The following is a 56,724-nucleotide window of genomic DNA, read 5'->3' on the forward strand; positions in this document are numbered from 1 at the left end:
TTTCTTCTCCCCGCGAACCGCAGGCAGCGGGAAAGGGCCCCCGGCTTCCTTCCTTTGCTTTCCTTGCTCATTGAATACCTCTTCTCTCATGTTGCTTTGAAAAAGGGCGCTAGGCGATTCCCGCGCGCTCGAGGTGCTTCTTGAACACCGCCCGTCCGACCAGCGAGCCGATGATGCCGCCCGCGAAGGTCACGACCGCGATGATCGCGAACGTCTCGGGAGTCACCGTGGACAGAAGGGCTTCCATGTAGGCCGGGTCGATGCTGTTGGACCCCATCAGCTCGCGGTAGTAGTCCTGGGAGGCGAACATGGGAACGAAAAGGCCCGCCGCCCAGCAGGTCTCGAAAAGCGCGTACCCCACGGCGACGCCTGCGAACCTCCCGTACCCGAGCGCTTTCCGCGCCAGCTCGGAGACGGCGCCGCCGACGGCGAGGCCGAGCGCCACGGGCCATCCCGACCCGATGACGAAGATGACCACGGCGAAGACGAGGGCCATGATCAGCGAGGTTCCTGCGCGCGGCACGCGCGCATGCATGTAGACCCAGACGATCCCGGCGGGTATCGCCGCGATGGCGCAGCAGCCGCAGTACGCCACGACGCTCATGGAGGTGATTCCCACGACGAGCATGCTCACCACCATGAACAGCAGAGAGAAGACGCCGAGGGCTATGAGGTCCCTGGAGCTGAGGCTGCCGCTTTCCTTCTGTTTTGCTTTTGCTGTCATTTCCAAATCCTTTCTTTCATAGGAATCCTTCTCAGTCTTTGCAGGCCGGCTCACTCGATGAGCACGATCTGGTCGCAGGCCTTAGACAGGAACTCCGTGTCGTGGCTGACGACCGCCACCGTCTTCCCGCGAGACGCCTCTTCGCGCAAGATGAGCGCGAGGCGCTCCATGTTCCGGAAGTCCAGGCCGCTCGTGGGCTCGTCGAGGAGAAGCGCCTGCGCTCCCGATTCCGACGCGATGGCGCAGACGCACCGCTGCTTCTGCCCTCCCGAGAGCGATGCGGGATGGCGGTCGGCGACATCTCCCAGGCCGAACTCCTCCAGGACCGCTTCGAGACGAAGTTCGTCGACGTCGGAAGGAGACGGGGCCGCGGATGCCAACTCGTCGCGCACGCTCGGGCGAAAGAGCTGGTAGTCGGGGTCTTGCATGACCAGAAACGCATGATTGGGTCTTCTCTTGGGAGGGACTACCGAGCCTTGGAACCGGACATGCCCGAGCTCTTCTTTCTTGATCCCCGCCAGGCACTTGAGCAGGGTTGACTTGCCTGCCCCGTTTCGCCCGACCACGCCGACGACCCTCCCGGGGTCGAACGAGACGGTAATCCCCTCGAGGACCGGCACACCCCTCTCGTACCCCGCATAGATTCCCCTCGCCTCGACGGCGGGAAAGGCGGAGGCGGGACGGGAAAGGCGCTGCATCAGGTCGGCGAGCTTCGGCGGCTCGGAGGATCTGAGCCCGCAGGACTCTCGCTCCGCGTCGGACAGCCCCAGGAATCGCTGCGCGTCCCATTCGGCGGCGACGGAACCGCCTTCGAAGAGCAAGTACCGGTCGGCGACGCTCGCGAGGTAGGAGAGCCTGTGCTCGGCGATGATCACGGCAGACCCGCTCGACTTGGCTTTCGAGATGAAGGAGGCGAGCTTCTCCATGGAGGGAGGGTCCAGATTGCTCGAAGGCTCGTCGAGGACGTAGACGCTCGGCTTGCAGGCCCATGCGCTCGCGAAGGCCACCGATTGCATCTGGCCCCCGGAGAGCTCGAAGATGCCTCTGCCCATCAGGCACTCTATGCCGAGCTCGCGCACGACGTCGCGCACGCGCCTGTGCATCTCCTTCCTGGGAACGCCGAGGTTCTCCATGCCAAACGCAATCTCGCCGGTCGTGTCGAGGTTGAAGAACTGGGTGCGGGGATTCTGGAAAACGCTGCCCGTCAAAGACGAGAGCTCCCAATCCTCCAGGTCGTCGATGTCCCTGCTTGCTACAAGGATCTCCCCCGTCCGGCTGCCCTCGTAGAACCCTCCCGCCAGCCCGTTGACGATCCGGGTCGCGGTGGTCTTTCCGCAGCCAGACTCCCCGCAAAGAACGATGCATTCGCCCGGTGCGACGGCAAGGCTCACGTCGTCGACCGCCGGGGCATCGAACCCCGCATAGGTGAAGGAGACGCTTCTGAGCTCGACGGCGTTTTTCGTCACAGCAGGCCTCCGATCCCCTGATTGACCTTCACGGCTACGAGAAGCGAGCAGCAGATAACGAGGAACGCGAGCGACAGGAAATCGACCCGTCCGAACCGGGGCGCGTTGTAGGAGGTCTTCCTCCCGGGCCGGTCGATGCCGCGCGCAACCGCCGCAGCAGCGAGCTCGTCTGCGATCTTGGCGCAGCGCAGCATCACGGGCACGACCGCGGATTCGAACATCAGCGCCGGCTTCGAAACGAGATTCTTAAGCGAAAGGGCGAGCCCCCTCACCCTCATCGCGTCCGCTACGGCAGAAGACTCCTCCTTGAGCGTCGGAAAGAACCGCACCGCTATCACCAGCGGAACGACAACCGTCTTCGGCAGCCTCATCCCGTAGAGGGCGGCCGTGAGGTCGCCGATCTTGGTGGTAGTCGCGAAGACCGCCGCGAACAGGCAGATGGGCATGCAGGTGCGGCAGGCCAGGGCGAACGAGCCGAGGGCTCCGGCGGCGTTCGGCGGAAGCATCGTCGTGACCCAGAAGATGCCCATGAGAAAGAGATAGGCGAAAGAGAAAGAAGCCGCCATCCTTCCGCGCCCGATTGCGAAGGAGAGGAGGACGACGACGGCAAAGAGGACCGAGCCCAGAACGTAATCCTTCACGATAGCCCCGGTCGCTATGAGCACGACGAGCATGGCCACCTTCGTTCTGACATCGATGTCCTCCGCGAGTGTTTTCCGTGTTCTTCTTCGCAAAACCAGAGAGCCTTTCTTTTATCGCTATAATTGACAAAGAAATGTTAGCCTTGGTTAATATGAATCAGGTTGCACCTGGAGGGAAAAGTCCGAGCGCGCAAGAATTGCGTCCGAACGCGAATAAAAGGATCGGAAGATGTACGACAGGGAAACGATGTTCTCCCACGCCGCCCAAGCCGCGGCGGAGACCTTTGCGGCCTCGCTTGAGCCAATCGGCCTCGTCTTGGCGGACGGTTGGAACGGCGAGGGAGCCCTCTTCGAAGGCGACGGATGCCGATGCGAGGGGTGGTACTGGGCGTGGGAGGCGCGGCGGTTCTTCTCCGTCGTCTGCTGCGATTTCACTTTGAAAGAACCCCTGCCCTTCTGTTTCGATTCTGGCGGTTATTTCGCCGTCCGCCGCGAAAGACATGGCCTCATGCCGCAATCAAGCGTTTCCGCCTTTCTGGAAGCAAAGCCCAAGACAAGCTCGATCCTGCTTCCAAAAGAAGCGAGATTCTCTTACACGGAGATCGAGTACTACGACGAATACTGTCAAAGCGTCTTCGGGGAAAGAATCGACAAGGCGCTAAAACCGCTAGCGACCAGCCTGAAGGGTCTTAGGAACCAGGCTTCCTGGGATCCGGAAATAGCGGAGATGCTCGGCGAGATAACTCCAAGGGAGATCCCGGGGCCGGAAGCGAGCCTCCTGTATTCCGGAATCGCGAACTTGGTGATGGCAAGGCTGCTCAGGATGGGAGAGAGCCTGTGCGAGGGAGTGGCCGAGCAGGACCGCCTTTCGATCGCGAGAGCCGTATCGTACATCGAGAACAACCTAGGCGGTGCGATCAGGCAGAAGGATCTGCTCGAGGCCGCGAACATGGGGTCAACCAAATTCAAGAAGACATTCAAGCAGGTGACGGGATTGACAGTGACCGAGTTCGTCTCCTCGGAAAGAATCGAGCTGGCGAAAAGACTGCTCACCGACCATGATATGAGCATAGACGAGGTAGCGCATCGTTGCGGGTATGCACGAGCAACAAGCTTTTCCGCCCTCTTCGCGAAATCGGTCGGCATGCCCCCACGCAAGTGGAGATCGATCGCGAAGGTCGCTTTCGATGACGACCCGGAATCGAAATTACTGGGTGTTCTCGCAAGCGGGCGCTCCTGCGTCAGCGAGGCGGAATCTCATTCTTAGCTATCTTCGGAGACGTCGTGAGTTTGCCCTGAAATGACAGCGAAATCCTTCTGAAGAGCGAACTTGCCCCCTTTGAGTTTCGATCAGAATGATGCTTGGCAAGCCGACTCGAAATGAAGGGCATCAAGAACCCTTATCGTAGTCGCGTTCTCGATGGGTGTTTCATTCGAAAGAAAAGGATTCAATCGAACGGGGATAGCGGGTTTTCGCAGGCCGCGCACCAAATCCATCCTTCGTCGAAACTCAGGCGTAAAACTCACGAAATGGCAAAATGAAAAGAGCTGAGTTTGGGATGAGTTTTCTCTGAGAGAGGCTAACCGAATACAGCTGACAACGAGAAAAAACCACGGATAAAACGAGGACAAAATCGTAAAAATGAAACACTATTGTTTTATCGAGTGGGAGTAGGCTGACAGGGTTCTGACCTGCACTTTTGAGTGCCGCACTGTGCTCCTGAGTTTCGTTTCGTACGAGAGTTACGGCAAAGCCACCAGCGACATTGGTGAGTAAACTCGATTATCGAGCCTCCGTTCCCATGTTGGAACGGAGGCTTTTTCTTTGTCGTTTTACTCCCCTTCACCTGCGATTTCGCTATTTACTCCCCGTATTTCAAGATGGAAGCGTTTGATTGCGAGCCACGCCGGTGTGCGGGGCCTGAGTCGTCAGGCCCCGCACAGGGGGACAGCGATGGTGGCCACCGCGCCGCCCGAGGGGCTGTTGGCGAGCGAGACGGAGCCCCCGTGGGCGCTCGCGGCCTCGGAGACGGCGTGGAGGCCGAGCCCGTAGTGGCGGCCTCCGTCGCGCGAGGAGCGGGAGGAGTCGTCTGTGAAGAGGCGCTCGCAGCCGCGTTCGAGGGCGGCGGGAGAGAAGCCCGGTCCGTCGTCGGACACCTCGATGACGAGGTGGCCGCCCTCGACGTCGCAGGAGACCGCCACGCGCGAGCGCGCGTGCTCGGCGGCGTTGGCCACGAGGTTCGCGGCGGCTCGCGCCAGGGCGGTTCGGTCGAGCGGGGCCTCGGGCGCGCCCGCGACAGCAGGGCCCGTGGCCGCGTCGAGCGTCACGCCTCGCGCCCGGGCGATCTGGGCGGCCTCGGCGAGGACCTGCTCGCAGAGCTCGGCCGGCCGCATGGGGGCCCTCTCCGCCCCGCCGGACCCGCGCGAGGCCTCGATGAGCAGGCGCACGTAGCCGTCGAGCCTTTCGACACTGCCGGCTATGTCGCGCGCGGCGGCCGCGAGGTCGGCGTCTTTCTCGTCTTCCAGCTCCTCCGCCACGAAGTCGGCGTTGGCGCGCAGCACGGTGAGCGGCGTCTTGAGGTCGTGGGCGAGCGACGCCACCTGCTCGCGCTGCCCCCGCTCCGCGGCCCAGCGGGCCTCGAGCGACTCGGCGAGGGAGGTCCGCATGGCGTCCATCGCGGCGAGGACGTCGTTCACCTCGCGCACGTTAGTGCTGCCGACCGCGAAGTCGAGATCCCCCGCGCCGACGCGCCCCGCTGCCTCCGCGAGCGGCGCCATCTTGCGCGAGATCACGCGGCTCGCACGGCGCGCCACGAGCGCGAGCGCGAGCGCGCTTCCCGCAGCGGCGCCGACGAGCATGAGGTTCTGCGGGTTGGGAAGCAGGCCGGCGAGGTCGCGCGAGACCCACTGCGGCAGGTACTCGCTGACGAGTGCGCAGGCCCCGCCGCCCTTGAGCGGGAACGCGGCGTAGGTGAGGCCCGAGCCTCCGCCCTCGATCTCCACTGTGCCCGGATCCGCGGCGAGTGCCGCACGGGCCATTTCCGTCGCGTCCTCGAGCCGCGTGCCCTCGAGGTCTGTCATCAGCACGTATCCGTCCTTATTCAGGATGAGGTAGCGGTACGCCGTCGGCACGTCCTGCTGCCCGCAGACGCCGTCGCGTGCCAGGCCCTCCGCGACCTCGCGCGCATTGGCCGGCCCCCAGCTTGCCTCGTAGACGAAGCCCGCGTTGATCGCCGCGGAGAGCGCCATGAACGCGGCGAGCCACGCCGTGGCGACCGCCGCGAACGCGTAGGCGAAGTAGCGCGCGATGACGAAGGAGAGCGGCATGCCCCCGCGACCTCGCGCCCCGGTCCTCAGAGCTGCCACTTGTACCCCATCCCCCAGACGGTCGCGATCGGATCGGCGCCGGCCTCGGAGAGTTTCCTCCGGGCGCGGCTGACCTGCATGGATATGGCTGCGTCGTCGGCGTCGCTCTCCCAGCCGAGCACCGCCTCGCGTATCTGTGCGCGGCTCATGACCTGCCCGGGGTGGCGGGCGAGGTACTCGCAGATGGCGTACTCGGTGGGCGTGAGCGGCACGGCCTCGTCGCCCACGGCGAGGCCGCGCGCCCCGAGGTCGATCCGCACCTCCCCGAAGGAGAGGGCGTGCGAGCGCGGCCGGCGCTCACGGCGTAGATGGGCCGCGACCTTGGCGCGCAGCTCCGCGGCCCCGAAGGGCTTGCGGACGTAGTCGTCGGCGCCCAGGCCGTAGCCGGCCACGGCGTCCTCCTCGGCCACGCGCGCGGTCAGGAAGATGATGGGCCCGTCGAAGTCCGGGCGGATCTGCCGCACGAGCTCGAAGCCGTCGAGCCCCGGCATCATGACGTCGCAGAGCACGAGGTCGAAGCGCGAGAGGTCCATCTCCAGGACCGCCGTCGGGTCCGCTGCCTTGACGACCTCATGGCCGTCGCGGCCGAGGACGCGCGCGAGCGCGTCGAGGATCGCCCGTTCATCATCCACTGCCAGTATCCTCGCCATGTTCGACCTCCTGAAACTCCCGTCGGCATTGTACTTGCGCCGCGCTCAGCGGTCCAGAGCCCCGCGCGCAGCCGCGGGCGCGGGCGCCCACATGGCGATCTCAGGGTTGGGCAGCACGCGGTCGGCGATCGAGCGCAGCGCCGACCCCCAGCCGGCGACGAGCAGGGCATTCCCGCCCAGGACGAGCGCTGCGGAGAGGAGGGCGAACACGGCGGCGAGCGGCTTCCTACGCATCTGCCCTCCCGTCCTCGAAGCGGCAGAACCAGGCGATAAGGACGGCGGCGGTTGCCAGGGTGAGCACGAGGCCAGCGAGCGCAGTCGTGAGGAGAGGGCCCGCCGCGCGTGCGGCGTCGATGAAGGCCTCTACCCCGAGCGATCCCAGGCGCGCGGGCCAGGCGAGCGGCACCCAGCTCAGGGGCGTCGCCAGGGCACCGGTGAGCTCGCCGGTCATGAGGCCGTGCGCAAGTCCGCCCACTGAGAAGAACGCGAGGAGCATCCCCGCCGCGCCGGCGCCGATGACGGCGTTGCGGCCGAGGCGCAGGGCCACGCCGAGCTCCAGCGCGTAGAGGGGCAGGCTGCCCAGCACGATGCCCGCCCAGGCGGCCGCAAGCGGAGCGGGCCCGAGCGGCAGGCGCCCGGCGACGGCGAGCACGGCTCCGAACACGCCGAGCGCCACGGCCAGCGCGCCCGCGCCGAGCGCTGCAAGGGCGAGCAGCTTCGCCGCGACGGCGCGCCCGCGCGAGGGGACCGCCGTGAGGTTGGCGAGGCGTCCGGCAGCGCGCTCCTCGTCCACGGCGAGCCCGCAGACGATGGCGGACATGAGCGGCATGAGGGCGCCGAGGAACTGGGCGTAGGCGTCCGCGCCCAGCGCCGGGTCCCATCGGGTTACGGAGAAGTACTCGCCGCAGGCAAGACCGGCTGCCAGGCCGCAGACGAGGTGCACCGCCGTGAGCGGGGAGCGCGCCAGGCGCAGGGCCTCGGAGAGCAGGGCCCGCGGGAGAGTCATGCGCGGCGTCGGGTCGGAGAGTCGTGTCATGGCCATCACCTCTCCTCGGAGTGCGCGAACCAGGCCGCGCCCGCCGCCGTGAGCGCGGCGAACGCGAGCGCGCAGACCGCAAGGCCCGCCAGTGTGAGCATGCCGTCCGCCGTAAGCGCCCCGCCGAGCGCCATGTCCGCCGCGAGTGGCTCGCCGCTCGGCAGCACGGGGATGAAGCTCGTGGGGATGACCATGCTCGCCGACGGCGGAAAGAGCTGCGGCAGCGGCACCAGCGACCAGGCGAACCCGCCCACGAGCTGCGCGGCGAGCGGGCAGAAGATGCCCGCGAGCATGCCGAGTCGCGCCGTGAGGAAGAGCCCTGCGGGGATCATCCACGCCGCGGTCACCGTGTTGGCGAGCGCGCAGAGGAACATCGTGAGCGTGCCCGCGGCCGTGAGGCCCTGCGAGGAGAACGCCGAGCCCGCGAGGTAGATGCCGAAGACTACGAGGTTCGAGAGCGTGCAGAGCGCGAGGCACCAGAGCGCCTTGGCCCACCAGGCGCGCCCGAGCGGGAAGCCCAAGCCTAGAAGCCCCCGCATCCGCGTGCGCGCGTCCGCCCGCGCGACGCAAGCCACCACGAGCGAGAGAGCCACGGGCAGGAAGAGCGCGTACCAGTAGTTCCACGCGCTGAAGATCTGCACGCCCCGGTAGGGCATCGCGCCGAGCAGCGGCATCGGCAGCGCCATGAGCACGGCCAGGCGAACCGGTGCCGCGTGGCGCGACTTCAGGGCCTCAGCACGCAGGCCCGCGAGCAGGCCGCCTTTCTCGCCCGTCATGCCGCCACCTCCCCGCGCGCTCGTCGCCCCTCCCGGCAGACGCTCATGAAGAGTTCCTCGAGGTCCTGCCCGGGCCGAAGCGCATCCTCGTAGGCGAGGCGCCCCCCGTAGATGATGCCGATGGTGTCCGCCATCTGCTGCACCTCGGAGAGGATGTGGCTCGAGACGATCACCGTCGTGCCCGCCGCCGCGAAGCCGCGGATCTGGTCGCGCAGCTCCTCGATGCCGATGGGGTCGAGTCCGTTGGTGGGCTCGTCGAGCACGAGCAGGCGTGGCCGGGCAATCAGCGCCAGCGCGAGCCCCAGGCGCTGCCGCATGCCCATCGAGAAGCGCCCGGCGCGCTTCTTCCCGGTGTCCGCGAGGTCCACGGCGGCGAGCACCTCGTCTATGCGGCTCTCGGGAAGGCCCAGCAGCGTGGTGCGCACGCGCAGGTTCTCGCGCGCGGTGAGGTTGGGGTAGAGCGGCGCCTCCTCGATGAGGCTGCCGATTGCGTAGAGGTCCTCGCGGCGCCAGGCGTGCCCGGCAAAGAGGATCTCCCCGGCCGTCGGCCGCAGCATCCCGCAGATCATCTTGAGCGTTGTCGACTTGCCGGCGCCGTTGGGGCCGAGCAGCCCGTACACCTCGCCCTCGCGGATATGAAGGCTCACGTCGGCCACGGCGTCCTGCGCCTGGTCGCCGCGGCCGAAGCGCTTGGTGAGCCCGCGCGTCTCGAGCATGTAACCCATGGGCTTATCCTTTCTCTTCCGGGCGCGCGGGCCGAGTCGCCGTGCCCGCGCGCCTTACCTTTCGGGTTCAACATCCATGGTGGGGCGCGTTTCTAACGAAGCTGTAACGGCCGTTGGGCTCTTTTGGCGCCAGCCCTTCTCGACTCGTACGCCACTCATGGTATGTTTATCGCGATAACAAGGACGGAGGTGCTCGTGGCACGCAATAAGTACCCGGAGGAGACGGTCGAGAAGATTCTCGACGTTGCCGAGCGGCTCCTCGTGGAGCGCGGCTACGAGCACACCACGATGATCTGAAGAGCAATACGCTAAATCGAAAAAGGCAAACCCTGGAGACGTGATTTTCGCCATAACGAGCAAGAATATCGAAGATGTCTGCACACCATTGGCGTAGGAAGGGGAACAGCCAGTTGCAATCAGCGGACACTCTTGCGCGTATGCGACCGAAAGCATTATCCCGAGATACCTAGCATATTTAATCAGGGCTGCCAGTGGCAGCTTGAGGGTAATCTAAGGGTGGCGGTTCTGCCGCTGCCGTCCCGTGCTGATTCTGGCTTGCGAGGTGATTCTGCTATCCTGCGAGTTGAAAAAGGTTCCGTCCCGGCGACAAGAGCTCCCCTGCTCATCCGCGAACAGCGGATAGCCGAGGTGGTCGTTTGTTAGTAGTACTTTTTGAACGATAAAGTTACCGTGATAATCAAGCGGCTGACTGCCGTTGCCTAAGCAGTCTTGTCACATCGTTGCCGCAGTCCCCGGCGCAGTGCGCAGCTCCTGCCGAATCTTCCGAAAGCGTTCCGGGACTTCGGCAAGCTCCATCTTCTGCGGGGCATCGACCGTACCCGCTTCCTTCGCCGTTTCGTAATACCAGCACTTGTAATCCACCATCTCCATGGTGTGCTGCAATTCCGCCATCTGCTGTTTCAGAACTTCTTGTTGGCGTCGGAACATGGCAAGGCGCAAATCGATGGTGTCGTCTCCTTGCAGCGCCATCTCGATGTACTGCCGGATGTCCTTGATGGACATCCCGGCTTTCTTCATGCAGCCGATCACCTGCAGCCATTCGATATCCGATTCCCGGAACATGCGAATGCCACCGGAGGAGCGCTCCACGAAGGGCAGCAGCCCCTCCTTGTCGTAGTAGCGCAAGGTGGACGCCGCAACTCCCAGCAGCTTCGCCATCTCTCCCACCGTATAGACCATCTGAAAATCCCTCCGAATTATTCCAGAACTCCTTGACTTAAAGTTAACTTCAAGTTCTAGGATGCACATGAAGTTCAAAGGAAGCATGCTTCCAAACAGAATGTTTGTCAATCATAAGGAGGGGAATCGAACGTGAACAGGCCGTATGTTTTCTGCCACATGATGTGCGCTTTGGACGGAAAGATCATGGGCGGTTACATGGGAACGCCGCAGGGCAGAGCGGCGGGCGATACGTTCTACGACATCGCCTTCGGGAAAGAGCCCTTTTACCATCACCAGGGCTGGCTGTCCGGCAGGGTGACGACGGACGACAACTTCACCTTCTACAGGAAGCCGGACCTGGACGAAGATGCGCCGGCCGTTCCGGCAGGTGATTTCATCGCGCAGCCGGACTTCGGAATGTTCTATGTCTCCGTGGACCCCCACGGCAAACTGGGGTGGAAAAGCAGCACCCTGCGCTATGTGGACACCACCGCCCATGTCGTCGAGGTGCTGACAGAGCAGGTCGGCAACGCCTACAGGGCATTTTTGAGAAAGCTGGGAATCTCGTACATCATCGCGGGAGAAACGGAGCTGGATCACGGCCTGGCCCTTTCCAAGCTGAAAGAAAAAATCAGCATCGAGACCCTGATGCTGGGCGGTGGCGGCGTGCTGAACTGGTCGTTCCTGCAAGCGGGGATGTGCGATGAGATCAGCATCGTGTTGGCGGCGGCGGCAGACGGGAGCCCGGATACGCCGCCGGTTTTCCGAGCCGCAGAAGGCATTTCGGAGAGCAAGGCCCTTGGCTTCACGCTGAAAGAGGCGAAGGCCATGGACGGCGGGGCGGTCTGGCTGCGCTATGGCGTGAATCGATAATCCTAAGCAGGAGGTTTCAATTATGAGGTATGAACGAAAAGAGCAGTTCGAGAAGGTCAACGCATTCGGCACGGGAACGGCGAACACCGCCTATGCTCAGTACTTCACCGGCGATTCGTTCCTGAATCCGCTGACCGATCCGGAAGGCGGCCTGTTCGCCGCCAACGTGACCTTCGAGCCGGGATGCCGCAACAACTGGCATATCCACCATGCGGATAAAGGAGGCGGTCAGCTCCTGCTCTGCACGGCTGGCGAGGGCTGGTACCAGGAGGAAGGCAAGGCCGCCGTCAGCCTGCACGAGGGCAGCGTTGTGATGATCCCTGCCAACGTCAAGCACTGGCACGGAGCGAAGAAGGACAGCTGGTTCAGCCATATCGCCGTGGAGGTTCCCGGCGAGAATTGCGAGAACGAGTGGTGCGAGCCGGTATCCCATGAAGAGTACGCAAGGCTGTAGGGAGGAACGAAACATGGCAGTCAAGCAGACGGCAGGCAGAGATGCCCTGGGCGAATTCGCCCCGAAATTCGCGGAACTGAACGATGACGTGCTCTTCGGAGAGGTCTGGAGCCGAGAGGAGCAGCTCAGCCTCCGCGACCGCTCCCTCGTGACCGTCGTCGCGCTGATGGCTCAGGGGCTTACCGATGAGAGCTTCCGCTATCACCTGGCGGCGGCAAAGAAGAACGGTATTACAAAAGAAGAAATCGCGGAGGTCGTGACCCATGCAGCCTTCTACTGCGGCTGGCCCAAGGCGTGGGCGGTTTTCCGCATGGCAAAGGATATCTGGGGCGAGGAGTAGAACGATGATCTTGAATGAAACCTACCCGTTGGCAAACGGAGTTCAGGTTCCCAAGCTGGGACTGGGCACCTGGTTCATCGACGATGCCAAGGCGGCGGAAGCCGTTCGTGAGGCGGTAAAGCGGGGCTATCGCCTGATCGACACCGCACAGGCCTACGGAAACGAACGCGGCGTCGGCGAGGGTGTGCGCACCTGCGGCGTTCGCCGGGAAGAGCTTTTCGTCGCCAGCAAGATCGCAGCAGAGATGAAAACCTACGAGGATGCGGCGAAGTCCATCGATGAGACGCTAGAGAGGATGGGGCTCGACTACCTCGACCAGATGATCATCCACTCTCCCCAGCCGTGGAGCGAGTTCCGTGTGGAGAAGCGCTATTTCGAGGAGAACAAAGAGGTCTGGCGTGCGTTGGAGGATGCGCGGGCGGCGGGCAAGGTCAAGGTAATCGGCGTGTCCAACTTCCTGCAAGATGACCTTGAGAACCTCCTGAGCTCTTGCCGCGTGATGCCCATGGTCAATCAGATCCTCCTGCACATCACCAACACCGATTCGGCATTGGTGGACTTCTGCAAGGCGCAGGGCATTCAGGTGGAGGCATACTCTCCCATCGCCCACGGCGAGGCGCTGAAGAATCCGGCGATCGTTAAGATGGCAGAGAAGTACGGCATATCTGCCGCCCAGCTCTGCATCCGCTATGTCCTTCAGCTTGGAGCCGTCGCGCTTCCCAAGACGGCAGATCCCGCCCACATGGAAAGCAACGCAGACGTGGATTTCGCGATCTCCGAGGAAGACATGGAAACTCTCAAGAACATGGAGCGCATTGCCAGCTATGGTGAATTCAGCGCATTCCCCGTGTTCAGCGGAAAGCCTCTTGCATGAGGGGAAAGCGTGAAATGAAAACCTTGATTCTGTACTACTCCTACGGAGGCAACACGAAGCGCATCGCCGAGATGATCCAGAGGGAAATCGGCGGGGATATTGCTCGTATGGATACGGTTGTTCCCTACGATGGCGATTATGATGAAGTCGTCAATCAGGGGCAGCGTGAGACTGCCGAGGGTTATTGCCCGGAACTGAAGCCGCTGCACATTGGCTGGAGAGATTACGACACCATCATCCTGGGTTCTCCTGTCTGGTGGTACACCTTTGCGCCTGCCATGCGCAGTTTCCTGGAGCAGGCTGACCTGACCGGGAAGATCGTGTATCCGTTTGCCACCAATGGCGGCTGGCTGGGACACGCGCTGGAGGACTTTGAGGAAGCCTGCAAGGGCGCAATCGTGAAGCCGGGCCTCGATGTGCAGTTCGATGAATCCATGCTCCGTACTTCTGAGAAAGATATTCAGGCATGGATTAATACAATCCGTAGATAATCGATCTGCAGCTTTCGGCATCCGCCACAGAGCTGGCAAGGATTTGGGACAATCCCAAAAATGCAAACAGAGCGTTCCGACTTCCCGACGGAACGCTCTGTTTCCCTTCGTGCCTTTCTTCCTCGCCTTCACCGGGCGACCCGGGAGCTGGGGCTGGCAGTCACCTCTCTGCTCTTCGTTCACAACGTCCAGGGAAATCTCGCAGTCAACCGCCTGCTTGGTTGGAGGCGAGGGCCCGAGTTCGCCCACGCCCAGGAGCTGCTCAGCGCTTATTCCGAAGGGGGCATGCGGGCGGTATCGGCTCGTCACGATTCCCGTAGTTGATCTTGACTGTGGACTCCTTACAAGTCTTGCTCGAGATCGAGCGGAGACTGGGCCCTGCCGAATCGGAGCTATGGCGACCAAAAATGTTGCCAGAAGACGCCGTCGACACTGTTTGCGATGGGGTAGAGCTCGATGGCGGTTCGGCACAGTCTGTTTCGACGGTTTCGCGGGGCGTTGATGGCGTGAAGGCGGCCGTTGGAAAGAAACTCATTTCCGTGGGGAAGAAACTTCTCGGTGAGTAAAGCTCATCGGAGCGGGGATAGAGCTTTGTCTGCGGGGTACGAAATGCTGGCTAGTGGTTGCGACGCCTTGTTGCAGAAATGCCAACTGCTGCAACTACACCACCGGCAACACTCAGGGCGGTTGCCATCGCACTGTTGTCGCCCGTCACGGGTAGGGTGGTCCCGGCTGGTTTAACTGCCGTTACTGCCTTGGTGGAAACGGGATTTGCCGCGGGCTTTTCTGTCTTGGGCTGCGGTGCGGGCTCGGGCTTGGTTTCCGGTTCGGGTTTGACCTCTGGGATCGGCTTAACACTTGGATCGGGTTTGGAACCGCTCGTATCGGTTGCAATCAAGTGCACGTCACTGTCGAAGATGTAACGGATGTAGTAATCGTGCCGCGTCTCGTGCATAATCCCTTGCCCGCTGTCGAAGTCACGGTCAACGTGTGTGCCAAGGTGGGCTGAGCTGTTGAGGTTCAGCCTGTAAGGGATTTGGTCGTCGGCGTAACTGCCTGTAAAGACTACGGTTGCTCTAACGTGATTGTCGATCATGGTCAGGGCAATAGAGACGCTGGCCTCTTTGGGGTTCTCGGTTTTTATAAGGCCTTCGGTATCGGTGTCGATCTTGAAGAGAAGGACGGTGTCGTTAAGCCCGTAGATGAAGTCTTCGGGTTTGTCGGGGAAATCGTATACAAACGCCTCATTCTGGACCAACATAAAGGCAGGAGGGAGCTCCAGGTCATAGTTATGGTCGACAACGGTGGTAGCTGTGAGGCTGCCTTCCGCGTTGGCTTCGTCGCAGGTAATGGGTGCTGCGACATCGGTTTCGGGCATTTCTGTCGCCAGTGCTGTGCGGGGTAGCAAAAGCAGTCCTGCCACAAGAATGCTTACTCCGAAGGCGGCGACTCTGGCGCCTGCATGACGCTTGACGTCGCGGATAGACAGGCCAGTCCGTTTGTTATGGGTCTGCGGTGCAACATGCTGTCCATACATAAGACGCTCCTTATTCGTAGGCCGATTTCCGCGGATCTATATTGCGCCTGGCCGATGCGGCTAGGCTCTTTCACGCGAACGCTTATGCGAGCAGGGAGAAAGCTCAAGCTAATTTTCTCACAGTCGATACTTTGCGAGCAACGATTTGCTGTTCAATTCTCGGAGAGAGAATCAAGGTGGCCGAGGAGTTATTAGGCAATGAGATTGTGTCTAGAGAACACGAACGAGAGATGCGATCTACAGACGACTGAATAGCTCCATCCGTTTTGGTTACAACGAAATGTATGCCGCGCGCCTGCGGCATGAAGAAGGGAGATTCTTATGAATATCGTTGTATTGAGCGGTAGCCCGCGCAAGGGCGCCAATACCGACACCATGGTCGAGGCGTTTGCTGAGACCGCGCGTGAGGCCGGCAATACGGTCGAGGTCATCCGCGTTGCCAGCAAGAAGATCGCTGGTTGTCTGGGGTGCCAGTATTGCTTCGCCCACGAGGGCACCTGTGTGCAGAAGGATGACATGGCCAACGTGATCGAGTCGCTGAAAGACGCCGACATGGTTGTCTTCGCTTCGCCTATCTACTGGTTTGATATCACTGCGCAGGAGAAGGCCGCCATCGATCGCCTATACGCCTTCGGTGCTACGGGCTTCCCGTTCACCAAGACGGCCCTTTTACTCGATAGCCACAGCGAGGGCGTCTATGATGCGGCGATCGCTATGTACAAGTCGACCTGTGCGTACTGCAAGTGGGAGGACCAGGGCATTGTCGCCATCAGCGGTATGACCGAGCGCGACAGCATGGCATCGTCGCCCAAGTTGAAAGAGGTGCGAGAGCTCGCTCGCAAGCTCGCCTAAGGACAAGAAGAACGCATGGCAATCAGCGTTGGCGGAAAGCCTACTTCCCTTACCAAGAGGATTACTGATTGCCATGCGTTGATGTCCTTATGGACAATCTCCGCGTGCTAGGAGACTTTCTCGCTCAGGAACTCCCTGAATGCGGGGATGTCAAAGCCAACGAGACCACGCCCGCGTTCCCCGATGACGCCGTCCTCGAGAAGGCGGCGTTTGTATTGGCTTGCGTAGTTGCTGGCGACGCCCATGCGTTTGGCTATCTCCGAGACCCTGCTGGGGCCAGAATCGGGCAGCATCGCGAGTAAAAACTCAATGTCTTTATCGGAAAGCTCTCGATAGGTCGTTTCGAGAATGCGATCACGCAGCTCCATGCGTGCGAGTAGGGAACCCTGCTGGACATCGGATGCACTGATTTGGGGCGAGTTCTCCGAAACATCCCAAGTGCGATATCCGACGAGCTGCATCATGTAGGGGAATCCGTCGACGGCCTTCACAGCATTCTCGAGCGCTTCTGGTGTGATTGAACGTCCTCCGGCCTCAACGGTTTTGAGAAACGCGTTTGCAATTTCAACGTCAGTGATTCGTCCTAACTGATGATATTGGGAACGCCTGAGGAACGAGACGGAATCGTTACGCAGCAACGCCGATACTTTGTAGGGCAGTCCTGCCATGAGTAGGGCAACTTTTTTACCTTCGCGTACAAAGTGCTGGTAAACAGCGGCAAATTGAAGCATTTCTTCGAGATCGACGGTGACTTCATCGATGGTAATGAGAAGTCCGATGTCATGTTTTTCGAGTTGCTTAAAGATGCCATTCATGCGTGTGCGCCAGTTGCCCTGGACCTCTTGAGCATATGTCCAATCGATGCCCACTGGACCAATTTGAACGCCGTTTATGCGCGCATGAGGCTGTGAGAGGTAGCTATCTGCGGCTTCTTTGGTTCGCTCGATAATATCTTCGAGCATGCCTGGCATGGCGGAGACATTTGCTGCGATCCAACCGTGTTCAAGCGCCGTTTCTGAAAGGAGCGAGAGAAGCGCCGTCTTGCCCGTTCCCCTTGCGCCCGTAAAAATAGTCGACAGGTTTGGATCTCCCGGGCCGTTGATAAAACCACGGTTGATGTCACGCAGAATATGCTCGCGACCCGCTAGAAAGGGAGGGATACTTCCGAACGTCGGGGTAAAGGGGTTCTTGCTGTACTCCATGGTGTCTCCTTTGCAAGTTTTGCTAATTTTTGCAAGTTTTGCTAATTTTTGCAAGTTTTGCTAACGACCGACCAAAGGGCATCGAAGCAGTGACGCTGACATTTTTTAACGCAGAAAAATAAGCAGAAATCAATTAATCTGCGTTAAGAAATAGTTGAGAAGAAAAACGACGAGTCCCGGGCGCAATGCCGTTGCGCTCCGGGCCTCGTCGCTTTGCGAAGTATCTAACGGTCTCGTTGCCGTGGTACCTAGTCAAACAGGCTCGGCATGTCGTTTTCCTTCATGAGGGCACCGGCTGAGGGGAGGCTCTGCGCGGTGAACTTCTCGGCCGAGACGCCGGCGCCAAGAATCTCCTCGGTCGTGCCGACGGTGGTGACCGAGCGGCCCTTCTTGGCCGTAAAGGCCTGGACGCCCTGCGTGTTGGTAGTCGTCTTGGTCTTGAGCAACGACGTGTTGAAGTTCATCAAACGATAGTCGCTCGAGACCAGTGCGATGTCGCGATCTTCCTTGAGCACCTGGGCATACAGCAGCTTGCTGCCGCCGTAGATGGCGTTCTTGAGGCGTTTGCGGTTGGTCTTGGTGACGTATCCAGAAAGCGCGACGCGCACCGCGCGGCCGTTCTCAAAGACGAACAACACGTCGGCCTTGTAGTCCTCGGGGTCGATGACCCAGATGACACTCTCGTCGGGTTCCATCTCAAGATCGGTCGGCAGGTACGAGCCCAGCTGGGCCGACTTGGTGTCCTCAAATGCCGCAACCTTGCACTTGTACACCTGGCTCTTGTTGGTAAACACGAGCAGCTCGTGCGTGTTGGAGGACGGGAACTCGATAAAGGGTTTGTCGCCGTCCTTGTACTTGAGCGTGGTCGCCTTTTTGAGTACGCGGTCCGTCATCTTCTTAAGGTAGCCATCGCGCGAGAGCATGATGGTGACCGGGTACTCCTCGACCTCGGGCTCCAAGCTTACTTCGATAACCTCATGGGGCTCGATCCTGCCCGTGCGGCGCGGCATCACATACTTCTTGTTGACCGCGGCCAGCTCGTCGCTGATGACCTTCTTGATGTTCTCCTCGCTGGAGAGGATCTCCTCAAGCTCGGCAATCTCGCCCTCAAGCTTAGCGATGTCCTTGGTGCGGTTGAGGATGTACTCCTCGTTGATGTTGCGGAGCTTGAGCTCGGCAACAAACTCGGCCTGGGTCTCGTCGATGTCGAAGCCGCGCATAAGGTTGGGCACGACCTCGGCCTCGAGCTTGGTGCCACGGATGATGGCGATCGCCTTGTCGATGTCGAGCAGGATCGCCTCGAGGCCGTGCAACAGGTGCAGGCGCTCGGACTTTTTTCCCAGGTCAAAGTTAATGCGGCGACGCGTGGACTCAATACGCCACTTGACCCACTCGTGCAGGATCTGACGCACGCCCATAACGCGAGGGTAACCATCGACCAACACGTTGAAGTTGCACGAGAACGAATCCTGCAGCGTGGTCGAGCGATAGAGCTTGGCCATGAGCTTGTCGGGGTCGACGCCGCGCTTAAGGTCGATGGCGATGCGCAAGCCCGAGAGGTCGGTTTCGTCGCGGATGTCAGCGATCTCCTTGACCTTGCCCTCTTTGGAGAGCTTGACGATGCGCTCGATGATGACATCGGTCTTGGTGGTGTAGGGGATCTCGTAGACCTCGATGATGCGCTCTTCGGGAATCCAACGCCAGCGGGAGCGAATCTGGAAGCTGCCCAGGCCGGTCTCAATAATCTTTTCCATCTCCTCGCGGCGGTAGATGATCTCGCCGCCGGTCGAGAAGTCGGGCATGGGCATGTACTCGAGCAGGTCGCAATCGGGATCCTGCAGGTAGTGCATCGTGGCGGTGCAGACCTCGTTGAGGTTGAAGCCGCAGATGTCGGACGCCATGGCGACGCCGATGCCCTTGTTGGCCGAGACAAGGATGTTGGGGAACGTGGTGGGCAGCAGGCGCGGCTCCTTCATGGCACCGTCGTAGCTGTCGACGAAGTCGACCGGGTCCTTGTCGATGTCCTTGAAGATTTCGGCGCTGATGGGGGAGAGCTTGGCTTCGGTATAACGCGAGGCGGCGTAGCTCAGGTCGCCCGAATAGTACTTGCCAAAGTTGCCCTTCGACTCAACGAACGGTGCGAGCAACGCCTCGTTGCCGGTTGCCAGGCGCACCATCGTCTCGTAGATCGCGGCATCGCCGTGCGGGTTGAGCTTCATGGTCTGGCCCACGATGTTGGCGCTCTTCTGGCGCTCGCCCTTGAGCAGACCCATCTTGTACATGGTGTAGAGCAGCTTGCGGTGCGAGGGCTTAAAGCCGTCGATCTCGGGGAACGCACGCGAGACGTTGACGCTCATGGCGTAGGGCATGTAGTTGACCTCGAGCGTCTGCGTGATCGGCTGGTCGGTGACCTCGGAGTGCAGGCCGATGACGTTCTCGGCGTTGACCTGCTTTTTCTTCGGCTGGTTCTTCGTCTTCTTCTTTGCCACGATATCCTCTTGAACTTCTTAAGGGCCGTCGTTATCGATTTGCTGCTACTGCAGGTCCAGCTGGTCCAGATATTCCTTGCCGTGCTCGGAGATATGGCGCTTGCGGCCCGCTTCGTCGTTGCCCAGCAACAGGTTAAACATGGTCTCCATCTTGGTGACGTCCTCGGGCTCCACCTTGATCAGGCGACGCGTCTCGGGGTTCATGGTGGTGAGCCACATCATGTCCGGGTCGTTCTCGCCAAGACCCTTGGAGCGGTTGATGGAGCACTTCTGGTCGCCAATCTCCTTGAGGATGCCGTTCTTCTCGAGCTCGGTGTAGGCAAAGTAGGTCTTCTCTTTGCAGTTGATCTCGTAGAGCGGTGACTCGGCGATATACACGTAGCCCTCGTCGATAAGCGTGGGCACCAGGCGGTAGAGCATGGTGAGCACGAGCGTACGGATGTGATAACCGTCGACGTCGGCGTCCGTACAGATGATGATCTTGTTCCAGTTGAGGTTGTCCAGGTCGAAGGCGCCAAGGTTCTTGATGCGCTTGTCCTTGATCTCCACACCGCAGCCCAGCACGCGCATGAGATCCATGATGATGTCGGACTTAAAGATGCGCGGGTAGTCCTCTTTCAGGCAGTTGAGGATCTTACCGCGGACGGGCATAACGCCCTGGAACTCGGCATCGCGCGAGGTACGAATGGCGCCTGCTGCCGAGTCGCCCTCTACGATGTAGATCTCGCGGCGGCTCTTGTCCTTGGAGCGGCAGTCGATGAACTTCTGCACGCGGTTGGCCATGTCGGTCTTCTGCTGCAGGTTGGTCTTGATGCTCTGACGCGTCTTCTCGGCGTTCTCGCGCGAGCGCTTGTTGATGAGCACCTGCTCCATGATCTTGTTGGCGGCGTCTTTGTTCTCGATCAGGTAAGTCGAGAGGCGCTCCTTAAAGAAGGCCGTCATAGCCTGCTGGATAAAGCGGTTGTTGATGGCCTTCTTAGTCTGGTTTTCATAGGACGTCTGGGTGGAGAAGCAGTTGGTCACCAGCACCAGACAGTCCTGGACATCCTGCCACTTAATGCCGCTCTCGTTTTTGTTGTACTTGCCCTGTTGCTTAATGTAAGCATCGATGGCACTGGTCAGAGCGCTGCGGGCGGCCTTCTCGGGCGAACCGCCGTTCTCGAGCCACGATGAGTTGTGGTAGTACTCCTGCATCATGAAGGTGCGCGAGAAGCACATGCACGCGGTAATCTTCACGTTGTAGTCGGGCAGGTCCTCGCGGTCGCGACCGCGACGGTCGGCCTCGATAAAGAAGGGCTCGGTGAGGTAGTCGGTACCGACCTTCTCGAGCACGTAGTCCTCGATGCCCTTGGGATAGCAAAAATCCTCTTCGGTAAACTCGCCATCGTCGCCCTCAATGCGCAGGCGGAAGGTCACGTTGGCGTTGACCACGGCCTGGCGGCGCATGGTCTCGCGATACCAGTCGTGGGGAATGCTGATCGAGGTAAAGACCTCAAGATCGGGGCGCCACTTGATGGTGGTGCCGGTGCGGTTCTCGTCGCTGGGCTCAATCTCGAGTGCCTTCTTTTTGGCACCGACGACCTTGCCCTTCTTAAAGTGCAGGGAGTACTTGTTGCCGTCGCGCCAAACCGTGACGTCCATGTATTCGGAAGCGTACTGAGTCGCGCACGAGCCCAGGCCGTTGGTGCCGAGCGAGAAGTCGTAGTCGCCGCCCTGGTTGTTGTTGTACTTGCCGCCGGCATAGAGCTCGCAGAAGACGAGCTCCCAGTTAAAGCGCTTCTCGGAAGGGTTCCAGTCGAGCGGGCAGCCGCGGCCGTTGTCTTCTACCTGAATGGAACCATCGCGAAAGGCGGTAAGGGTGATGAGCTTGCCGTAGCCCTGGCGCGCCTCGTCAACGGCGTTGGACAGGATCTCGAAGGCGGCATGCGCGCAGCCATCGAGTCCGTCCGAGCCAAAGATGACGGCAGGGCGCAGGCGTACGCGTTCCTCGTCCTTGAGCTGGCGGATGCTGTCGTTACCATAGTTTGCGGTGTTTTTTGCCATACTCGCTCTCTCGGTGCTCCTTTGCTGCGTTTAAGTCATATAGATAGTCAAGGTAGCATAGCCCAGCCCATAGGCGATTCCAACCAACACGAAATCCATCGAACAATCGTTCGAGCTTAGGCTGAAAAGAGCTCACTCGCACAAAACCGAGTCGGTTTTGTCCGAGTAAGTTTGAAGACGGTCGAATGTGTCTTGCTGCGTTTGCGGTTGGATACGCTGTCGAAGACGTGTCGTGCGGATTGTTGGCGAAAAGACGGCGTGCCAAGCTCGAGGCAGAACTCGACTCCTCTGACGATATCTAATGCGTAATGGGCTGGCTCTGGGTATCCAGAACCAGCCCATTTTGATGTTCGATGAGCCGAGTCGGCGTCTCTCGCAAAGGTAACTGAGAGCTAGTGAGGCTTATCAGAATTGACCTCATCGGCGGTGTCGTTTTCGAGCGCCGTGCGGCGGGCGCTGTAGGCGACAAGGCCGGCACCAGCTGCGGCGAGTGCTGCTGCGGCTGCCATGAGGGGAGCGTTGACATCGCCCGTGCCCGCAAGCGCGCCCGCTTTTCCGGAGCGCTTGTTAGTGCCGTGGTCCTTGCCACTGCTGGAGCTGCTTCCGCCGGAGCCGCCGCCCTTGTCAGTACCGCCGCCACTTGAGCCGCCACCGCCGTCCGCCGTCATCGGTGCATCGTGAAGTCCTGTCGTATCCGCGCTGTCGTATACGCCGACCTGAACTTCTGAGCGTTCGCATGCCGCGTCGGGCACATGGAGCTCGTGCAGTACGGCACCCAGCGCCGAGTTTGCGCCCGGTCGAATTTCCTCGAGCGTTACGGGATCGAGCGCCACCAGATTACGCGCCTTCGCATATAGCGTTACACGTTTGCCCGCTTCATCGCTCCAACTCTCGGGGATGGCGAAGCTCATGCGGAACTGTGCCGTGCAACCCGGTGCCAGCACGGCGTTGCCACTGTCGGCTACCAGCGGGTGCGTTGCAAAAGGTGTGCCCAGCGTTTCGAGCGCGTACTTCACGTGTGCCATGTCGTTGGCCGAAGCGTCCTCGGCAAGCTCTGGATCGTAGATCGATGCCATGCGTGTGTTCGCTCCGAACCCGATGGATGCGCTGGAGAACGGCTGGCTGGAGCCCTCTCGGTACAGATCGATTGTGCCGGCGGTCAGCAAGGTGTTGCCGTCGTTTCGCACCGTGACCATGAAGGATTCGCCTGCTGCTCCGGGCACCACCGCGCCCGAGGTAGCGACTGCGCCCGTCGGAGTGGCACACGCCACCAAGGGCACTTCGATGCCGTGTAGTTCTGCCTCGCTCTTCTCCGCGCTCACAATGTGCGTGGCGAGCGCGGAGAGCATGCTCCCCGACGTCAAAAATGTCGTTATCTGATCGACGGGATGGTCCAGCTCGCACATCACGAACGACTCCGTAAACAGATCGCCTGCCAAGGTGCTGGCGAAGATGCGGAAGTGCTTGCCCATCACTGCTACCGGGTTGCCTTCTTCGTCGTAGGTTTGCCCCACCTTGCCATCGGTGTTCTCTACATAGAGCACGCACCTGCCGTTGTTGCTTACGCTAAACGATGCCGGGCCACAGCCCGCGGCGCCCACGGGCTGCGTTGCAAATGCCGATGCGCCTCGTGCCCAAGTAATATGCTGCAGTTGCTCGTTGACGTTAGCCAAAAAGCCCGTGTGCTGCGGCCACGGCACCGCGTGGGGTACTGTCGCATCTGGCGACATAACGCCCCAACCCGCGATGGATTGGCCGATCACGGCGTACGATGCGCAGCCGCAACCGTCTGCAGTCTCGTATGCAACGGGCACCACCATTTTGCCGTTGATATTCTCGGGCGCGCCCAGCTCGATGCTCGACGGTGCCTGCGGAAATCGGAGGACCTGACGGAACGTGAGACTGTCGCCCGAAACGTCCGACCACAGGGTAAAGCACTCCAGCGCAACCTCGGCCTCGCTGCCGAGCGCCTTCTCTGCGGTGGCTCCGCGGCGGTGGAGGTAGGCGCCCGACAGACGTCCGTCGACCAGCGTCTTGCCCACCGTGATGCGTGGGCACTGCAGGCAATGGTAGCCATCCTCCTGAAGGCGGCCGCGCGAGATGCTGCGCCACGACGTGTGCGATATCACGCGAACTCCGTCGTTGCTTATGCGCAGGCGCACAACGGACAGTATGCCGGCTGTGCTTGCCGTATCGAAAAGGGTGTTGTCGCCGTCGGGGCGCTCGCCCGAGACCAGCAGCACGTAAGCGTCCTGGTTTCCCCTCCCGTCCGTATATTCCACCACGTCGAAGTCGTAATCGTATATGCCGTCGCGCTCCACGTCGCCCTCGCCAAACCCAAGGGGGAAGTCCACGGGTGTGGGAGCGGACCACGTGCCGTTCGTCTTTGTATGCACCACCAGGCGCGAACGACCATTCTTGCCGTAGCGCACCGAGGCGATGCGGAATATGCACTCCACGCCGGCAATCATCGTTAGCTTCATGTGGGCTTCGCTGAGCACGCCGGAAAACAGCACGTTGTCGCTCGAGGGTTTTATGCCGCCACGCTCGTCCTCCGACACGCCGGCAGAATTGGCGTTCGAGTCGGCAACGGTGTTCGTTGCCTGACCGATGTAGGTGTACTCATACATCGGCGCGGCGTTTTCGTCGTTCTCTATCAGTGCATGGACGAAATGCTCGATCTGTCCCGTGTCGTCGCTTTCTGCATCCGCCTCGAGCTCAATGCGCGTGACCGCTTGATCCCAATCGCGCACGACAGGCGCGGCGTTTACGGCAGTGGCCTTAACCTCGGCGCGTGCGAGCAGTTCGGCGTTGGTGACGATGGTGGCCGATGCGATAAATTGCGGCACGCCGCCCGCCTCAATGTTGCCGGCCGAGCCGAAGCAGGCATCCAGCGTATAAGGCGTATCTCCACCCAATGCGAGCTCAGAGCGCTGGAGCACATACTGGTCGCCATTGTTCGCCGACATATTCCACGAATCGAGGAGTGTGGGCCACGACCCCGACCAAGCCTTGGTGGTCCACTTGAACATTACGAACTGGAGTATCACATCGACATCGACGTCTGCACCCACGCGCAGTCGCGGAAGCTGGTGTCCATCTGCTTTCTCGTACCCAATGAACAGCGTGAGGGATGCGGCGCCGCGCACGGCAGACGAAGCGATGCCTGCAACGCCGGCGCCAAAGGTGACGGCAAGCCCGATCTGGATGGTGAACGAGCCCGACGTGTTTGAATAGTCGAGCGAAATGTTTTTAAAAAACGCCGCGCCGCTGCCGTGCGTGTGGGCACCCACGGCGAGCGCCAGTTTTGCCAGCACCCAGGGGTTGACGTTTAGGAAAAATGGCACCGGTCCTAGGGTAAACTGCTCGGTCCAATTGAGGTCGGTTCTTACCTGGAAGAGGGCCTTAATATTGCCGTATGCGGGGTCGTTGTTGTTGCCCCAGGTTTTGCCCACCCAATCGTAGGCGAGCGAGCCGTACAGCTGTGTGGCGATATCCATCGTGAACAGCGGCGTGCAATGGTGGCGAAGGAGCTTGGTGTTTCTTGGATCGGTGCCCGAACCGGCACTCATCCTCTTGTACTGATTCCACTTCCCCTCCATCTCGTCGAGGTAGCGGTTTGCCTGCTTGGCGCCCGACTCGCGCGGCGATTTCTTCCAGTATTCCGGATCAGGGTTGCCCGAATCGTTCATATAGCTAGCTGGTTTGTACCCTCCGCCAAACAGCACGTATCCAGCAAACGAGAAATCGAACAGAATGGGAAATGTGGGCATCCAGCACGTGAACTTATTGCCGCCGATACCGGGAAACGCCGCGGGGAAATCAAACGGAGTGATCTCTTGGTCCATGGTGGTGGGAATGATGGTGGTCGAGCCCGATTCCGCCTTTGCGGCCGGCGCGGTGACAACGGCCATAGGGGATGAGAGCGTGTAGGTTTTGCCCTGGTAGTCGAGCATAAAGCGCAGCTTGCACCCTTCCTCCAGAAGGCCCGAAGCTGCATCGAGGAACGTGTCTTCGAGCGTGAACGTCGCCAGATTATCCGCGCCCGATGCGCTGGCCTTGATCTGGCCGATCTGCGTGACGGTTTCGGTTGAGCTGCCCGCAGCGCGCATCACTTTATTGATATGCAACGTTGCCTGCCCGCCCTGCGGCAGATGAGCCTGCACGGTAAAAGCGTGCGTGTCGGGCTGGTCGTTTGCTGCTTCGTCCGCTGGCATTGCCATGAACGTGGCTTCAGCGTATTGGATGTCCCATTCGTCGAATGTGAGCTGGCGGAAGTACGGCTCGCCGTCGGAAAGCGGACGCGTGGGAGCGGTAATGGCAGTACCGCCCAGAATGCGAGCGAGGGGAATCTCGACATCACGGTAGCCCGCCACGCTAATGGAAATGCCGCCGTTAAAGTCGTACGCGTCGAGAAGCGTTGCCTCGTCCACGTAGCCTTCCGAAAGCGGCGCGACCTCAAAGATGGCCGTGCCTTCGTCATCGGTCGTGGCGGTGAGCTGCTTGCCTGCGGCATAGCGCGATGTGAGCGTGACCTGGGCACCCGTGATGGGCGTATTCTTGTTGGCGACGTCGACCACGACCACACCAAACATGGTGCGCGAGAGAACGAGCACCCTGAAAGGGTCTTTTTCGTCGGCATAGGCTTCGGTGGGCGCGAACGGCAATATGAAGGCGTTTGCGCTTCCCGGCACGCGCGGCAACATAATGCTCGCCAGCGAGGACGCTCCGGCAACAAGTAACGAACGGCGATCAAGCATCTTTGGCTCCTATCCCGCAGGTATCGGTGGAAATAATCCAATTTTGCGAGAAGGCGCCCCGTGGCGGTAGTGCCATTCAAGGGTCAAAATGTCCAAATTGATCGAGCGAAGCGCCGGGTTCCGGAACGCGTTCGATGCGCTTGGTAGTCCGGTCGCTAACGTAACATATGCGCGACCAGCTCGGCGCGTGTGCCGATGCCAAGCTTTGCGTATACGCCGGATAGGCGGTTTTTGACGGTGCCCGGCGATACTCCCATGTGGCGTGCGATTTCGGCGTTGGTCCATCCGCGGCAGGCGAGCATGGCCATGGTGAACTCTGTGGTCGTCAGGTCGTCAGCCACGTCCTCGCCCGAATCGGGGTTGTGGATGCGCCGCCAGCCGTAGCTGAATCGATACGTAATCTCGATGATGCGTGCGAAATCGTCAGGGTATTGCGATTTTAGGCATGCCTCGATGAGTCCCTGCAAAAGGCCGTGGTGTTCGCCGATGAGCTCGATAAGGCCGTCGGGGCGCGCAATGTCCCAAGCGGCTCCGAAGTGCGTTTTTGCGGCGTCGACGTCTTTGAGACTCATGCATGCCATGGAAGCTGCCAGGTGCAGGAACAGTTCCGAGATCGGATAGCTCCCCTGTTTCATGATCAGGGCGTTTTCCGCCATGCCCAGACTGCGGCCATATTCGCCGCGCAGGTACAGGGCATGCGCCATCACGTAGCTGGCGAACAGGCGCAGGCCTTCGGGCAGATCCGCCGCAAGCGGATAAAACTCTTCGGCAGAATACGGGGAAGACAAGTGCAGCAGGACGCTTGCGGCCGAGGCGAACAGGATATGCGTGGCGTGGACGGCGGGTGATTCCTCGTCAGTTGGCGTATCGAGGATGCCCGCAAGACAACGGCGGGCGTCGGCGATACGGTTGAGCGACAGGCTGGCGTATCCGCAGATAAAGCATGCGGAACAGCGCAGTGCGGAATCGGTGGCGTCAAGATAGGGGCGCGCCGTCTTGGCAGCGAGGGCGGCCTGTCCGCGAAAGTACAGCGCTTCTGCCGTGGCGATGGTGCGTGAATCGGGGTCGGAAATGCCTGCAACCGCAGCGTCAATCTGCCCCGGCACAAAGGCAGTGCACATCAACGGCATGGGAACGCATGGGTAGCCATCGCAGTCCATCTTCCATCTCCCAACAGCTGGCAACAATAGCAGCAATTGTACTCCTGTTGCTCGGGACCCCTTTCGTTTTACTGCTCGGTTGACGCTGCGGATCGTTTTGGAAGGCTTACGAGCATGGTGGTCCCGTTCTCGGAACTTGTTTCGACCTCTACTGTGCCACCGTGAAGCGCTGCAATCTCCCAAACGAGCGCTAGCCCGAGTCCTGCGCCGCCGTATGCCCTGCTGCGGGATTTATCCAGGCGAAAGAACGGTTGGAAGATACTCTCTCGGTACTGCTTGGGTATTCCCGGGCCCTCATCTTTGACTCGTAGGAGCACGTGGCTGTCGCTGTCGCTGATGGAGACGCTGGCAGTCGAGCCGGAGCGGCTGTAACGGATGGCGTTTTCGACCAGATTAAACACCAGCCGATAGAGGAGTGTGTCGCTCCCGATTACTAAAGCGTCTCCAGCACAATTGAGGGCTATGCCTTTATTTTCGGCAAGTGGTGCAAGGTCGGTGAGGACCTCTTCGGACAAGGGGCCAAGTTCAACATCGTCCTCGCAAGGAACGCTGCGGAGCTCGCTCATCTCGAGCAATACCTTGGTCATCCGCGACATCCGCTCGGTTTGTTCTTGTAGCAGGCCGAGCAGCTCGGCCGTTTCGGGTTGCAAACCGGGGTGCTCGGAGATGAATAGTTCAATCTGTGCTTGCATAAGGGCGAGCGGGGTGCGCAGCTCGTGTGCGGCGTTGCCGGTAAACTGACGCTGTGCAGAGAACCCTTCGCCAAGACGGGCGATCATGTCGTTGAAAGAGGCGCTGCATCGTTGTAGCTCGGTGGGCACATCTTCACTGAGTCTGATTTCGCTTAGATTATCAGGCTGCACGCGCTCAACCTGGGCTGCAAAAGCCCGTAGCGGTTTGAGTGCACGGCCGCTCACAAAGTATGCCAGCACGCCGCCAAGGAGTGTGACTCCAGCCGTGATGCACCAGGCTGTTGTGCCAAAAGACTCCTGTGCGTCGTTTACGACGATCGTGACCTCGTCATCGAGGCTCCCCTTCGTTGGGTCAAACGCCTGAGGTGCATCTACGCCGGCTGCGCTAAGGGCCGAGATGTCGCTGCCGATAGCATCCATGTAGCGCATGCCCGTATAGCCGACCAGGCAGTTCGTCAGCACGCATGCTGCACACGTGAGCAGTGCCGTCATAATCGTTATGCGCCATTGCAGCGAAAGCCTTTTCATTCGCTATCCTCCATAACGTAGCCCTCTCCAATCCGATTGCGAATCGGGTCGTATCTCAAAGCGCTGCGTAGCTTTTTGCGGAGCGACGAGATGTGAACGCGGGTTGCGTTGCTAAAGCTGTTCACGCTGCTATCCCAAACGTGCTCTATAAGCTCCTCTTGGCTTACCGGTCGCCCCTGATTAAGCATCAGGTATTCCAAGATTCCCGTTTCCTTGCGTGTAAGAGATAAGGCCTCGCTGTCCACGGAAGCGATGCGCGCCTTGGTGTCAAAGCTGAGCTTTCCGCAGGTTAAAACTATGTCGCTTTGTGTAAAGCGTCTTAGGGTAAGGCTGCGAATCCTTGCCGCAAGCTCGTCCAGATGAAACGGCTTGGTGAGGTAATCGTTGGCGCCGGCATCGAGTCCGGCGACTTTATCGGATACTTCGCCACGTGCGGACAGAATCAGTACCTTAGTCTCGCAGTCAGTTTTCCTAAGTTCCCTGAGTACGGTCATGCCGTCGATACGGGGAACGTTGAGGTCGAGTACCACGAGGTCGAAGGCCTCAACGTTCAGTAAGTCGAGCGCCTCCTGTCCGTCGTGACAGCAGTCGACGCTGTACGCCAAGTTTCGCAAGCTGCGCGCGATTGCATCACACAGCGCCCGCTCGTCCTCGACGATCAAAATACGCATAACAGTCTCCTTGCACATTCCAAATCGCGCTTAACACGGATTTTATAGTCGATATGGTCCAATGGTCACGTAACGAAAGGAGTGGTTGGGTTGTTCAAAGCGGTAAAACCCGTGGTACAGGTCGCTTTGTTGATCGTCGGAATTGCCATGGTGTGCTTTGGTGTTATGCGTGGCGAGGCGGATGCCGTGCTGGCCAAAGCGATTAGGCTGTGCTTGGAGTGTATCGGAATTGGATAAAAGAGAAAACACTGCGTCGCATGTTTTGGCCCGATTTCGCGGATTCATTCAGGCGGCGGCAACACTTATTACCAACATTCACCTGCCAAACTTTGCCAAAGGCGGCATCTATCAGGGCGCGGGAAAAACCGTCTGCGTACCTGGACTTAATTGCTATTCGTGCCCCGCGGCATCGGGTGCGTGCCCCATCGGGTCGTTCCAGGCGGTGGTAGGTTCATCCAAGTTCAACTTTTCTTACTACGTCACCGGTACGCTCATTTTGCTCGGCGTGCTGCTGGGACGCTTTGTATGCGGCTTTCTGTGCCCGTTTGGCTGGCTGCAGGAGCTGCTGCACAAGATCCCCGGCAAAAAGCTTTCGACAAAAAGGCTCAAGGCGCTTACGTATATCAAATACGTTGTGCTGCTGTTTGCTGTGGTATTGCTGCCTGTGCTGGTGGTTAACGACGTGGGCATGGGCGACCCGTTCTTTTGTAAGTACGTCTGTCCTCAGGGCGTGCTCGAGGGCGCCATTCCGCTGGCCATTGCTAATGCCGGCATTCGATCTGCGTTGGGACAGCTCTTTACTTGGAAACTTGCCGTTCTCATTGCCGTGGTAGTGCTGAGCGTTTTGTTCTACCGCCCCTTCTGCAAATGGATTTGCCCACTCGGCGCATTCTATGCGCTCATGAATAAGGTGTCCCTACTGGGGATTCGGGTCGATGCATGCAAATGCGTCTCATGCGGCAAGTGCTCAAAGGTTTGTCAGATGGACGTTGATGTGGTCCGCACGCCCAATCATGCCGAATGTATCCGGTGCGGAAAGTGCATCGGGGCCTGTCCTGTCGATGCCATCAGCTATCGCTATGGCCTGGATGTGTCGGCGGAAAAGCTTCCCTTGACCGCCGATAAAAAGTAAACAAGCTTCGACAAAACGGAGGAATGACCATGAAGCTTTCTAAGATTGCGGCCCTGTTTATGGTGCCGGTATTGGCCTTGTGCCTTGTGGCATGTTCGGCGCCCGGTGGCAATGCGAACGAATCTGCGAGCTCCGATCCTAAGATCGCAGAACTCACTGCGCAGAAGCCGGCCAATGCCGACGAGGCCGCCGAGCTGTATGCGAAGCTCATGCAGAAGGAGAACGAGATCTTTTCGAGTGATAACGCGCTGTGGGAAAAGGTATTCAATGCGGCAAATAAAGACTCGGCAATGATTGAGGATGGCAGCAATTACGGCGATTTTCTGCTCAAGACCATCGACGGCGCCAAGGATAAGTTCACGGCGGATGAGCTTAAGACACTCAAGGCCGGTGCACAGCAGATCAAGGAGATCGAGGACAAGCTCGAGAGCCTGGAGAAGGAGTTCCCCGGCTGTGGAAGCACGCCGAGCTCAGGCGAGAGCGTCGACGCTTCGACCGCTGGCATGACGGCTGGTGCCAATGCTTCGAGCGAGGCGACGAAGTTCCCCAGCTTTACGGGCAAAGACCTGGATGGCAACGACGTGAGCAGCGACGAGCTGTTCGCTAAGAACAAGGTCACCGTCATGAACTTCTGGTTCACCACTTGCAAGCCGTGCGTGGGCGAGCTGGGCGATCTTGAGAAACTGAATAAGGAGCTTGCCGAGAAGGGCGGCCAGGTCGTGGGCGTCAATTCCTTTACGCTCGATGGCAACAAGGGTGAGATTGCAGATGCCAAGGACGTGCTGAGCAAGAAGGGTGTGACATATAAGAACATCTGGTTCAAGTCGGATAGCGAGGCCGGTAAGTTTACGTCAAATTTGTTCTCGTTCCCGACAACGTATGTCATCGATCAGAATGGCAACATCGTAGGGGATCCAATCGTGGGAGCCATCAGCTCCGCCGAGCAGCGCGCAGCACTCGACAAACTTATCGACCAGGCGATTGCAAATAGCGAGCAGTAAAAAACGCGTAAAGCATAGCGAGGATCGTGCGCCGCTGTGCGAAGTAGTCCGCTGCTTTTCAAGATAAGCTCCACCATATAGAGGTCCCGTTCGGGACCTCTTCTTTTGGGTGCCATCCCGTTCGTTTTTTGGCGCGGTTCGTTACATTCCTCACTGGTTCCGGCAAAAAATGGGGATAGAGTAGGACAAACGCGTCGAATACGAACGGCGGGGGAGAGCGGGCAAGTGCGCCCGCGTGGGAGAGGTTGCCGTCCATGTTGGAGCTCAAGGGTATTTGCAAAAGGTACGTTACGCAGTCGTTTACGCAGGTGGCGCTCGACAGCGTGAGCCTGGCTTTTCGCGACAACGAGTTCGTGGCCATTCTGGGCCCCTCAGGCTCAGGTAAAACTACGATGCTCAACGTTATCGGCGGACTGGATCACTTTGACTCGGGCGACCTGTTGATCGACGGTATTTCGACCAAGGACTTTCACGATCGCGATTGGGATGCCTATCGTAACAACCGCATCGGCTTTGTGTTCCAGAGCTATAACCTCATTCCACATCAGACCATCTTGGAAAACGTTGAGCTGGCGCTTACGCTCACGGGCGTGGGCCATGCCGAGCGCCGCCAGCGTGCACGCAAGGCGCTCGAGGCAGTTGGTTTGGGCGAGCACGTGAACAAGCGCCCGAGCCAGCTTTCGGGCGGACAGATGCAGCGCGTGGCCATTGCCCGCGCCCTGATCAACGATCCCGAGATCGTGCTGGCAGACGAGCCGACCGGCGCCTTGGACTCAACGACATCCGTGCAGGTCATGGATTTGCTTAAGGACGTTGCGCGCGACCGCCTGGTCATCATGGTCACGCACAATCCCGAGCTGGCATACCAATATGCCACGCGCATTGTCAACCTGGCGGACGGCAAGATCACCGACGATTCCGACCCCTTTGATGTAGTAAAGGCCGCGCGTCGCGAGGCCAAGCCCACGCGCAAAACCTCGATGAGCTTTGTGACGGCGCTGGGGCTTTCTGCTCGAAACCTCATGACCAAGAAAGGCCGTACGGCCATGACTGCCTTTGCGGGCTCGATTGGCATTATCGGTATCGCGGCGATCCTGGCGCTCTCCAATGGCGTAAACGGCTACATCAAAAAGGTCGAGGAGGATACGCTCTCGAGCTACCCGCTCACCATTTCCAAGCAGGATTACGACCTGTCGTCCATGATGGGCGGACAGGGAACTGCGGATGATGACTCGTCTGAAAACGTGGATTCGTCCGACGACAGTGCCGGCGGCAAGGCTCAGGGAACCGATAAGATTCCTGTGGTCACGGCCGTAAAGGATATGTTTGCGAGCGTTAAGTCCAACGACATGACGAGCTTTAAGGCATGGCTTGACGACGGCGGCGACGGCATCGACAAAGAGGTCAACGCCATCCAGTACGGCTACGGTGTGACGCCGGTTGTCTATCGTGCGGGTAAGGGTGACGAGAAACCCGTTCGGCTTGTTCCCAACGCCATGACCGAGGCCATGAGCGGAGGCGCGAGCTCGGCGGCAACGGTGAGCATGGAATCCATGGGAACCTCGGTCTTTAACGAGATAATCGACGACCAGAGCCTGCTCGACAGCCAGTACGATGTCGTCGCCGGTCATTGGCCCACGTCCGCCAACGAAGCCGTGATGGTGCTTTCGAGCCGCGGCACGGTGGGCGACTACACGCTCTACAGCATCGGTGCGCTGGATATCAATGAGCTTAACGATCTGGTAAACAGCGCTATGACGGCTGACGGTGGGGTCGAAACGCCCGAGACCGGCACCGACTTTACCTACGACGATGCACTGTCTACCACGTTTAAGGTGCTGTCGCCGGCCGATGCGTATCGCAAAAACGAAGAGACCGGCATGTGGACTGACATGTCTGACGATGCCGACTTTATGACGGCCAAGGTTGCCGACGGTATTGACGTGCGCATTGTGGGCGTGGTGCGACCTAACGAGACGGCCAACGCGAGCGCATTGACCCCGGGCATTGCCTATACGCATGCACTGACTCGCCAGCTTATGGAGCGCGCCGCCGATTCGCAGATTGTGCAGGAGCAGCTTGCCCACCCCGAGACGGATGTCTTTACGGGCAAATCTTTCGATGAACTGCAGGGCGAGGCAAAACAGGGCGTGGATCTGGGCAGTATGTTCAGTGTGGACGAGGCAGCACTTAAGAGCGCATTCTCGTTCGATACGTCTGCACTCTCGGGTGCAGGCGGCGGTATGGACCTGTCGGGTCTTGACTTGTCCGGGTTGGATATCGACCTTTCGGGTGTTGGGAAGGACATCGACTTCAGCGACATCATGGCAAAAGCGCCAACCCCAGATCTCTCGGGTATCTTTGACGGTCTGGAACTCACGCCCGAGCAAATGCAGCAGGTGGGAACGCTTGCCAACCAGCTGTTTGAGGGATTTTTGCAGTCTGATCAGTTTAAGGCGTTGACGCCCGATGATCTTAAGGACGCGTCAAAGCTCGCCGCCGCATTCTCGGCGTATCTTGAGAATAATGACACAGCCCAGCAATGCCTAGCTCAGCTGAAGGCCCTCGGCGGCGATGCCCTGGCCGATCGCCTGCAGCAGGCGATGACCGACTATGTGCAAAAGCAGCTGGCTCCGTATCTGCAGCAGGCTATGGATCAGGTGATGAAGGCAATCAGCGAGCAGATAGCGTCGACGGTGTCAGCTCAGCTCAAGGCAGGCGCAGCAGGGCTCATGGGCCAGATGGCGACGCAGATGTCGTCGAGTTTTACTAACCTGGCGAGCGCCATGCGCGTGGATGCGAGTGCCTTTGCTCATGCCATCCACTTCAACATGGACGCCGAGGACCTGAGCTCGCTCATGATGAGCTATGCGAAGGCGTCGAAGCTCACCTATGATAACAATCTGGCCACACTGGGCTATGCGGACGAGGCCGATCCCATCTCGGTTAAGATTTTCCCGCGCGACTTTGAGGCCAAGGAGCGCGTACTCGATCACATCGATGCGTACAACAAGCAGGTCAAAGCCGCTGGCCACGATGATCGGGCAATTTCGTACACAGACTACATGGGTATCATCATGGGTTCGGTGACCGACATCGTGAACACCATCAGCTTGGTGCTCATCGCATTCGTGAGTATCAGCCTGGTGGTGAGCTCCATCATGATCGGCATCATCACCTACATCAGCGTACTGGAGCGCAAAAAGGAGATTGGCATCCTGCGCGCGATCGGCGCGTCGAAGCGCAACGTGGCCAACGTATTCAATGCCGAGACCTTTATCGAAGGCCTCATCGCCGGCGTCTTTGCCATTATCGTCGTGGTGCTCGTGAGTTTTCCGGTTAATACCTGGGCGCTTGCTGCCAAACAGGTACCCAATCTGATGAGCTTGCCCGTGCGGGATGCGCTGGTGCTCATCGCGATTTCGGTGCTGTTGACGGTCGTTGCCGGCCTGCTGCCTGCCCGCAGCGCATCCAAGAAGGACCCCGTCGAAGCCCTGCGCTCCGAATAATGTGACAAAAGGGCGGTTCCTTTGTCGCGTTCGTTGATATGAGAGAAGAGTAGATGATTCTTTCGCTGGCCCCCATGGAGGGGATTACCGGGCATGTGTTCCGTCGCGTGCATGCGGAGTGCTTTGGCGCGCTCGATTGTTATTACACGCCGTTTTTGCCGCCGCCGCGGGTGGGAAACCGCTTTGGCGGCAAGGCGTTTAAGGAGATCGATCCTGCCAATAACCAGGGGCTCAACGTGGTGCCTCAGCTGATGTCCAAGAACGCGGACGAGTTTGTGTGGGCGGCACAGGTGCTCGCCGACATGGGCTATCGCGAGGTCAATCTCAACTTGGGTTGCCCCTCGGGGACGGTTGTCGCCAAGGGCAAGGGCTCGGGTTTCTTGCGTAATCTCGACGAACTTGAGGTGTTCTTGAGTGACGTGTGTGAGCGCTCTCCGCTGCCGGTATCGGTCAAGACCAGGTTGGGGTTGGAGAGCGACGACGAATACGAGCGCGTACTCGATCTATATTGCCGCATGCCGCTGGCAGAGCTGATCGTGCATCCGCGCGTGCAGAAGGACCGTTATGCGGGCTCGCCGCGCAAAGAGTTTTATGGCGAGACGCTGGAACGTGCGCCGTTTCCGGTGGCATACAACGGCGATATTTTTGATCTCGAGGACATGGATGCGCTGGTGGAGGCCTATCCCGGCACGCGCCATGTGATGCTGGGGCGCGGCCTGCTCGCGAACCCCGCTCTGGCCCGTATGGTCAACGGCGGCCCTGCTGCCACGACAGCCGAGCTGCAGCGTTTCCATGACACGCTGTTTGCTGCCTATGCAGAAGAGATTGGCGGCAATGCAGTCTTTCGCATGAAGGAGTGGTGGTTCTACGCCAAGTGCGCTTTCGCCGACCCCACTACCGTTCACAAGCTCGTACGTAAGACTAAAAAGGTCGACGAATACCGCGCCGCCGTCGAGCGCGTCTTTCGCGAGCAGCCACTCGCACCCATAGCCCGCTTCCACGGCTAGTTAGACATCGGGGACGTTCTTTAGCGACTAGTCATTTAAGAACGTCCCCGATGACACCCGCAAAAACTGTACACCAGCATCCAAAGATGTCGAAAAATGTCGACTTTGGATGCTGATGTATATGTTTGGGTCGGCGGGGGAGTTGAGTCTAGGCAATCATTGCATCGAGCGTGATGAGCTCCCTGAGTCGCTCCGTGCGTGTTTGCCCATGGCGCTTTGCTTTTGCGTCAAACGCATCAAGAACAGACTCACCCACACGTGCCGATAAAACAACGCTTGGTTCATCGGAGATCGACGGCCTTCCCAGCTTGATGGTGCGACCCTTCGGCCACTCATCTTTTTCGTATGCCTCCGCGGCTTTCTCCAACTCTCCGGGAGCAAACCCCATCATCTTTTCGAGCTGCTTAGCGTCCATAGCGCCTCCTATCGATCGGCATAATGTCGAGCGCCGGTTCTCGGATACTCTTTTTGTATACAGTTTTGTAGACAAAAATACACACAGTTTATCAGGCTAATTAGCTTGTTTTGACCCGCGTGTTCGATAGGAAATGAGCATTGACGGCTTCGATACTCCTTTGCTTTTCAGCCTGGAATTTGGATGCTCATTGAACTTCCGGAGGGGAGCGCTTTATTAAGCTATCGAGATTCTGAGCAGGAGCTCTCACTGGTCTTCGATAATGGGGCCAGCTTAATTCGCGACACAGTGTGTCGCGAATGGGAGTAGTCGTTAGGTGTCCTTCAATGGCTAGTCATATAAGAACGTCCAAGTGCCGGATTTTGTCATTTAGTGTCGTCCTCAGCGGCTATTCTGGAGGGTCGTGGTCAAAAAAGGGCAAATATGAGTACTGTTGCCATTATAGTTGCATTTATTTTGCTATAAATAGTAGTTCCTGATGAGATTTGTTCCCATTAGGAGCTACTTTTATTGAACATATGAGGAGAAATAGCGTCGTCTGCGGACGTATGGAACGTTGAATAGTTCCTGAAGTGATCAAAATCGCTGCTACTAAACAGGTAACAGTACTCATATTTGCCCTTTTTTGACCACAGCCCTCTCGGAAACCCTTTCCAGAGGCGTCAAACAGCCATAATCCAAAGGTCGCCTCAAACAATTAGCCGGTTAAGAGCGTCCATGACTACCCGCAAAAGCTGTACGCCAGCATCCAAAGATGTCGAAAAATGTCGACTTTGGATGCTGGTGTACATGTTTAGGCCGTATGGGGTGGGGCCTTGGTCGGACGGGATGCGCATGCTAGAGCAGGTTCTTCTGTACCCATGCGATGATGTCGCTCGACTCGTAGAGTGGCTTGCCGTCGATGAATAGGCAGGGAACCTGGCGCTTTCCGCCGGCGGCGATGAGTGTCTGCTCGGCTTCGGTATCGGTCGAGATATTGCGCTCGGGAATGGTCACGCCGTTATCGGCTAAAAAGCGCTTGACCTTTATGCAATACGGGCAGCCGGTCATAACGTAAAGCACGAGCTCGTGATCAGTAGTCATAGGTCTCCAATCGGTTGCGGTTTTGATTGAAATACCCAAAGCCGCCGCGGTCTATGCGCGGACCAGTGACGACTCGATGGCCTGGACCAGAAACGCCGCGGCTCCGGTGCCGCAGGGCTTGTCGTAGTAGTCAACAAAGCGCTGATCGGCAAGATAGCCGTGGGCGAGGCCCAGGTACGCCTCGTTCTGGGGCTCGTGTCCCCAATTAAGGCCAATCCATCGACGGTGCATTGCGACAAGTTTGCGGGCCTCGTTACTCTCTGGGTCGCCAATGCCCATGGCAATCGAGAGCTGGCCCAAAATGGCGCGTTCAAGTTCCTTCATGTCGTTCCATGTCTGAGGATCCATATCCAGTAACGTTTCGTTTGCTGCATCGATAGCCTCATTGCCATAGCGAGCCCGAGCCTCGGCGCCGTAGCGTTCCTCGTTTTCCTGCACGGTGCGCCAGCGCTCCAGTTGCGGCAGGACGGCGCCCATGAGCGAGACGGCTTCGTCGAGCGACATACCTGTGTTTTGTGCTAGCCGTGGGGCACAGTCCTCGATCATTGCCTCCATCGTGGTGTCGTAGGTGTACTGGCCGTGGTCGTAGCACCACTTGCAGTAATGTTCGGTCGCGGTGCCCGTGGCATCGGTGCCGCAGTCGTTGGGCGTGAGTATCATGCCGCAGCTCTGGCAATAGTGCTCGGGCATTTCGAGCAGGTGGGACAACGGCTCTCCGGTTACGGCGGCAATGAGCTTCATCATGTCGATGCCCGGGGTGACCTCGTCGCGCTCCCAACGGCTGACGGCTTGGCGCGTGACAAAGAGTTTGGCGGCGAGCTGCTCTTGGGTAAGGTGATGGGCGCGACGGATGGCAATGAGCTTTTCTGCAAAGGCCATAGCGGCTCCTTTCTGCTGGTTGATGGCTTAAGCATACGCGGCGGCAGACGCCCTTCCAAGCAACCGTTGGTTGCACGGCGGGGGACCGCGGCGAAGAATTGCACGCAACGCCCCACGCCTCCATGCCGTACAATGACCGGCATGGAACCTATTGCACACATACATACCGACCTGCCGCAGAAGTTCGGCATCCCGCGCAACAGCTTTTTGGCGCCTCATCTGCAGGGACGCATCGTTTTTGAGCCGGAATTTGCCTCCAACGCAGCGGTTGAGGGTCTGGACTCCTTCTCTTACCTGTGGCTGCTGTGGCGCTTCGAAAACGGAACGCCCGGCGGCACGGCTAAGGACATAGCCGCCGATGCCAAAACGCAGGACAGGTCCGGCACCAACGCAAAATGGTCGAAAACTGTGCGTCCGCCGCGCCTGGGTGGAGCCGAGCGTGTGGGCGTCTTTGCCACGCGCAGTCCGTTTCGCCCTAATTCCATTGGGCTCACCTGCGTCAAGCTCGATCGCGTCGAGCTCACCGACAATGGCCCCATCATCCATGTGCTGGGGGCCGACCTGCGCGACGGCACGCCCATCTACGACATTAAGCCCTACATTCCGTTTGCGGACTGCCACCCGGATGCGACCGGAGGCTGGATCGAGGATGCTCCGTGGCAAGAGCTCGATGTTGAGTTTCCGCAAGCACTGCAGGATATGGTCCCGCCCGCAAAGCTCCCCGGCTTGGTCGAGGTCCTTCGCCAAGATCCGCGCCGCGCGGGCAGCAAACACGAGCCAGACCGCGTCTATCACCTGGCCTTCGCCGGGCTCGACATATCTTTTACGGTCGATGAAACCCAGCTAGCCGTAGTCGCCATCAACGACGCGCAAGACTAACCAGCCATTCGTCCGCACCCGTCAAATTAAGCGCCAAACCCCGCGCCAAAATCGCCCGTGCTGGTGGACAATAGCGCCTATCGAAACAGTCTACTTTGCACGGGGGTCCAGCATGAAATACGACTTCACTTCAATCATCGACCGCCACGGCATGGACTCCATCGCCGTTGACTCTTGGGGCGAGATCCCCGGTATGGCTCCGAACGCACCCGACGAGGGCTTCGACCGCATCCCCATGTGGGTGGCTGACATGAGTTTTGCCACGGTGCCCACGGTCCAGGAACACATCATTCAGCGTGCCCAGCACCCCATGTTTGGCTACTTTAACCCGCGCGCTGAGTACTTCGACCGCATCATCGAATGGCAGAATCGCCGCAATGGCGTCGAAGGTTTGAGCCCTGAACATATCGGCTACGAAAACGGCGTGCTGGGCGGCGTCGTGTCGACGCTGCGCGCGTATGTCCAGCCGGGCGATGCGGTGCTGGTCCACAGCCCCACCTACATCGGCTTTACCAAGTCCATCGAGGCCGCGGGCTATCGCATTGTCCACAGCCCGCTTAAACTCGACAACCGGGGCGTGTGGCGCATGGACTTTGAGGACATGGAGTGCAAACTCGCCCAAAACAACATCCATGCCGCGGTGTTCTGCTCGCCGCACAATCCCTGCGGGCGCGTATGGGAGCGCGACGAAATCGAGCGCGCCATGGACATCTATCGCCAGCACGATTGCGTGGTGATCTCGGACGAGATTTGGTCCGATATCATCCTGCCGGGACACAAGCATATCCCGACGCAGTCGGTGAGCGAGGATGCCCGCATGCGCACGGTTGCCCTCTATGCGCCGAGCAAGACGTTTAACCTGGCGGGTCTGGTCGGCAGCTACCACATCATCTACAACGAGACGCTGCGCGACCGCGTGTGTGCCGTGTCCAACAAGACTCACTACAACGAGATGAACGTCCTCTCGATGCACGCGCTTATCGGTGCCTACCAGCCGCAAGGCTACGAGTGGCTGGACGAGCTCAACCAGGTGCTTGCCGGCAATATCGAGTACTTCTGCAATTACGTGGACGAGCATTTTGAGGGCGTGTCTTATTCGCGTCCGCAGGGCACGTACATGGTGTTTCTGGACTGCACCGAGTGGTGCCGCGAGCATGGCCGCGATATTCAGTGGCTGCTCGACGAGGGGGCGCGCGTGGGCGTGGGGTATCAGGACGGCCGCCCGTTCCACGGGTCCTGCCACATTCGCGTGAATCTGGCGCTGCCGCTTTCGCGCGTAAAGGAAGCGTGCGACCGCCTGGACCGCTACGTTTTTAATGCACGGTAAGTGAGCACTGCATGTGGGGCCTTCTGCCAAGTCGGCTGGAAGGCCCCGCATGGTAAAACGTCTGTAACCATTGGGCACTTGTGTGGTTTTGTTTGCTATTATTTCTTACCATTTTAGTCTGTAAACAGGATCGTCTGGAGCTCGATGAAAAGACCCCGTCGCTCGGTTGCCATATCGTTGTTTGTTGCGCTTGCGGTGGCGAGTGCCTTTGTCGTAGCGATAGCTGGCTGTTCTGGGCGTAATGGCGAAGCCTCGACGTCTGCATCAAAAGGTCTGGACGCCTCGCAGGTCAAAGACGACGACCTCAAGACGCTCAACGTCGGCAGCGACCTCTATCCACCGTTTGTGTATACCGACGAGTACGGCGATATCGTTGGCCTGGATGTTGAGATATTGACCGAGGCTTTGGCCCGCATTGGTTACAAACCAAAGTACCAGCTGATCGATTGGGAAAAGAAGAACGAGCTGCTGGCGAGCGGCGAACTCGATTGCGTCATGGGCAGCTTTAGCATGACGGGTCGCGAAAACGAGTATCGTTGGGCCGGCCCGTACCTTGCGAGCCGCCAGGTGGTCGCGGTCGATCCCCAGAGCGATATCTACACGCTTGCCGATCTTGAGGATAAGGTCGTGGCGGTCCAGTCCACCACCAAGCCCGAGGGCATTTTGCTCAATCGTACAAATGAAAACGTTCCGCAGATCAAAGAGCTCTACAGCTTTTCGGACCACTCATACCTGAACCCAGCGCTTGTTGAGGGTCTGGTCGACGCCATCGCCGCGCATGAGTCCTCGCTGCTCACCTACGAAAAAGACTATGGTGTGACGTATCGCATTTTGGATGAGCCGCTGCTAGAGGTCGGTTTGGGCACCGCTTTCGATATCAACGATACGCGTGGCATCGACGTCAAGCTTACCCATGCCTACCAAGAAATGCTTGCCGATGGCACCATGGAACGTCTGGTGTCAAAGTACTTTGATGACCCTTCGCCATTTTTGAATATGGAGGGCCTGTCATGATCGATGCGCCCGACCACGCCGCTCAGGAGCGGGGCAATCGTTCGGCGGGGGCATGGCTCCTTGTCGCTCTGCTGGGGATAGCGCTCTCGGTTGTTGCCGGCATGATGAGCTACGGTTATACGACGGCCCAAGCCGAGCAGCGCTTTGCCGACGTTGTCGATTACGTGGCGACGCAGAGCCTTTCCTACGATGCATTTAATAGCGCCTATACGACAGAAACCTGATTCACGTTATGGAGATCGCCGGAGAGACAGCGCGCGATATGGAGCGCGACGGTTCGGTGGATAACGCTACGCTGGAGCAATATGCCGACCAGTTCAACGTGAGCGCACTGATCGTGACGGACGCATCGGGCAATTTGGTGTCCGAGTCCTCGACGGATGGCGTGGGCTACGAGTCGCTCGCTACGTATCTCAAGGAAGCACCCGTGCTGGAGGTGGCAGCCCATCCGCTTAAGTCCTATACCGCCCGCATCACGCTTGCGGATGATTCGGTCGCAGACATTGGCTGCGTGACCCGGCAAGATGACGAGGGCATCGTTGTCGCAGTAAGGCATCAGAGCGCGAAGGCAGTTGCAAGCAATACGCTCAAGCTGCAGAGCCTGCTCGGTGGTTATGAGACCATTGACAGCGGCAATATCGTGATTGAAAGCGATGGCAAGGTCGTTGCGACCAATGCCGTTGAACCCACCATATTGGGCGTATTCGATCTGCCTGCGACGGATGCCTTCATTGTCGACGGTATAAAGGATCGGTGCCCGGCTGGTAAGGTCAGATTGGTCAACGCCAATGGCGAGTGGTATTTGGGCACATTTGGAAAAGCGCGCGGGTTCTACGTGTACACCTATGCCTCGGCGCGGCGCTACTTTGAGGTCGTCGCGGCTGTTGCTGCCGGCGTGCTGGTGCTCTACAGCGGTGTTGTAGCCGTTGTTGTGATGGTGCGTCGCCGCGCTGACCGTCGACGTTTGACGGACTTGCTGCAGAAGGAGCGCGACTATGGCGACAAGCTGGCAAAGGCGGCGCGTGAGGCCTCGTCTGCCAACTCGGCAAAGACGGAGTTTTTGCGCCGCATGAGCCACGATCTGCGCACGCCCATCAACGGCATTCGCGGTATGGTCGAGGTCGGCGATGCCAATGCGGACGATCTGCAAAAGCAGACCGAGTGCCGCTCAAAAATCTGGACGGCATCGGGACTGCTGCTCGACCTTGCCAACGAGGCCCTGGATATGAGTCGTCTGGAGAGCGGGCAGGTCGATCTGGAGCTTGTTCCCACAAACTTGGCGACCCTCAACCACGAGGTGCGCGATATTCTGGAGCGCCAGGCCGAGGAGCGTCTGGTGACAATTATCTGCGACCAGCAGACGCTTAATCATCCCTATGCGCGGGTGAGCGTGACGCACCTCAAGCGCTTGTTGCTCAATATTGCCGGCAATGCCGTCAAGTACAACCGCCAAGGTGGCTATGTTCGCCTGGTGTGCCGCGAGGTGGAGTCAGCGGATGGCGTCCCCGTCTATGAATACACGATCGCCGACAACGGTATTGGCATGAGCGAGGAGTTCCAACAGCACCTCTACGAGCCGTTTTGCCGCGAGGAGCAACAGGTGGAAGGCGCTTCATCGGGAACTGGCCTGGGCGCGCCTATCGCAAAACAGTTGGTCGAGCTTATGGGCGGAACCATGAGCTTTACGAGCGTCTTGGGGCAGGGGACGACGTTTACCATCCGCCTGCCGCTCGAGAAATGCAAGCGCTCCGAGATTCCTCGGGCAGTTCGCGCGGATGCGGGCGATGGCGATACGCTTCAGGGCTTGCGCGTTTTGCTCGTAGAGGATAACGATCTGAATGCCGAGATCGCGCAGTTTACGCTCAGCCGTGCCGGTGCCGTCGTGACGCATGCTAAGGATGGCGAGTCTGCCGTTGAGGCGTTTGCCGCGAGCGCACCGCACGAGTACGACGTGGTGTTGATGGACATCATGATGCCCGGTATCGATGGCCTTGAGGCCACGCGTCGAATTCGAGCACTCGATCGCGAGGATGCCGCGACCACGCCGATTATCGCCGTGAGCGCCAACGCCTTTGCCGACGACCGCAGGCTTTCGCGTGAGGCAGGCATGGACGCGCACCTGAGTAAACCCGTGAGCTCGCAGGAGCTCGTTGAGGCGCTTGCGCACATGGCCGCCGACGCTTCATAAGCATATGGCCCGGTTCCAAGGTGGGTCGGAACCGGGCCATATTGCTATTGATGAGACCTGCTGAGGGGCTTACTTTTCCTGAATCTGCTTACCGCAGAGATGCTCAATCGTAATCTCGTAGAGCTGGACGCCCTTGATGTCTTTGGCGATTTCCTCTTCGACTTCCTCGGCGGAAGGGTAGTACTTAAGGGCGAGCTGGCGGACTTTGTCTTCGATAAACGCGGGAGTGTCATTCGCCAAGCGACAGCGGCCAAAGACCACGGTGCTCATAACGTAGGGAGCCCAGTCACCGTCCTTGTACCACTCGTTGCCGTAAACGGTAAAGCAGACCTTGTCATCGCGCTTGAGTGAATCGACCTTGTGGCCGGCTTTGGCGCCATGGAAATAAATCTTGTCGTGCTCGGCGTCAAAGAAGTAGTTGACGGGAATGGCATAGGGGTAGCCATCGTCGCCGTTGACGGCAAAGACGCCGCGCTTGCAGGTGGCGAGCAACTTGCGCGCTTCCTCGTCAGTGATGGCGCGTTTCTTTCGACGTAAGGGCCTAAACATCATTGGCTTCCTTTCTGGTCGTGCGTGGTGGTTGAGCACAAACTATAGCGAAACGGATCCGTTTTTCTTGATGCGGGCGAGTATGTTTTTGAGCTTGTTAAAGTCGAGCGGTTTGGACAGATGGGCGTTCATGCCGGCGTCGTGTGCCGCCTTGGCGTCCTCGGCAAAGGCATTGGCGGTGAGCGCGATGATGGGGATATCGGCTGCATCGACCTTCCCGCTCAGACGAATCGCGCGGGTTGCCTCGTAGCCGTCCATGTCCGGCATCATAATGTCCATCAGGATCGCATCGAAGCTGCCGGCGGGACGGCCAACGTATAGGTCGACCGTTTCGTTGCCGTTGACGGCGCGAGTTACGACGATGCCTTCGCTTTCGAGCAGAGCCTGGGCAATCTCGGCATTGAGCTCGTTATCTTCTGCCAAAAGGACGTTCATGCCGGCAAGCGAGCAGCTGTTTGCCTGGCTGTCCGCACGTTCTTTTGCCTGAGGGTTCTTGTCGATATCGAGCGGAATCTGGACGTTGAACGTACTCCCCACGCCAACCTCACTCGAAATCTCAATCGTGCCGCCCATCAGTTCAATAAGCGACTTGACGATTGGCATGCCCATGCCGGTTCCTTGGAACTTGCTGCGCGCATCGTCACCTTCTTGGGCAAACGGCTCATAGATATGCTTTAAAAACTTGGGAGTCATGCCAATGCCGGTATCCGAAACGCTAAGGCAAAAGAGCGCGCGCCCGTTATCGAGTGGCTTGGTCTTTGAGCTAAAGGTGACGGAGCCGCCGTGCTTGTTGTACTTAATGCTGTTGTCTAACAGGTTGATCATGATCTGTCGGATATGGGTGGGACTGCCGATCATGTATGGCCCCGTGGCGTACGGCAGACTATTGTCCTGCATTGTGATGCCGTTACTGGACGCGCGGAGCTTGCACAGCACTAGCGTATCGTCACAGAGCTCTTTGAGGTTAAAAGGCGCATGCTCCAGTGTTAGCTTGCGGTCTTCGATTTTGCCCATCTCGAGGATGTCGTTGATCAGCGAGAGCAGGTGATTGGCGGCAACGCGCGCCTTGGCACGGCTCTCGCGGGCGACTTGCATATCGCCTTCCTTCAATTCCTCGATCTCGATAAGGCCCAGGATACCGTTGAGCGGCGTACGGATGTCGTGGCTCATGCGCGTGAGGAATGCCGTCTTAGCGGCGTTGGCAGCATCGGCTTTTTTGCGCTCGGTTCGAGCGCGCACGAGCGCCCAGATGAGCAGGACGATGCCGACCGACAACATACCGATGAGGGTAGCTGCAATAGCGGTGCGGTTGCGATAAAGGAATTGAAGCGTGTTGGATTCCTGGGCCGTGTACGACGTGGAGGAGAAATTGCTTGCGGAGAGCGATTCTCCGGCATTGATGATGCCCTTGTTGATGATTCCCAGCAGCTCGGGTTTTCCGCGCGAAATCCAGCACGAGAGCTCACAGGTGTCAGGGAGCTCGGTCGTCTCGCAGTCCTCGAGATCGTAACGGTCACCGATGGTTTTTACGCGTGAACTAGGAGCGACGATGCAGTGCGCCGTTCCCTTCCTGAGGGCGTCGAACGCTTCATCGTCGGATTGGTATTCGGTTACGGTCGCTGTGGGGAACAGACTTTCAAGTGCATTTTTGTTGACAAACGATGATTTGGTACAGGCGATGTTCTGAAGATTTTTGTTCAGGTTGCTGCCGGTGTGGATAGCGGTGAGGGATATGGTTCCCAACGATACCGACTGCACAACGCCTGTTTGCTCGGCAAACCAGTAATCTCGGTATACCGGCAGCGCAACGTCTATGCTTTCCTTTGACAGGGCCTTTGACATCATCTTGTAGCTATCAAAGGCGACGGTTTTGACCGTAATGCCAAATTTATCGTGTAGCGTCGTCGCAAGCGATGCGAGCGAGCCTTCCATTTCGCCGTCTTCGTTCTCGTTGCAGTAGGGGAGTTTGCCCGTAATGTAGCCGAGCGTGATGGTGTTGTCATTTGCTTTGAGCCAGGAACGTTCGGGGCCGTTGAGCGATGATGAACCGCTGTTTTTGACCGAGTAGTTAGATTTGACTTCGTCGATATAGCGTGGGTTGACGCGGGCGATTGCCGACATGGCGGCATTGATGTCGTCCATTAGGTCGGGGCGGCTTTTGGGGACGGCAAAGTAGTAGTCGCTCGAACCAACGTAGAACATGGGCGACGCATCGGGCGACGAAATGGTGTCGTTCATGATGACGGCATCGACTTCGTCGTTTGCGAGCGCGTCAAAGAGCATGGGTCCCCCGTCATACTCCCTGTATGTGCAGGTAATGCCTTCGTTGGCGAGCCACTGCTGGCCAACGAAGGTTTGCATAACGTCGGGGTTGTAGCCGATGGTAAGGCCTTGGAGCGCTTGGGGGTCACCCTTGGTCAGGTCGTCGCGATCGGGCTTGGCGTAGATGTAGTAGCGCTCGGTGCCCTCGGGGTTCGAGGAAAAGAGCAGCTTTTGGGCGCGTTCCTCGGAATAGGAGATGTTGGGCATGAGGTCGATTTCGCCTGCCTCGAGCATGTCCATAAGCTCGGTGAAGGTGCCGGAGACGTATTCGTACCGCCAGCCGGGCGTGTAGTACGACAGGGTCTGGAGGTACTCGTAACCCCATCCCGAGAGACGCTCGCCGGGGGTGCCGTCCTGGAAGCCCTCGTTGTTGACGAGCCAGCCGACGCGGACCGTTTTGACTTGCTGACTAGAGTCATCGGCAAAAGCCTGGACAGGCGCGATAGAACTTAGTACGGCAAGCGCGGCAAGCACAATGGCCAGAGCGCGATATATAACTGAACGAAGGACAGTGGCAGCTCTCACATGCAATCCTAACGAATCGAGACATTACCGCATAAGGATACCAGCTCAGCCTGCCCAGTCGGCAGCTGCACCGCTAAACGCTCCCGCCCGGCAGTCATTGGGGACGTTCTTAAACGACTAGTCATTGGGGACGTTCTTGTTTGACTAGTCATTTAAGAACGTCCCCAATGACTAGTTTCGTTTGCGGGGGAGGCGTGGGACAATACCGAGCGAACGTGATTGGGCGTCTGGGAAAAGGGGTCGCGATGAACAAGTTGAGGACGCTTGCCGACGTGTTGCGCCAGGCTGGCTTTGCGCGCATCACGGGCCTGTTTCTTATCTTCTATCTGCTGTGCTCGACGGCCGTTTGGCTGTCCGAGCCCACGACCCTCACGTTTGGCGATGGCCTGTGGTTTAGCTTTGAGACGGTCTCGACCATCGGCTTTGGTGACATTCCGGCCGAGACACCGGTTGCCCGCGCCATTACCGTCATTCTGAGCGTCATCAGCATCTTCTACATCGCCATGCTCACGGGCGTGGCGGTGAACTACTGCAATACGCTTATCAAGATGCGTCAAAAGGACACCATGGCACGCTTTATGGATGATCTGGAGCATTTGGAAGAGCTCGATCGCGACGAGCTTGCCGATCTTTCGCGTCGCGTGCGCGAGTATCGTCGACGCCAGCGCTAAGACGAACGTCGCGCGCCACAACAGGGGGACTGAATATGCATATCACCGTGTATCTGGGTGCCAGTGCCGGCAATGACCCGGCGTTTCTGCCCGCGGTGCAAGAGCTGGGCAACTGGATTGGCGCCAACGGGCACGCGCTGGTATATGGTGGGTCCAAATCGGGCCTGATGGGTGCGCTCGCCGATAGCGTACTCGAGGCGGGTGGACACGTGACGGGTGTTGAGCCGAGCTTTTTTATCGAGGCCGAGTTTCAACATGACGGTATCGATGACCTCATCGTGACGAGCGATATGGCGGAGCGCAAGGCCAAGATGATTGAGCTCGGCGATGCGTTCATCGCCTTTCCCGGTGGGACGGGCACGCTCGAGGAGATTGCCGAGGTCATGTCCGCGGTGTCGTTGGGGCACCTGAGTGCTCCGTGCATCCTGTATAACCTGGACGGTTACTACAACGACCTCAAGGCGCTGCTCGGGCACATGATTGATAAAGGCCTATCGAGCCCACGGCGCCAGCAGGGCATCTACTTTGCCGACGATTTGCGCGAGATTGCCTCGATTATCAACGGATAAGTCTTGAGCCTGTCCCACTATGGCTCCCAATGGTGCCGTTCGCGGCGTGGATGGTTGCCTCGTTCGGGCAACGCTCGCTCTACAATAAAACGTATCTATGTCGACTTTGACCGCGGGAGGACCCGATGGACAACCTTGCCAAACCCACAAACCGCGCGCTGTTTTTAGTTAGCGTTGCCGTGACCGGTGCGTTCGCAGGTGCCGCGGTCTGGCTGTTCTTTTTTGCGATGGAGCACGGTATCGACTATCTATGGACCGGGATTCCGCACGCGCTGGGCGTCTCTTCGCCCGAGCTTGCCAGCGGCCCGTTTGGCTTTTTGCCGTACCCGTTTTTTGTTTGCCTGCTGGGCGGCCTGTTAATCGGTCTGTACGAAAAGATGACAGGCACCAAGACCGATGACCTCAACCAGGTGATGGCTAAGGTTAAGCAGGGCGGGCGCTATCCGTACGACAACCTGGGCAAGCTTTCGCTCGCGGCATTGCTGCCGCTGCTGTTTGGCGGAAGCATCGGACCGGAGGCCGGCCTGACCGGCGTTATCGCGGGTCTGTGCAGCTGGGTCGGCGACCGCATGCGTCGCTTTGGCGCCGAGTTTAGGGAGCTCACGCTGTTGGGCACTCAGGCCGCGCTGACGGCGCTCTTTACCGCGCCCGTCTTTGGCTTTGTGGCACCGCTTGCCGGTAGCGCCGACGACCAGGGCGAAGACGCCGACGATGAGTCCGCGTCCGGCGAGATCACCATCAAGCTGCCCAAGGCGCAAAAGACGGTGGTCTACGGCATTGCGATTGCCGGCGGTCTGGGTGCCTACCTGCTGCTTGGCCAGCTTGTGGGCGGCGGCATGGGCATGCCCAGGTTCGAGTCCGCCGAGGTGGGCAACCTGGAGCTTGCCTGGCTCATCCCCCTGTCGCTGGTCGGAACAATCTGCGGCTGGCTGTTCTTTGTTTCTGAGCACGCGAGCGAAGCGCTTGCCCATGCAATAGGGGAGCGTCCTGTCGTCAAGGCCATGCTAGCCGGTCTGGCGCTCGCCATCTGCGGCACGGTCCTGCCCTACACCATGTTTGCCGGCGAGACCCAGGCCGACGTGCTCATGGAAACCTATCTGACCATTCCCGCCGGCGTGCTTATCGCGACCGGTCTTGTTAAGGCCATGCTGACGCCCGCCCTCATCAACCTTGGTTGGCGCGGCGGCCACTTCTTCCCGGTTATCTTCTCGGGTGTGAGCCTGGGCTACGGCCTTGCCATCCTAACCGGCGCCGATCCGGTCTTTTGCGTTGCCGTCTGCACGGCATCGACGATGGGTGCGGTCATGCGCCAGCCCGTCATGGTCGTGGGCCTGCTGCTCATGTGCTTCCCGCTCAAAGGCATCATCTGTATGATCATCGCCGCCGTCATCGCTGCCGGTATTCCGCTGCCCAAGCCGCTGCGCAAGTAGTACGGTTTTTCACGAGTCAATTCCAGGGGTACGAGATGATCCTGTACTTTAGCGCGACAGGGAACAGCGAGCATGTGGCGCGTCGCATTGCAGCGGCGACAAGCGACAAAGTTATGTCGATTGAGCGCTTTGATGCCGAAGCCCTTCGCCTTGTTGCGACGGAAGGCCCCTGTCAGCTGGGATTTGTTGCTCCGGTGTATGCCTGGGGTCTGCCGACACCGATGATCGAGTTTTTGAAGACTGCCGACCTGTCGATTGCTGCCGGTACAAAGGGCGGCGAGCGCCCCTATACGTTCTATGTTTCGACGTACGGTTCGACGACCGGTCAATCGGCCAAGTTTGCCCGCGACCTGCTGCACGAGCGTGGGCTCGAGTTAGATGCGGCGATGAGCGTCAAGATGCCCGATACCTGGACGCCTGTTTTCGACCTGTCTGACTCTCAAAAGGTTGAGGGTATCAATAGAGCTGCCGAGGCGCAGATTGATGCCGTGATCGAGGCGGTGCGGGCACGCCGCACGGGCAACATGATGCGCCATCGCGTGCCTCTGTTTGCATCGTGCGCGTATCACGCAATTGGGCTGCCGCGCATGCAACAGACGAGCAAGTTTGCCGTCGATGCCGATCGCTGCATCGGCTGCGGCCTGTGTGCCAAGCGCTGCCCCATGGCGGCGATTGAGATGCGCGATGGCCTTCCCGTCTGGACAAAGCCGGAGTGCGCAGCCTGCCTTCGTTGCCTGCACTGTTGTCCCAAATTTGCCATCTCGCACGGTAAGCGCACGGCATCCCACGGTCAGTACAGGCATCCCAAGCCAGGTGTGAGGATGTAGCGGCTGCTGGCCGCGCCACTTCCAAACTGCGAGCGCTGCAGTGCCCAGGACGATGAGAGCGAGACCGATGGCGCTGCGTCGTGAGAGTTTTTCGTTGAATGCCAGGCGCGCAAATAGTACCGATACGACAATCGATAGTTTGTCGATCTGCACCACGACACTCACCTGGCCTGTGGCGATGGCGTAGTAGCATAGCAGCCACGATGCGCCAGTCGCAATGCCCGATGCCGCGAGAAATACGAGTTCGTAGCGGTCTACGTGCACGGCTTGGCCCATCTTGCCTTTAGCTGCCACGATTGCCCATGCCATAACCAGTACCACACAGGTACGGATTGCCGTGGCCAGGTTGGACTCGACGCCTTCGATGCCAGCCTTGGCAAGGATGGACGTGAGCGCTGCGAACACGGCGGCGCCGAGGGCGTAAGCGAGCCAGGTTCGGTCTTGCTGCTGCTCGGGTCCGGCAGACTGCTTCTTCTCGATCATTAAAAACGTGCCGAGGGTGATGACAGCGGTTCCCACGAGCTTAACCGCAAGGTTGCTCGTCTCGCCAAAAAGCACGATGGCGATCAGTGCAGCGAGTACGGTGCTCATCTTGTCGACCGGTATGACCTTATTGACGTCTCCGATGCCCAACGCCTTAAAGTAACAGATCCACGAAGCACCGGTAGCGAGTCCCGAGAGGACGAGAAAGAGCCAAGATCTGGGTTCGATGCTGCCGATGGTTCCAATGGATCCAGAAATGCCCGCCATTGCCCAGGCGAAAACGAGCACCACGCAGGTGCGAATGGCCGTCGCGACATCGGAGTCGGTCTGCTTGATGCCGCATTTGGCCAGGACAGATGTGACGCCGGCAAAGAAAGCCGACACAAATGCTGCTGCGACCCACGACACGGGTGAAATGCCTCCCCAAAGAACGACCGCGCCAGATTTACGGCGCTCGTCCGATGATACCGTCCCGCCATGAAGCTTTGATATCGCTGTGGTGAGACAGGGGCCATAGTTCGAGAGGGCATTTGGTTAAGGCTCGAATCGAAGGTGAATGGTTTTCCGCGAAGTGAACGAGTAAATCTGGACCCCTGGAACATGCACACTTTTTTCGAACAAAACTGCAGGATTCTTAGACAAAAACCGCAGGAATTGAGTCCTTAAAAATGTCGATGCTACAGGGCACTGTTTTTACTCGTTCACTTCTCGGAAAAGTATTCACCTTCGATATGCTGACGGTGTCTTTTTGGTTGCCAAGAACTAGACGGCCTGCCGTGAAGGGCGGTGGTGACGCTATGCCGCCTCGTTTCATTGAAAAAATAAGCGGGGTACCACCTAAGCTTTTTTAGCCGTCGATTACAGATCGCGTGCTCGATAAACCTTGGTGCTGACGGTGTAGCTGATTGCACATAGCGCGAGGGCAAGTGTGGCGATGCCTGCACACAGACAGCCAAGGACGGCGGGATCGGGATTCGCTCCGGCTATCGACATGAGCCAGTTGCTGATGGGGTTGGAGGAGCTCAGCGTGGCCATGGTGCCGCAGCCAAGCAGGGCAAACAGGCCAACGGATAGGCGCAGCGCCTCCATGTGTCCAAATCGAAAGAACAGCGGCTGCGCCAAAAACACCATCATGAGGGAGATGAGCATCGATGCTGCCGAGGCGATTGCGATTTCAAAGGCCGTCTGTCCCGTCGAAGGAATGCCCGCGCTGTTGAAGAGCGGGAAGGAGACGATGCTCAGAAGCGCGGCGGCGCACGCCATGACAGCCGAGAAGACAATGATGCTCAGGTAGCGTGCGCAGATGATGTCTTTGCGCGAGAAGGGCAGCGTTGCCCGATATCGCTCCCAACCGTTTTGATTGTCGAAACCGGCCAGTGAGTTCATGAATATGATGGGCGACATGGCACTGACGGCGCAAGCGCCGGCGCTCATACCGGAATCGCCATCCGACGCGTTGGCGAGCGTCAGCACGACGAACATGAACAGGCCGACACCCGCGATGCTCGGGACAAGTGAGCGAACGATGGCGAGCTCGGACATAAAGGCGCGTTTCATTTCGAAGCCCCTTTCAGCATGAGGCGCAGATAGTCATCAATGGTTGCCCGATCGCAGGGAATCTCGGGAAAGGCCTCGAGCGTTTCGCGACGGTTGGGCACGAGCACGTCCACGCTATAGGCGTGGTGGACGGCACAGGCGCCTTCGACGCAAGCCATAAGCTCGGCAGCCTGCGATTGGGTGCAGTGGGCGATGCCGGCACGGTCGGTAATGTCCTCGCGCGGCAGGTCAAACACAATCGAACCGTTATCGATGCAGATGACGCGATCAGCGGTGCGATCGAGGTCGGACGTAATGTGGCTCGAGAGCAGCACGCTGTGCTGGCCGTCGCCGACAAAGGCAAGCAGCTCATCAAGCAGCTCCTCGCGTGCCATGGGATCGAGGCCCGCGGTGGCTTCGTCCAAAACGAGCAGCTTGGCATTGTGGCTGAGCGCGCAGGCAAGCTGCAGCTTCATGCCCATGCCGCGGGAGAGGTCTTTGACCTTTGTCTTGGGATCGAGTCCAAATCGGTTGATGAATTCGGCGAACGTTTCGCGGTCCCACGTGGGGTACGCCGGGCCTACGAGCGACTCGATCTGGCCCACCTTGAGCGTGGAGGGGAAGGGGCACGTGTCCAGGACAAGACCGACGCGGGAGCGTAGATGGCGTTGCAACTCATCGGGCGCGTCGGCGCCACAGTGCTGCCCAAACAGGTGCACTTCGCCGGCGTCGAGCTTTATAAGCCCGAGAGCAGCTCGAATCGTCGTTGTTTTGCCAGCACCGTTGGCACCAACAAAGCCGACGATCTGGCCAGGCTCCACGGCAAGCGTGACGTCGCGCAGTGAAAAGCGGTCGCTCACACGGCGTGAGATACCTTTGAGTTCAAAAGGTTTTGCATGGCATAGCCTTTCTTGCAGATGGCTACTGCATAGTTTCGGGGGCTACCAGGTCGAGCATCTCGTGCAGTTTGTCGCGCGTGACGCCCAAGGCTTCGGCTTGGCTTGCCGCTTTCGCAAGCAGATCTTCGATATGGCAGAGCTGGTTTTCGCGCAAGAGCTCCTGGTTGTCCTCGGTGACAAAACAGCCCTTGCCCTGCACGGTGCAGATAAACCCGAGCTGCTCCAGGTCGGCGTAGGCGCGCTTGGTGGTGATGACGCTCACGCCAAGATCGCTCGCGAGTGCACGGATGCTGGGGAGTTTTGCTCCCGCGGCGAGCGTGCCCGAAAGGATCTGAGCTTTGACTTGCGAGGCTATTTGCTCGTAGATGGGTTTGTCGCTCGAATTGGATAGGATGATGTCCACAGCGGCTCCTTAGCTGTTGGGCTACACGTGTATATAACCGGTAAACACAGTATATATACACTATGCACAGTTATGCAAGAGGTAAATACGGATTGTCCGCTCGTTCATTCATCTCAATCTGTAACATCTGGAACCGATTTGGACGGCTACCTGTTACAGATTGAGATTTTGCTGGCGGGCCCCACCTGGTTGTCTCAATTTGTAACAACTGGAGAAGATTTTGGCTGCTAGATGTTACAGATCGAGACATTGGCCACCCGTCTATCCTTATATCTCAATCTGTAACAGATGGACCCGTTTTGAGTGGCTAGATGTTACAGATTGAGATCTTTCTGGGACGCCCACCTGTTTGTCTAAATCTGTAACAGGAAGAGGTTCAAAAACCGTCTAGATGTTACAGATCGAGACAAACTGCTGCGGAGTGTCGCCATCGACTGCTAACCAGGCCCCAACTGATGAATTTGTCCTGATAGGTGCCCTATGGCGGGATTTCGCGGCTACAATAGTGCGGTTACAACGACGTAATGCACTCAATGCAAGAAAGGATCCGCATGGCAAGCCTGTCGGATGAAATCTCGTCGCGCCGCACATTCGCGATCATCAGCCACCCGGACGCCGGTAAGACCACACTTACCGAGAAGCTGCTGCTCTATACCGGCAGCATCCAGACTGCCGGCTCGGTCAAGGGCAAGAGCTCGGCCAAGCATGCCGTCTCGGACTGGATGGACATCGAGAAGGAGCGCGGCATTTCCGTCACCTCCTCGGTGCTGCAGTTCACTTACAACGGCGCCTGCGTCAACATCCTCGATACCCCCGGTCACCAGGACTTTTCGGAGGATACCTACCGTACCCTTATGGCCGCTGACGCCGCAGTCATGGTCATCGACGGCGCCAAGGGCGTCGAGGCCCAGACCAAGAAGCTCTTTAAGGTCTGTACGCTGCGCCATATTCCCATCTTCACCTTTGTGAACAAGCTCGACCACGAGGCTCGCGATCCGTTTGAGCTCATGGAAGAGATCGAGAACGTTCTGGGCATCAATACGTATCCTATGAACTGGCCGATCGGCAGCGGCCGCAACTTCCGCGGCGTGTTCGATCGTCAGACCCGTCGCGTCATTGCCTTTGAGGGCGACGGCCACGCCAACGCCACCAAGAAGGTCGCCGAGGTCGAGGCCGAGCTGGGCGATCCTTCCATGGATGAGCTCATCGGCGAGGAGAACCATAAGAACCTGATGGACGACATCGAGTTGCTCGATGGCGCTGGCGACGAGCTCGACTTGGATGCCGTGGCCTGCGGCAAGCTGAGCCCGGCGTTCTTTGGCTCGGCGCTCACCAACTTTGGCGTGGAGCCCTTCCTCAAGGAGTTCCTGCGTCTGGCCCCGACGCCGCGCGCCTATACCGATACGCTCACCAGCGAGCCGGTCGATCCCTGCCGCGACGACTTTAGCGGCTTTGTGTTTAAGATCCAGGCCAACATGGACAAGAACCACCGTGACCGCATCGCCTTTGTACGCATTTGCTCGGGCAAGTTCGAGCGCGGCATGGACGCCTTCCACGTGCAGGGCAACCGCAAGCTCAAGCTTGCTACGGGCACGTCGATGATGGCCGATGACCGCGCCATCGTGGACGAGGCGTACGCGGGTGATATCGTGGGCCTGTTCGATCCGGGTATCTTTAGCATCGGCGACACCGTGTGCTCCGGCAAGCGCCACGTGCAGTATCCGCAGATCCCGACGTTTGCCCCTGAGATGTTCGCTCGCATTACGCAGGTCGATACGCTCAAGCGCAAGCAGTTCGTCAAGGGCATGGAGGAGCTTGCCCAAGAGGGTGCCATCCAGATCTTCCGCGAGCTGGGTGCCGGCATGGAGAGCGTCATCGTGGGCGTGGTCGGCGTGCTTCAGTTTGAGGTACTCGAGCGTCGCCTCAAGGCCGAGTACCGTGTTGAGGTTCGTCGCCAGCCGCTGCCCTATACGGACATCCGCTGGATCCAGAACGACCCCGACACTATTGATATCCCGGGCCTTTCGCTCACGCGCGACACGCTGCGCGTCGAGGACATGCGCGGCGGCAAGCTGCTGCTGTTCACGAGCCCGTGGAACGTGGATTGGGCAACCGACCACAACCCCGACCTGATCCTGTCGGAGTTTGGCAACGTAGCCTTTTAACGTATCGGCGCGGTGGCCCTGCGGGGTTGCCGCGCCGTTTGCTTGCCTTATGCCGTGTGAGCGGCTATTATACCCACCGTCGTCTCAAGACCGGGGCGTCCGAGCAGTTCGGGTCCGATATCCTGCTCGTTAAACCTAAAACCAAAGGAGTACATAATGATCAAGAAGGTCATGGAGGACTATAAGGTCCTGTTGCGGAGCATTCCCGCGGCAACGGTTTCGCTGTTTTTCGTGAGCGTCATCATGATGAACCTGCTGGCCAACAAAGAGCTTATCAGCCTGCCGTATCTGGCGCTCGATTGCGGCTTTGTGGTGAGCTGGGTTTCGTTTTTGTGCCAGGACATGATCTGCAAGCGCTTTGGCGCCAAGGCATCCATCA

51 protein-coding genes (2 of these 51 only partly in view) are annotated in these 56,724 nt (G+C 59.0%); 23 read left to right on the forward strand and 28 right to left on the reverse strand.

The features are described 5' to 3' along the window. The 4 genes in view from AAAX75_RS01635 to AAAX75_RS01650 are tightly spaced (at most 50 nt apart) and all read right to left on the reverse strand, a layout consistent with a single transcriptional unit that may run on beyond the window. Window positions 1-71 carry the 5' portion of an ABC transporter ATP-binding protein gene (locus tag AAAX75_RS01635; protein ID WP_349090862.1) on the reverse strand. The gene continues 3,616 nt to the left of window position 1, outside the view, so the window shows 71 of its 3,687 coding nt (coding positions 1-71); its start codon is at window positions 69-71; its stop codon lies beyond the left edge, outside the window. Window positions 72-109: 38 nt separating this feature from the next. Then, entirely contained in the window at window positions 110-724 is a 615-nt protein-coding gene (locus tag AAAX75_RS01640; protein ID WP_015760586.1) for an MptD family putative ECF transporter S component, read from the reverse strand. A gap of 50 nt (window positions 725-774) precedes the next feature. Continuing rightward, window positions 775-2,190: an ABC transporter ATP-binding protein gene (locus AAAX75_RS01645; protein WP_086414765.1), complete on the reverse strand. Its 1,416-nt coding sequence runs from the start codon at window positions 2,188-2,190 to the stop codon at window positions 775-777. Continuing rightward, window positions 2,187-2,864, reverse strand: a complete 678-nt coding sequence (locus AAAX75_RS01650; RefSeq protein ID WP_015760584.1) for an energy-coupling factor transporter transmembrane component T — start codon at window positions 2,862-2,864, stop codon at window positions 2,187-2,189. The genes AAAX75_RS01645 and AAAX75_RS01650 overlap by 4 nt, the downstream gene beginning before the upstream one ends. A gap of 196 nt (window positions 2,865-3,060) precedes the next feature. Between AAAX75_RS01650 and AAAX75_RS01655 the strand changes: the two genes are divergently transcribed. Next, window positions 3,061-4,098 (forward strand): AraC family transcriptional regulator, encoded by a 1,038-nt coding sequence (locus AAAX75_RS01655; RefSeq protein ID WP_015760583.1) that lies wholly within the window; start codon window positions 3,061-3,063, stop codon window positions 4,096-4,098. Between the two features lie 662 nt (window positions 4,099-4,760). On the opposite strand, the gene AAAX75_RS01660 is transcribed toward AAAX75_RS01655, so the two are convergent. Genes AAAX75_RS01660 through AAAX75_RS01685 form a run of 6 tightly spaced genes read right to left on the reverse strand, consistent with a single transcriptional unit; the run spans window position 4,761 to window position 9,384 of the window. Continuing rightward, on the reverse strand, window positions 4,761-6,158 hold the full coding sequence (locus tag AAAX75_RS01660) for a HAMP domain-containing sensor histidine kinase (RefSeq protein WP_349090863.1): 1,398 nt from the start codon (window positions 6,156-6,158) through the stop codon (window positions 4,761-4,763). Between the two features lie 26 nt (window positions 6,159-6,184). Next, on the reverse strand, window positions 6,185-6,847 hold the full coding sequence (locus tag AAAX75_RS01665) for a response regulator transcription factor (protein ID WP_227789913.1): 663 nt from the start codon (window positions 6,845-6,847) through the stop codon (window positions 6,185-6,187). Between the two features lie 45 nt (window positions 6,848-6,892). Next, window positions 6,893-7,081, reverse strand: a complete 189-nt coding sequence (locus AAAX75_RS01670; protein WP_349090864.1) for a hypothetical protein — start codon at window positions 7,079-7,081, stop codon at window positions 6,893-6,895. Further along, the gene (locus tag AAAX75_RS01675) at window positions 7,074-7,889 is read right to left on the reverse strand and encodes a lantibiotic ABC transporter permease (RefSeq protein ID WP_349090865.1); all 816 of its coding nucleotides are present in this window, start codon (window positions 7,887-7,889) and stop codon (window positions 7,074-7,076) included. The genes AAAX75_RS01670 and AAAX75_RS01675 overlap by 8 nt, the downstream gene beginning before the upstream one ends. Continuing rightward, on the reverse strand, window positions 7,889-8,659 hold the full coding sequence (locus AAAX75_RS01680) for a hypothetical protein (protein ID WP_349090866.1): 771 nt from the start codon (window positions 8,657-8,659) through the stop codon (window positions 7,889-7,891). Before AAAX75_RS01680 ends, AAAX75_RS01675 begins: the two co-directional genes overlap by 1 nt. Further along, the gene (locus tag AAAX75_RS01685; RefSeq protein ID WP_138374932.1) at window positions 8,656-9,384 is read right to left on the reverse strand and encodes a lantibiotic protection ABC transporter ATP-binding protein; all 729 of its coding nucleotides are present in this window, start codon (window positions 9,382-9,384) and stop codon (window positions 8,656-8,658) included. The genes AAAX75_RS01680 and AAAX75_RS01685 overlap by 4 nt, the downstream gene beginning before the upstream one ends. A gap of 195 nt (window positions 9,385-9,579) precedes the next feature. Between AAAX75_RS01685 and AAAX75_RS01690 the strand changes: the two genes are divergently transcribed. Continuing rightward, window positions 9,580-9,681 carry a TetR/AcrR family transcriptional regulator gene (locus AAAX75_RS01690; protein WP_218565035.1) on the forward strand — a complete coding sequence of 34 codons (102 nt, stop codon included), beginning with the start codon at window positions 9,580-9,582 and terminating at the stop codon, window positions 9,679-9,681. 435 nt (window positions 9,682-10,116) lie between these two features. Here the strand turns inward: AAAX75_RS01690 and AAAX75_RS01695 are convergent, their stop codons facing one another. Next, complete coding sequence (locus tag AAAX75_RS01695; protein WP_349090867.1) at window positions 10,117-10,584, reverse strand: MerR family transcriptional regulator; 468 nt, start codon at window positions 10,582-10,584, stop codon at window positions 10,117-10,119. Between the two features lie 132 nt (window positions 10,585-10,716). Here AAAX75_RS01695 and AAAX75_RS01700 point away from each other — a divergent pair, with 132 nt between their 5' ends. Genes AAAX75_RS01700 through AAAX75_RS01720 form a run of 5 tightly spaced genes read left to right on the forward strand, consistent with a single transcriptional unit; the run spans window position 10,717 to window position 13,598 of the window. Then, window positions 10,717-11,439 (forward strand): dihydrofolate reductase family protein, encoded by a 723-nt coding sequence (locus AAAX75_RS01700; RefSeq protein WP_349090868.1) that lies wholly within the window; start codon window positions 10,717-10,719, stop codon window positions 11,437-11,439. Between the two features lie 22 nt (window positions 11,440-11,461). Beyond that, complete coding sequence (locus AAAX75_RS01705) at window positions 11,462-11,893, forward strand: cupin domain-containing protein (protein ID WP_152068645.1); 432 nt, start codon at window positions 11,462-11,464, stop codon at window positions 11,891-11,893. Between the two features lie 13 nt (window positions 11,894-11,906). After that, window positions 11,907-12,233 (forward strand): carboxymuconolactone decarboxylase family protein, encoded by a 327-nt coding sequence (locus AAAX75_RS01710; RefSeq protein ID WP_349090869.1) that lies wholly within the window; start codon window positions 11,907-11,909, stop codon window positions 12,231-12,233. A gap of 4 nt (window positions 12,234-12,237) precedes the next feature. Beyond that, a complete protein-coding gene (locus tag AAAX75_RS01715; protein ID WP_349090870.1) occupies window positions 12,238-13,107 on the forward strand; it encodes an aldo/keto reductase in 870 nt (289 codons plus the stop codon). Between the two features lie 14 nt (window positions 13,108-13,121). Next, window positions 13,122-13,598, forward strand: coding sequence for a flavodoxin (locus tag AAAX75_RS01720; protein WP_349090871.1), 477 nt, complete (start codon window positions 13,122-13,124; stop codon window positions 13,596-13,598). Between the two features lie 616 nt (window positions 13,599-14,214). Here AAAX75_RS01720 and AAAX75_RS01725 read toward each other — a convergent pair. Next, window positions 14,215-15,135: a hypothetical protein gene (locus AAAX75_RS01725; RefSeq protein ID WP_349090872.1), complete on the reverse strand. Its 921-nt coding sequence runs from the start codon at window positions 15,133-15,135 to the stop codon at window positions 14,215-14,217. 321 nt (window positions 15,136-15,456) lie between these two features. Between AAAX75_RS01725 and AAAX75_RS01730 the strand changes: the two genes are divergently transcribed. Then, window positions 15,457-15,987, forward strand: a complete 531-nt coding sequence (locus tag AAAX75_RS01730) for a flavodoxin family protein (RefSeq protein ID WP_349090873.1) — start codon at window positions 15,457-15,459, stop codon at window positions 15,985-15,987. Between the two features lie 107 nt (window positions 15,988-16,094). Here AAAX75_RS01730 and AAAX75_RS01735 read toward each other — a convergent pair whose 3' ends face one another. From AAAX75_RS01735 to AAAX75_RS01765, 7 genes are all read right to left on the reverse strand, one after another. Then, on the reverse strand, window positions 16,095-17,189 hold the full coding sequence (locus AAAX75_RS01735) for an ATP-binding protein (protein ID WP_349090874.1): 1,095 nt from the start codon (window positions 17,187-17,189) through the stop codon (window positions 16,095-16,097). A 248-nt stretch (window positions 17,190-17,437) separates the two neighbouring features. Further along, a complete protein-coding gene (locus AAAX75_RS01740) occupies window positions 17,438-19,678 on the reverse strand; it encodes a DNA gyrase subunit A (protein WP_055286741.1) in 2,241 nt (746 codons plus the stop codon). A gap of 45 nt (window positions 19,679-19,723) precedes the next feature. Continuing rightward, window positions 19,724-21,721, reverse strand: a complete 1,998-nt coding sequence (locus AAAX75_RS01745; RefSeq protein WP_349090875.1) for a toprim domain-containing protein — start codon at window positions 21,719-21,721, stop codon at window positions 19,724-19,726. Between the two features lie 392 nt (window positions 21,722-22,113). Beyond that, window positions 22,114-26,481 carry a hypothetical protein gene (locus AAAX75_RS01750; RefSeq protein WP_349090876.1) on the reverse strand — a complete coding sequence of 1,456 codons (4,368 nt, stop codon included), beginning with the start codon at window positions 26,479-26,481 and terminating at the stop codon, window positions 22,114-22,116. A 155-nt stretch (window positions 26,482-26,636) separates the two neighbouring features. Continuing rightward, window positions 26,637-27,641: a LuxR C-terminal-related transcriptional regulator gene (locus AAAX75_RS01755; protein ID WP_349090877.1), complete on the reverse strand. Its 1,005-nt coding sequence runs from the start codon at window positions 27,639-27,641 to the stop codon at window positions 26,637-26,639. Window positions 27,642-27,709: 68 nt separating this feature from the next. Then, the gene (locus tag AAAX75_RS01760) at window positions 27,710-28,861 is read right to left on the reverse strand and encodes an ATP-binding protein (RefSeq protein WP_349090878.1); all 1,152 of its coding nucleotides are present in this window, start codon (window positions 28,859-28,861) and stop codon (window positions 27,710-27,712) included. Further along, window positions 28,858-29,532 carry a response regulator transcription factor gene (locus AAAX75_RS01765; protein ID WP_349090879.1) on the reverse strand — a complete coding sequence of 225 codons (675 nt, stop codon included), beginning with the start codon at window positions 29,530-29,532 and terminating at the stop codon, window positions 28,858-28,860. The genes AAAX75_RS01760 and AAAX75_RS01765 overlap by 4 nt, the downstream gene beginning before the upstream one ends. Before the next feature lie 90 nt (window positions 29,533-29,622). Between AAAX75_RS01765 and AAAX75_RS01770 the strand changes: the two genes are divergently transcribed. The 5 genes from AAAX75_RS01770 to AAAX75_RS01790 all read left to right on the forward strand — a co-directional run bounded on the left by AAAX75_RS01770 (window position 29,623) and on the right by AAAX75_RS01790 (window position 36,181). Further along, entirely contained in the window at window positions 29,623-29,769 is a 147-nt protein-coding gene (locus tag AAAX75_RS01770; protein WP_040219972.1) for a CD1871A family CXXC motif-containing protein, read from the forward strand. Next, the gene (locus tag AAAX75_RS01775; protein WP_349090880.1) at window positions 29,762-30,664 is read left to right on the forward strand and encodes a 4Fe-4S binding protein; all 903 of its coding nucleotides are present in this window, start codon (window positions 29,762-29,764) and stop codon (window positions 30,662-30,664) included. Before AAAX75_RS01770 ends, AAAX75_RS01775 begins: the two co-directional genes overlap by 8 nt. 29 nt (window positions 30,665-30,693) lie before the next feature. Further along, entirely contained in the window at window positions 30,694-31,665 is a 972-nt protein-coding gene (locus tag AAAX75_RS01780; RefSeq protein ID WP_349090881.1) for a TlpA disulfide reductase family protein, read from the forward strand. 254 nt (window positions 31,666-31,919) lie between these two features. After that, the gene (locus AAAX75_RS01785) at window positions 31,920-35,174 is read left to right on the forward strand and encodes an ATP-binding cassette domain-containing protein (RefSeq protein WP_349090882.1); all 3,255 of its coding nucleotides are present in this window, start codon (window positions 31,920-31,922) and stop codon (window positions 35,172-35,174) included. A 53-nt stretch (window positions 35,175-35,227) separates the two neighbouring features. Continuing rightward, window positions 35,228-36,181: a tRNA-dihydrouridine synthase family protein gene (locus AAAX75_RS01790; protein ID WP_349090883.1), complete on the forward strand. Its 954-nt coding sequence runs from the start codon at window positions 35,228-35,230 to the stop codon at window positions 36,179-36,181. 148 nt (window positions 36,182-36,329) lie between these two features. Here the strand turns inward: AAAX75_RS01790 and AAAX75_RS01795 are convergent, their stop codons facing one another. The 3 genes from AAAX75_RS01795 to AAAX75_RS01805 all read right to left on the reverse strand — a co-directional run bounded on the left by AAAX75_RS01795 (window position 36,330) and on the right by AAAX75_RS01805 (window position 38,558). After that, window positions 36,330-36,596, reverse strand: a complete 267-nt coding sequence (locus tag AAAX75_RS01795; protein ID WP_316369217.1) for a ribbon-helix-helix protein, CopG family — start codon at window positions 36,594-36,596, stop codon at window positions 36,330-36,332. Between the two features lie 837 nt (window positions 36,597-37,433). Next, window positions 37,434-37,679 (reverse strand): glutaredoxin, encoded by a 246-nt coding sequence (locus tag AAAX75_RS01800; protein ID WP_349090884.1) that lies wholly within the window; start codon window positions 37,677-37,679, stop codon window positions 37,434-37,436. Between the two features lie 51 nt (window positions 37,680-37,730). Then, complete coding sequence (locus AAAX75_RS01805; protein ID WP_349090885.1) at window positions 37,731-38,558, reverse strand: TipAS antibiotic-recognition domain-containing protein; 828 nt, start codon at window positions 38,556-38,558, stop codon at window positions 37,731-37,733. Between the two features lie 141 nt (window positions 38,559-38,699). Between AAAX75_RS01805 and AAAX75_RS01810 the strand changes: the two genes are divergently transcribed. The 5 genes from AAAX75_RS01810 (at window position 38,700) to AAAX75_RS01830 (ending at window position 43,966) form a co-directional block, all read left to right on the forward strand. Next, window positions 38,700-39,437 carry a TrmO family methyltransferase gene (locus AAAX75_RS01810; protein ID WP_349090886.1) on the forward strand — a complete coding sequence of 246 codons (738 nt, stop codon included), beginning with the start codon at window positions 38,700-38,702 and terminating at the stop codon, window positions 39,435-39,437. A 112-nt stretch (window positions 39,438-39,549) separates the two neighbouring features. Continuing rightward, window positions 39,550-40,764 carry an aminotransferase class I/II-fold pyridoxal phosphate-dependent enzyme gene (locus tag AAAX75_RS01815; RefSeq protein WP_349090887.1) on the forward strand — a complete coding sequence of 405 codons (1,215 nt, stop codon included), beginning with the start codon at window positions 39,550-39,552 and terminating at the stop codon, window positions 40,762-40,764. A gap of 144 nt (window positions 40,765-40,908) precedes the next feature. After that, window positions 40,909-41,778, forward strand: a complete 870-nt coding sequence (locus tag AAAX75_RS01820) for an ABC transporter substrate-binding protein (protein ID WP_349090888.1) — start codon at window positions 40,909-40,911, stop codon at window positions 41,776-41,778. Further along, window positions 41,775-42,002, forward strand: coding sequence for a hypothetical protein (locus AAAX75_RS01825; RefSeq protein ID WP_349090889.1), 228 nt, complete (start codon window positions 41,775-41,777; stop codon window positions 42,000-42,002). Before AAAX75_RS01820 ends, AAAX75_RS01825 begins: the two co-directional genes overlap by 4 nt. 8 nt (window positions 42,003-42,010) lie before the next feature. Continuing rightward, window positions 42,011-43,966 carry a response regulator gene (locus AAAX75_RS01830; RefSeq protein ID WP_349090890.1) on the forward strand — a complete coding sequence of 652 codons (1,956 nt, stop codon included), beginning with the start codon at window positions 42,011-42,013 and terminating at the stop codon, window positions 43,964-43,966. Window positions 43,967-44,035: 69 nt separating this feature from the next. On the opposite strand, the gene AAAX75_RS01835 is transcribed toward AAAX75_RS01830, so the two are convergent. Together AAAX75_RS01835 and AAAX75_RS01840 are read right to left on the reverse strand one after the other, a co-directional pair. After that, window positions 44,036-44,515, reverse strand: a complete 480-nt coding sequence (locus tag AAAX75_RS01835) for a pyridoxamine 5'-phosphate oxidase family protein (protein ID WP_349090891.1) — start codon at window positions 44,513-44,515, stop codon at window positions 44,036-44,038. A gap of 42 nt (window positions 44,516-44,557) precedes the next feature. Continuing rightward, window positions 44,558-47,362, reverse strand: a complete 2,805-nt coding sequence (locus AAAX75_RS01840) for a transporter substrate-binding domain-containing protein (protein WP_349090892.1) — start codon at window positions 47,360-47,362, stop codon at window positions 44,558-44,560. 245 nt (window positions 47,363-47,607) lie between these two features. Here AAAX75_RS01840 and AAAX75_RS01845 point away from each other — a divergent pair, with 245 nt between their 5' ends. The 3 genes from AAAX75_RS01845 to AAAX75_RS01855 all read left to right on the forward strand — a co-directional run bounded on the left by AAAX75_RS01845 (window position 47,608) and on the right by AAAX75_RS01855 (window position 50,032). After that, window positions 47,608-48,033, forward strand: coding sequence for a potassium channel family protein (locus AAAX75_RS01845; RefSeq protein WP_195625355.1), 426 nt, complete (start codon window positions 47,608-47,610; stop codon window positions 48,031-48,033). Between the two features lie 35 nt (window positions 48,034-48,068). After that, entirely contained in the window at window positions 48,069-48,602 is a 534-nt protein-coding gene (locus AAAX75_RS01850) for a TIGR00730 family Rossman fold protein (protein WP_349090893.1), read from the forward strand. A 125-nt stretch (window positions 48,603-48,727) separates the two neighbouring features. Continuing rightward, window positions 48,728-50,032 carry a chloride channel protein gene (locus AAAX75_RS01855; protein ID WP_349090894.1) on the forward strand — a complete coding sequence of 435 codons (1,305 nt, stop codon included), beginning with the start codon at window positions 48,728-48,730 and terminating at the stop codon, window positions 50,030-50,032. A gap of 374 nt (window positions 50,033-50,406) precedes the next feature. Here the strand turns inward: AAAX75_RS01855 and AAAX75_RS01860 are convergent, their stop codons facing one another. The 4 genes from AAAX75_RS01860 to AAAX75_RS01875 all read right to left on the reverse strand — a co-directional run bounded on the left by AAAX75_RS01860 (window position 50,407) and on the right by AAAX75_RS01875 (window position 54,180). Further along, window positions 50,407-51,750, reverse strand: a complete 1,344-nt coding sequence (locus AAAX75_RS01860; protein WP_349090895.1) for an EamA family transporter — start codon at window positions 51,748-51,750, stop codon at window positions 50,407-50,409. Between the two features lie 450 nt (window positions 51,751-52,200). Next, window positions 52,201-52,899 carry an ABC-2 transporter permease gene (locus AAAX75_RS01865; protein ID WP_349090896.1) on the reverse strand — a complete coding sequence of 233 codons (699 nt, stop codon included), beginning with the start codon at window positions 52,897-52,899 and terminating at the stop codon, window positions 52,201-52,203. Beyond that, window positions 52,896-53,738 carry an ABC transporter ATP-binding protein gene (locus tag AAAX75_RS01870; RefSeq protein ID WP_349090897.1) on the reverse strand — a complete coding sequence of 281 codons (843 nt, stop codon included), beginning with the start codon at window positions 53,736-53,738 and terminating at the stop codon, window positions 52,896-52,898. Before AAAX75_RS01870 ends, AAAX75_RS01865 begins: the two co-directional genes overlap by 4 nt. 61 nt (window positions 53,739-53,799) lie before the next feature. Next, window positions 53,800-54,180 carry a GntR family transcriptional regulator gene (locus tag AAAX75_RS01875; RefSeq protein ID WP_349090898.1) on the reverse strand — a complete coding sequence of 127 codons (381 nt, stop codon included), beginning with the start codon at window positions 54,178-54,180 and terminating at the stop codon, window positions 53,800-53,802. Between the two features lie 551 nt (window positions 54,181-54,731). On the opposite strand from AAAX75_RS01875, the gene AAAX75_RS01880 reads away from it, so the two are divergent. Both AAAX75_RS01880 and AAAX75_RS01885 read left to right on the forward strand, forming a co-directional pair. Then, window positions 54,732-56,345: a peptide chain release factor 3 gene (locus AAAX75_RS01880; protein ID WP_055286676.1), complete on the forward strand. Its 1,614-nt coding sequence runs from the start codon at window positions 54,732-54,734 to the stop codon at window positions 56,343-56,345. A gap of 156 nt (window positions 56,346-56,501) precedes the next feature. Then, a protein-coding gene (locus tag AAAX75_RS01885) for a VUT family protein (protein WP_349090899.1) crosses the window boundary here: on the forward strand, window positions 56,502-56,724 show its 5' portion. Its footprint extends 500 nt past the window's final position; only the first 223 of its 723 coding nucleotides appear in the window; it begins with the start codon at window positions 56,502-56,504; its stop codon lies beyond the right edge, outside the window.

Source organism: Collinsella sp. CLA-ER-H7, from assembly GCF_040092345.1.
In the GTDB taxonomy this organism is placed as follows: domain Bacteria; phylum Actinomycetota; class Coriobacteriia; order Coriobacteriales; family Coriobacteriaceae; genus Collinsella.

Bases quoted from the DNA above. Each gene is read 5' to 3' on its own strand.
- AAAX75_RS01640 (WP_015760586.1), bottom strand. From the start codon at position 724: ATGACAGCAAAAGCAAAACAGAAGGAAAGCGGCAGCCTCAGCTCCAGG.
- AAAX75_RS01650 (WP_015760584.1), bottom strand. From the start codon at position 2,864: ATGCTCGTCGTGCTCATAGCGACCGGGGCTATCGTGAAGGATTACGTT.
- AAAX75_RS01655 (WP_015760583.1), top strand. From the start codon at position 3,061: ATGTACGACAGGGAAACGATGTTCTCCCACGCCGCCCAAGCCGCGGCG.
- AAAX75_RS01660 (WP_349090863.1), bottom strand. From the start codon at position 6,158: ATGCCGCTCTCCTTCGTCATCGCGCGCTACTTCGCCTACGCGTTCGCG.
- AAAX75_RS01665 (WP_227789913.1), bottom strand. From the start codon at position 6,847: ATGGCGAGGATACTGGCAGTGGATGATGAACGGGCGATCCTCGACGCG.
- AAAX75_RS01670 (WP_349090864.1), bottom strand. From the start codon at position 7,081: ATGCGTAGGAAGCCGCTCGCCGCCGTGTTCGCCCTCCTCTCCGCAGCG.
- AAAX75_RS01675 (WP_349090865.1), bottom strand. From the start codon at position 7,889: ATGGCCATGACACGACTCTCCGACCCGACGCCGCGCATGACTCTCCCG.
- AAAX75_RS01680 (WP_349090866.1), bottom strand. From the start codon at position 8,659: ATGACGGGCGAGAAAGGCGGCCTGCTCGCGGGCCTGCGTGCTGAGGCC.
- AAAX75_RS01685 (WP_138374932.1), bottom strand. From the start codon at position 9,384: ATGGGTTACATGCTCGAGACGCGCGGGCTCACCAAGCGCTTCGGCCGC.
- AAAX75_RS01695 (WP_349090867.1), bottom strand. From the start codon at position 10,584: ATGGTCTATACGGTGGGAGAGATGGCGAAGCTGCTGGGAGTTGCGGCG.
- AAAX75_RS01705 (WP_152068645.1), top strand. From the start codon at position 11,462: ATGAGGTATGAACGAAAAGAGCAGTTCGAGAAGGTCAACGCATTCGGC.
- AAAX75_RS01710 (WP_349090869.1), top strand. From the start codon at position 11,907: ATGGCAGTCAAGCAGACGGCAGGCAGAGATGCCCTGGGCGAATTCGCC.
- AAAX75_RS01715 (WP_349090870.1), top strand. From the start codon at position 12,238: ATGATCTTGAATGAAACCTACCCGTTGGCAAACGGAGTTCAGGTTCCC.
- AAAX75_RS01720 (WP_349090871.1), top strand. From the start codon at position 13,122: ATGAAAACCTTGATTCTGTACTACTCCTACGGAGGCAACACGAAGCGC.
- AAAX75_RS01725 (WP_349090872.1), bottom strand. From the start codon at position 15,135: ATGTATGGACAGCATGTTGCACCGCAGACCCATAACAAACGGACTGGC.
- AAAX75_RS01730 (WP_349090873.1), top strand. From the start codon at position 15,457: ATGAATATCGTTGTATTGAGCGGTAGCCCGCGCAAGGGCGCCAATACC.
- AAAX75_RS01735 (WP_349090874.1), bottom strand. From the start codon at position 17,189: ATGGAGTACAGCAAGAACCCCTTTACCCCGACGTTCGGAAGTATCCCT.
- AAAX75_RS01745 (WP_349090875.1), bottom strand. From the start codon at position 21,721: ATGGCAAAAAACACCGCAAACTATGGTAACGACAGCATCCGCCAGCTC.
- AAAX75_RS01750 (WP_349090876.1), bottom strand. From the start codon at position 26,481: ATGCTTGATCGCCGTTCGTTACTTGTTGCCGGAGCGTCCTCGCTGGCG.
- AAAX75_RS01755 (WP_349090877.1), bottom strand. From the start codon at position 27,641: ATGGACTGCGATGGCTACCCATGCGTTCCCATGCCGTTGATGTGCACT.
- AAAX75_RS01760 (WP_349090878.1), bottom strand. From the start codon at position 28,861: ATGAAAAGGCTTTCGCTGCAATGGCGCATAACGATTATGACGGCACTG.
- AAAX75_RS01765 (WP_349090879.1), bottom strand. From the start codon at position 29,532: ATGCGTATTTTGATCGTCGAGGACGAGCGGGCGCTGTGTGATGCAATC.
- AAAX75_RS01780 (WP_349090881.1), top strand. From the start codon at position 30,694: ATGAAGCTTTCTAAGATTGCGGCCCTGTTTATGGTGCCGGTATTGGCC.
- AAAX75_RS01785 (WP_349090882.1), top strand. From the start codon at position 31,920: ATGTTGGAGCTCAAGGGTATTTGCAAAAGGTACGTTACGCAGTCGTTT.
- AAAX75_RS01790 (WP_349090883.1), top strand. From the start codon at position 35,228: ATGATTCTTTCGCTGGCCCCCATGGAGGGGATTACCGGGCATGTGTTC.
- AAAX75_RS01795 (WP_316369217.1), bottom strand. From the start codon at position 36,596: ATGGACGCTAAGCAGCTCGAAAAGATGATGGGGTTTGCTCCCGGAGAG.
- AAAX75_RS01800 (WP_349090884.1), bottom strand. From the start codon at position 37,679: ATGACTACTGATCACGAGCTCGTGCTTTACGTTATGACCGGCTGCCCG.
- AAAX75_RS01805 (WP_349090885.1), bottom strand. From the start codon at position 38,558: ATGGCCTTTGCAGAAAAGCTCATTGCCATCCGTCGCGCCCATCACCTT.
- AAAX75_RS01810 (WP_349090886.1), top strand. From the start codon at position 38,700: ATGGAACCTATTGCACACATACATACCGACCTGCCGCAGAAGTTCGGC.
- AAAX75_RS01815 (WP_349090887.1), top strand. From the start codon at position 39,550: ATGAAATACGACTTCACTTCAATCATCGACCGCCACGGCATGGACTCC.
- AAAX75_RS01820 (WP_349090888.1), top strand. From the start codon at position 40,909: ATGAAAAGACCCCGTCGCTCGGTTGCCATATCGTTGTTTGTTGCGCTT.
- AAAX75_RS01825 (WP_349090889.1), top strand. From the start codon at position 41,775: ATGATCGATGCGCCCGACCACGCCGCTCAGGAGCGGGGCAATCGTTCG.
- AAAX75_RS01830 (WP_349090890.1), top strand. From the start codon at position 42,011: ATGGAGATCGCCGGAGAGACAGCGCGCGATATGGAGCGCGACGGTTCG.
- AAAX75_RS01835 (WP_349090891.1), bottom strand. From the start codon at position 44,515: ATGTTTAGGCCCTTACGTCGAAAGAAACGCGCCATCACTGACGAGGAA.
- AAAX75_RS01845 (WP_195625355.1), top strand. From the start codon at position 47,608: ATGAACAAGTTGAGGACGCTTGCCGACGTGTTGCGCCAGGCTGGCTTT.
- AAAX75_RS01850 (WP_349090893.1), top strand. From the start codon at position 48,069: ATGCATATCACCGTGTATCTGGGTGCCAGTGCCGGCAATGACCCGGCG.
- AAAX75_RS01855 (WP_349090894.1), top strand. From the start codon at position 48,728: ATGGACAACCTTGCCAAACCCACAAACCGCGCGCTGTTTTTAGTTAGC.
- AAAX75_RS01865 (WP_349090896.1), bottom strand. From the start codon at position 52,899: ATGAAACGCGCCTTTATGTCCGAGCTCGCCATCGTTCGCTCACTTGTC.
- AAAX75_RS01880 (WP_055286676.1), top strand. From the start codon at position 54,732: ATGGCAAGCCTGTCGGATGAAATCTCGTCGCGCCGCACATTCGCGATC.